Genomic DNA, 56,497 nt, shown 5'->3' on the forward strand with positions numbered 1-56,497 from the left:
GCCGTCCGGGCGATGCTATTTCCGCCCGATCGTAACGCGATGACTCGCTCGTGTGTCGCGGTGTCGGCCTGTCGGCCGACGTACTTACCACCCGACTTCGCCAGATCGATGCCCTGCCGCTGGCGTTCGCGCCGATCTTCGAAATCGTCTCGAGCCATTTGCAGCGCCAGTTTCAAGAGCATGTCCTGCACCGACTCGAGCACGATCTTGGCAACGCCGTCTGCGCCGGCGGCCAGGTCGCTGAGATCGACCACGCCCGGCACGGCGAGACGGGCGCCTTTCCCCCGGATCGTCGCGACCAGCTTTTCGGCTTCAGGCAATGGCAGACGGCTAATGCGGTCGATCTTTTCGGCAATCACGACCTCGGCCGGCTGAAGATCGGCGACCAAGCGCAGTAGCTCCGGCCGATCGGCGCGAGCGCCGGACGCTTTTTCGCGGTAGACGCCGGCGATGTAATATCCGGCTTGCTTAGCCTGGTCGATGATTGCCTCTTGCCGATCGAGATCCTGCCCTTGCGTACTCACGCGCAGATAAACCCGGGCGATCCTCATTGCCACTCCTCATGGTCAAATTGAGTATACTTTAATGCGCCTAGCTTAGACGCCTAGCTCAAAATTATCAATCGCGACTTAATTGAGCTATGTCGTCAGAATCCACCCTATTTGGCCGGTTTGCTCTGTTTTTAGGCTAAGAGGAACGCTGCATGAATTGGATGGAGCGGACCGGCTTCCAAAGAAAATGTCAAAATCGTGGAAGCCAACCTGATTCGGCTGCTCCCCAGACCGCGTAACTGAGGAGTCCCCCCGACCGGGGGTCAGGGAGTGGCTGCCGTCTTGGTCGCATGAGGCCGAGACGGCAGCACCGCCTACAGAGTCCAAAGCCACCTTACATCTCAGCCCCCATCCTTCGCCTCCGATATTCTCCCCTTGTAGTTGAATAACACAACTTCATTTCCTACATTTGCAGTGGCTAACAAATGGGGTGGGGTATAATGATTCATTATAATATGGTCGCTGGGTGGATGGGTTTCCCTTACCTCAGCGTTTCGAACGGCGTGACATATTCTTATGCGATTGCCTATAAGCTGAAAGACAAGACGTCCGAGAAGTGGACCGCTCGTTTCATTCGCTTTAAAGACAAAAATAATAAAGCCGAGTGGGGCGGTGCGACCGTTCTCTATGAGGCGGTTCCCGAGCTCATCAAGCATCTAGGCGTTGATCCGAAACGGACCGTCTTCATCCCGGCTCTGTCGTCAGGCGAAACCAAGGCGGATCCAAATCGTTCGATTCCCTGGATCACGAAGGAATGCGCGAAATTGTGCGGTGCGCAATATAACGATGTGGCGCTTTCCAAGAACGTCCATCAGAAGATTCACACGATTTATTCAGCGGAGGGTAGAACCGCCGAGTTGGATAAAGCCAAATATCAGTCCGCGAAAATAGATGCGGATCATGTCTTTGTTTTCGATGACTTCATAACGCGCGGTGATACACTGTCGCGCATCGCTCTAGCAGTGCTTGCGGCAAATCCAAAGTGCAAGGTTTACGGGATTGCGCTGGCGAAGGCTGAAAGTGTCGACTATTGCCCCAATCCAGAGAACGACCACGTCCCGGCTAAATGGGATGATCTCTGGAACCAGGGCGAGCAGGAGCACGACGCGAAATTCAAGAAAGGCTAGAACATGGCTGCATCGTCCATATCATCGACCTCCGTAGCGCTTGCCGCTTTGATGAAGCTTAAAGGCGTTGGTCGGCGTGCGGCCCTGCGTATTGTCTACGGCCCCATTCCCGAAAGTGACGCAAAAGAACTCGTCGTGGATAGGGCGGCTCGGGCGAAATTGCCGGAAGGTGCCTTGTTGGACGCATGGGATCGAGCGGAAGACGAGCTGGAAAATACGAAAGCCAGCGGGATCAAATTCTTTTCCTTCCATGACGAAGGTTATCCCGAGCGGCTACGAAATATCCCTGATCCTCCGGCCGTCCTCTATGTGAAAGGCGAAGTAACAGGCTTGCATGCTGCCAGATGCCTCGCCGTCGTGGGAACGCGTGAGCCAACCCCTTATGGGGAAGCAGTCGCCCGAAAATCGGCCGCTACGGCCGCCGAGGCGGGGTTCGTCATCGTGAGCGGCCTTGCACATGGTTGCGATACCTTCGGGCATGAAGGATGCCTAGATGCGCACGGTGTCGGTGTCGCTGTCATGGCGCATGGTCTTGATAAGGTGTACCCCGCGGCCAATCGCGGGCTGGCAAGCCGTCTCCTTGAATATGGGGGGTGTTTAGTCAGCGAATATCCGCTTGGCGTGACACCGATGCGGACTGCCTTTGCCGAAAGGGATCGGATTCAAAGCGGCCTTTCTGATGCAGTTCTTGTTGTAGAAACGGACGTTAAGGGCGGAACCATGCACACGGTCCGCTTTTCGCGGGAACAAAGGCGAACCTTAGCCTGCATAGACCATCCCGATAAATGGAAGCACGAGGACAAAACCAAAGGTAATCAGATGATGATTGCTGAAAGATGGGCCAGAGGCATAGCCGATGGTGCAGCCCTGATGCAGTTCCTGGGGCGCGTCGAAAAAGTGGCACCCTCTCCGGAGATTAAACCGGAGGCGCCCAAAAACAACGATCCTCAAACCTCGCTGGCTTTCTGAGAATGATCATTTTCGATTTCGATCAAACCCTTGTAGATACCTCCTCTGTCGAACACCTCCGAACTGCAGGAAACTGGAGAGCCGTCATGGCGCAAGCCTCCAAGCTGCCTGTCTATGAAGGCATTACGGAGCTGCTCCAAGAACTCGATGAATCCGGCCAGACCATAGCGATCGTCACGAAAAGCCCTGACATGGTGCCAAAAGCCTTCATCAAGGCACACGGTTGGCCAATAGATATCGTGGTCGGTTATCATCATGTGAAAAACCGGAAGCCTCACCCGGAGGGCCTGTTACTCGCGATGTCAAAGGCGGGAGCTGTGCCGGGAGACACATTTCATGTGGGCGATCAGCCGCAGGATACTGAGGCTTCACGCGGCGCTAACGTCACCGCCCTCGCCTCTGCATGGGGGTGCACTGACACATCAGGGCTGATAGCTTCGAAACCAGATGCTATCTTCAATTCTGTTTCTGAATTGCGAGAATATCTCAGGGCTAAAATAGGTATCGACGCCTAGTACCATTGATCGGTAGGCCGGTATCACGGCTTGTCAATGGTATTCAACGGCAATCTGCTAACCGCCTGAAAAATCACGGCAGCCGCTGAAGCCATCTTCTGAAATCGACATTTTGAGCCAGGGTGACGGTTTGGTGTCGTATGTATGCTCGGACATTCAGTGCTCTGGTTTGCAATCTCCGATCTGGTCGGAGGCGCTGCTCAAAATCGTCCCGTATACTATGCATGCCCGCTAAGGGATGCCCAGGCGATGCCAAGCCTCTTGGTATTCAGTTACCGCGTAAGCCTTTGGCTGCAACCAGTAGGATACTTTGCCGCTATCGTTTACCCCCCGATGGGCAGCGGCTTTCACTTCATCCAAAGTCAGGATGTAGCAAGTTGGCGAATCAGAATTGGCTTTAGTCGTTATGACCCACCATTGCGACCGTAACGTATCCAGTGACCCACCAAGCGGGACAGGAGCTCGCTTTGATAGCGCCTTGGATTGGATTGGCAACACGCGGGATTCATCGTCACTCGCTGCGTAGAGATCTGCGCCCTTCGCATTCCGCACAGTCGGCATGACGTGCCAACCTCGCCGCGATAGCTCACGCGCGACGTGGTAGAGGCCGGAATTGCCAGTAAGTTGATGCCGCAAAAGATAAGACGTCCTCGTTTTTTGCAAATCGGCTGCTGATTCAATAGCACTCAATTGTTTACGTCTGCTTGAGACGCATCAAGGAGGCTTGACGGGGCATTCTCATTTGCTCACAGTAGTAGTGGCCTTAGCGCACAGGCCGGTGTGCCCACCCCATGCGAAGCAATGACAGTGCGTCGTTCTTGTCAACTTTGAACCGTTCCCGATTGGGCGGATTTGACTAGCAGTGGGCACATGGTCGGATCCGTGTCTTTCAGGAATAGATCATGGACACGACAGAATCCCTCGACTTCATCAGGGCCATTTCGAAGAAGCTCGCACGCGCGCGACGTATTAAGCAATTTGTTGCTCTCGACGAGACTGCTCAGCAAATGGGCTATCCACACTGGAACGCTCTAACGGCAGCTCACAAGATGGGGTGGCGACCGAGTTTGGCGCAGATCGACGCAATAAGGGCGATCGTCGACGCCGTGAACCCTTTAAAAGCCCTAGAATCTAGCACCGCGGGTTTGGACGCATTTTGCTCCGTGCCTGGTGCTACGATAGTTGCGTCGGTCCCCAGAGATCCGGCTGACCCCTTCTCGGCCGACGAGATATTGGGCGAACTCGATGGCCACAAATTTAGTCTCAGCGTCGACTGTGACGATGTGTTCATGCGCGGCCGCGGATGGCAGATAGCTGTTCCCGAGGCCCCGTCAGCGAAGCCCGAAACCAGTGTCACCGATAGGCGGATTAAGTCGAACCCAATCCTGAACGACGACTTTGTAGAAAAGGCCCTCAGGGTAGCCCAGATCCGCGCTGAGCAGGTGCGCGCCCGGATTGCATCCGACTGGCCCCGCCGATCAACGGTGCCTGACGTCAATGGGAAAGTGCAGCACCCGTTATTCGAGTCATGTTCCGATCGGTGGTTCTGCTTCCATTGCGATCAGATAATTACCGGGACACAGATCTCCAAAAACCTTTGGCACTGCCCCGCCTGCAGCGCCTCGCCCATCGACATCCACCCAGCGGATGAACAGTTGGCCTGGCATAATGACGGGTTTGTCGAAGCTCAATGAAGCTTAACACTTTAGGCCGTGGTAGCGTCGGTTTCCGTCGCCGCTGCCGCGGCCAAAAATGCTCGCTTCACCACCGCCGATATAGTCGACAGTACATGTGGTCTGAGCACATCATTGTGCAATCGGCATAAGAAGGGGACTCAGGAGGCCGATGCGCGCGTGTTCAGGGTGCCCCGTGTGGCGATCAAGTAAGCCGCCATATAGGTCAGCTTTTGCTTTGATTCCCGATTGGTTCGCGGCAAGTAATTGACGATTGCAAGCCGGCCAGCTAGTCCGAGCAGAGAACAGCGATTTGGCGAGCTACAACAAAGCAGCCCAAAAGACCTAATTCTGAGAGGACGGAAGCCTTGCCGGTGGCTTGAAAAGCTGCGAAACAGCACCATCGGCGATCTTCCCGCTTGAGTGGTGTGGATCGTCGGATGCTGATATCGACGATTTCGGAGGGGCATTTTGGAGCAGCCGGCGCCTAAGCGTTCTAGCCAAGCTATTTTAGACCTGGACGGTCTAGAGCTGCTGGACCGAGACGACCTGATCGCGACCATCAAGAGGATGGTAAATGGGGGCGTCTCTCTCAGCTTCCACGGCAAGAGAACTGCGATGGAAATCGCTCGCAAGGTGCGTCCGCGCGTTACGCGGCGCATCTCCGATCTTCACGTCGGCACGCCCGAAGAGCAGAGCCAAAATCTCTTGATCGAGGGTGAAAACCTGCAGGCGATGGTGACTCTCTACAAATATCGAGGACAGGTAGATCTCATCGTCGCCGACCCGCCTTACAATACCGGCCAGTATTTCCGGTACAACGACCGGTGGGATCACGATCCGAATGATCCCGAGCTTGGTGCACTTGTCACCCTCGAGGACGGTTCCAGGCACACCAAATGGATGAAGGCAATGCTGCCGCGTCTTCAGCTCATGAAGGCGATGCTTAAACCCCAAGGTGTTGTTGCCGTCTGCATCGATGACAATGAGCTGTTCAACCTTGGCCTTATGATGGACGAGGTGTTCGGAGAGGAAAACCGAATCGCCATCATTAATTGGCAGAAGACATATGCTCCTAAGCGGTCGAACCACGTTTCAAGCGCGACTGAATATGTCCTTGTTTATTCTAAAGATCTGAGCCTGACAAAAACTCGCCGCCTTGAGCGCACTGAGGAGATGAATGCGCGCTTCACGAACATCGACGGTGACCCGGAAGGTGACTGGCGGGTAGGCGACTTAGCGGCTCAAGAGAAACGCGATAGAACTATTTATGCAATTCAATCGCCCTTCTCTGGAACCCTCCATTACCCGGAGAGCGAGTATGATTTTTCGGGGCATGTGAGTACCCCGACGCGGCATTGGTCGGGGCTCAGCAAGGACGAAATCAAATCTCTTCTGGAAAATTGGGGCAGCAAATACGTAGAAAAAGACCTCAAGGATGGCCGTGGCAAAGCCCTGATCCTTGCAGGTAGCAAGGTTTCACTGACGGGTTACGATCCGGAACAAGATCCGACCGTTCTGGCGGCACGTAAGCGCGCACAAGCTGTCTACCAGAAGGGGATTGCCGGGAAGGCTCCATGGCCCCGTTTGATTTTCTCGGATGACCGGCAAAAGCGCGAAGGTTTTGGCCGGCCAGCCGTGAAGCGTCACCTCAAACACATCGCCCAGGGACGCGTCCCTTGGACCTTTTGGGCTGACGAAAACTACGGCGTGCCACCTGAGATCGGTTCTACTTCTTGGCCTCACGCAGAATCTGGTCACTCTCAATCTGGTCTAAACGAGCTTGATGAGATTGTTGGGAAAGGACACAACTTTCAGACTGTTAAGCCCCTGAAGCTGATGAAGAAGATCATTCAGCTATGGTGCCCACCCAATGGTCTTGTAATGGACCCCTATGCAGGATCCGGCACCACCGGACACGCTGTGCTGGAGCTGAACAAAATATCGGGAGCGAACCGACGGTTCATCCTTATTGAGCAAGGTCGGCCCGATAACGGCGACAAATATGCCCGCACATTAACCTGGCAGCGATTGCACAACGCGATCACCGGGGAGAGACGCGATCAGAATGGGGATCTTAAGAAGACGGCGGAGCCGCTTGGAGGCGGCTTTGAGTTCAGGGCACTCACGACCCAGATTGATGCAAAAACGGTCCTGACGATGAAGAAGGACGAGCTGATTGATGTCGTCATTACGTCCCATTGGCAGTCCGGAAGCCGCAACGCGCCGAACCTGGTGCGCATTGACGACCCGCGTTTTACCTACCTTGTTGGTAAAAACGAGCGGGATGAGCCGTATTTCATCATTTGGAACAATGGTGCAGGGCCAGTCGGCCAACTCGATAAGGATAGCTACAACATCGTCTTACAGGATGCAAAAAAAGCCGAGCTGAAGCAGCCCTACCACGTTTATGCGCGCTATGAGCTCTACCAGTCGAAGAATGTGCGTTTCTATAAGATTCCGGACAAGATTCTTGCGCATCTCGGGCTCAATGAGAATAGCGACCCATTCAATGACGAGGGGGAAAACTGATGGATTTGCTCCCCTTTCAGCTAGAAGCTTCGACTCAGATCGCCGATCGCTTCCAAGAGTATATGGAAGATCCCCTCGCAATCACGCGTAGCCGGATCGTGCCATTCTACCAAAACCTGTCATCGATCACCGGAAGCGGCAAGACGCTGATCCTTGCCGACGCCGTAGAGCAAATCCGAAGCCGTCTTCCGGTCGAGCCTATCGTGCTCTGGCTTTCAAAAGGGCGCATCGTCGTTTGGCAGACGCTCAACAACTTAGCAAACGGGAAGTATACCGACCTTGTTGGCGGCTTCGATGTGAAGCCATTGCTTGATTGCAAGCCGGCTGATGTCGAGGACGGAACGCGCGGGCTCATGCTTGTCGCCACCGTGGGCAAATTCAACCAGAAGGACAAAGAACAGGGCGATCGGAAGATTTTTCAGGTCGGCCTAGATGTGGCGGATCAGTCACTTTGGGAAATGCTTCGCGCGCGCAAGGACTCGCGGGGCGCCAGGCGTCCCTTTTTGGTTGTCTACGACGAAGGGCATAACCTCTCCAACCAGCAGACGGACCTTTTGTTGGACCTGCATCCGGACGCATTGATCGCGGCGAGTGCAACGCTGCGCATCCCGCCGGCGCTTGAGAAGATTATCGACCGCCTGAGGGGCGATAAGGGGTGGAAAGAGGCGGATTTCGTCACGTCCGTTAAGAGCTCCGAAGTCGTGAAGTCAGGCCTGGTTAAAAAGCAGATCATGCTGTGCGGGTACCTTACTCCGATGGAGATCGCCATCAACGAACTCCTCGCGGATTTTGCGAAGGCGGAGGCCGCTCGTTCTCGCCTCGGACTCGATTTCTCTCCAAAGGCGATTTACGTCGCCAATACCAATGTCGCCGATGGCACCTCAACAAAGGAGGATGCAGCGCGGCCATTTACGGAGCGGCAGGCACGCCCGATTCTGATCTGGCGGCATTTAGTCGAGACCGCGGGTATCGATCCTGCCGATATCGCCGTCTATTGCGATTTGAAATTCGACTCCAAATTCCCTCCTCCGAGCGGGTTCAACCTCTTCTCCGGCGGCGATAACGACTACGATCAATTCATGGCCGGAGGCTTCCGGCATATTATTTTCAATCTTGGGCTGCAAGAAGGGTGGGACGACCCGTCTTGCTGCTTCGGTTATGTCGACAAAGATATGGGGTCGGCCGATCAAGTCACTCAGATCATCGGCCGCGTATTGCGCCAGCCTGGGGCGCAGCATTATCCCGTGCCTATACTGAATACCGCGCATTTCTACATCCGCACGGACGAGAAAGGTGTCTTTGAAAGCATCATAAGCGACGTCCGACAGAAGATCACCGGTGGTGCTCCGGACATTACGCTCACTGTTTCCAAGAGCACACGTGGAGGCGAACGGCCGACGCGGCCTGCGCTAAAGAACCGTCAAGTGCCAACAGCTTCGATTGACTCCTCAGATGCAAAGCAGCCAATTGACGACGTGGTGAAGCTGATCCCGAACTATCAGGGCAACACCGAGGACACGATCGGAACGGGCGGACGCATCCAGGTCCTGCAAACCATCGGCAAGGATGCAGCGGCCAAGGAAGAATGGATCGACTTCGACCACAGCAACAAGGTGACGGCGCGGTGGATCTTCCTACGAGAGCTGCAAAAGCGGCATCGTAAGGCAGCTCATCTTTGCGACATAGAGCACCCAAAGTTCGATGCTTTTGTTGAATACAACAGCCCGGCCGCGGCCCTCATTCGAGAGCAGGCTAATAAGGTTGCTGATGCCTATATCGAGCATTCCGTCATTGTGCAGAATGCGCTCGACGATCCCTATGTCGTCGATAGCATATTCGTCGACGAATCCAAATTGGCTAAATTCAGCAACGCTCTTCACGAGGGCTATAGCGGTCTCAATGAGCTCGAGAAGACCTTTGCCCAGGCGCTGGACAAAACCAAGAAGACTTGGTGCCGCAATCCCTCTCATGGCGGGTACGAGATACCCCTGCTAGATCGCGGGAGCACCCGAACCTTTAATCCTGATTTTCTTGTTTGGGCTGATGCGAAGCACGTTGTGGCAATCGATACGAAGGGCGACCATCTCATCGTGGAGGACGCCGGGCGAAAGCTCTTTCACATCGAGCCGGTCTCCCCCGGCGCCCAGGTTTCAGTGCGACTTGTAACCGAGGGTCATTGGAGCGTCGTGAATGGCATTCCTAGTAAGTCAAAAGGGAAGTCGGGTTTCACCGTGTGGAATCTCAAGCAGGGAAAACTTCACCCGAATCCGTGTAATGATGTAGACGCGGCCGCGAAGGCCTGTCTGCTAGCTTAGCTGTGTTAGGCCGCCGAGGGGCAATTCTTACTGTAGATTTCGTCGCTCGCTCGCCGGCGAGCGTTGCCACACAGGGACCCACACGACCTGGCATTGGGTCAGCTTGAGAGGCCGGTCTCGGTTGATTTCGTTTTAGCCATTCCGCGTTGGCCGATCGCGAGAAGATTCCAAGACGGAATTTATCTCACTGGCGTTCAGGGTGCCCCGTGTCGCGATCAGGTAAGCCGCTATATAGGTGAGCTTTTGCCTTGATTCCCGATTGGTCCGCGGCAAGTAATTGACGATCGCCAGCCGGCCAACTTCTTCGTCTCGCGCGACGTCCAACAGTTCCTTTGCATCGGCGACGCTCGCAACCCCACCAACTGTCCTGCGTTCTTCCAATACCCGAATGGCATCCGCAGCCGCCATTTGCGCCGCGATATGCCGATCCATCAACTCACCAAGCGAAACCGCAGTTTCCGCGCTACTCTCTTCTTTGTGTCCGGTCCCACGCGAGGGCCCCACGATTTCTGCATAGTAAATTCCGTCGGACGCCAACGCACTCAAAGCCGTGCGAAGGTCTGAAGAAAAGTATCCCCGACTACGGGATCGAAGCGAATCCGAAATTAACATCCCAAAACCCACCTGTTGTCCGCACCAATTTGAAGGCGCTACTACGTTGCATTTAAACGCATTGATTGAGGACGAAGACGCGATAGGGTAAGAAATCAAACGAAACCAAACGAAACCAGAGCCTTCAAGTCATTGTTAAAAAATGGAAAGTTTTTTCTCCCTCCGCCAAAGGACGGGAGTGATTTCAAAGAATTATTCAAGCAATTGGCCGCGGCGGGAGCAGGGCGGCCATTGGGCAGTGATGGTTTTCCTGCAGGGCCATGGACGCCCGAGCTTCTTGCCGAGGCGATTTCACAGATAGATTCCAACCGGATTGGGGTCGATCTGCGAACGGTGCAGCTTTGGTTTCAAGAGAACGAGAAAGGAATCAGCACTGCCAACATTCGGTGGCTGGCAAGGATTTTTGGGTGCGATGATCCGGTGGCAATCGGTGAATGGCAGATGGAGCTTGGTGCGGCGCAATCTCGGTTAACGGCCAAGAGACGAGATTTGAAGAAATCAGGAAGGGGCGCTGCGCTAGCGGTTCCTGAAATCTCAGGGGCTGCAGCTGTCGAGGATAGGACAGAGAACCGGGCAGAGCTGGTCCAAGAAAGTGATATCAAGAGGCCGAATTCGCGTTTCAGTTTGGCGATGAGATCGGAAGCGCTTTTTACTCGCGGATCTCCCTTGAATTTACCCGCGTCGGTATTTGCTGGCGCCACGGCTCTTGGCTTCTTGTCGTACATCACAGGCATTCACAGCGCCACCTACGTCCGGGCGGATGGCGTCGTGAAGCAGGTTGGGTTTCTTTGGGCACCGAATTGGACATTCCTCTTCATGGTGCTTTTGCCACTGTTTTTTGCGATGGTAATAGAGCTGTTGGTCTTCTGGAAATACGAGGCGCGCTTAAAGCTCACGGCGCAGGGCGACCGGATGGAAAGCGAAAACGCCTGGACGCGAAACGTCGAAGCTTCTTCGTATACTTATTGGGCGGTTTTCGTGATTTGTGTGTTTTTCGCCGGCCTTTTTCAGTGGATCGGCGTGTGCTTGATCCCTTTGATGAAAGATGGTGGCAACTACGCGACGAGTTGGGGCACGTTGGCTGTTGTGCGCCCTGAAGTTATATCGGTGCCAATGTCGATTGTCTTCACGGCTCTCGCATATCTATATATGTGCCTATGCTTTTATCTGTTCTTCGCAGGTCTCATTTTGCTCCACACAATGGTCCATGATCTTTGGAAAATTGGGGAGACATCGAAGACCCGACCGGAGGTGGAATATCGATACGAGCTCGATGAACTTGGCCTCAGGGTTATGCGCGGAATTTTTCGGTGCACTGTTTTGGGTGTTCTGGTCGCCATTTGCATGAAAGCCCAAAGCTCTTACCTGACATCGAACGGAGAGAACATCGTGGATTGGTTGGCCGGCGATATGTCATCGGCCTGGTACGAGCATAAGGATGTTAGCAACGGGTTCGGCTATAGAATGCCGACACACTACAGCAGCCTTCTAGTCGCTATTTCAACCTGTGTTGTCTTTCTCGTTGCGTCCATCCGTTTAAGTGCCGGACGTCGATATCGTATGCTTTTGTGGAAGATGTCGGCGGTAGTAGGCTTGCTCGTCGCTGCCTACCTCCTGCTCGGTGCATTTACTGGCTTTTCGATCCTTTTGGGCATCGGTGTGCTCCTCGGGATATATGGCCTCTGTGACCCAGAGTTTGGGCGTGGCGAACGAGTGAAGTAGGAAATCAGAGTGTATCATAGTTGGCTTGATCGTTGGGATGAGCGGCGGGCGCGGCGCGGCGAAAAGGGGAAGGAAAGAACGGCCCTCGTCCTTGACGCGGAACGCGCCTTTCCAGGCGCCAAGAAGATAACAAGGCTCGAGGAGTTTTGTGTCCTTGCGGACCAGGCCGTGGCTGATCCAGCCTTTTTCGATGGTCCGGGGGGCAGCGATCGGGGTTTCGAAAGACAAGGCGAATGGCTTAAATTTCCATCGGACATTTCCACTGACGTCGAAGATAACAATGTTGTCTGGGCAAAAATCACAGATATCGGGTCCTTCGATCGGGCATTGGTGATTTTTCACCACTGGAACGCAAGCTCCCGAAATCGCCAGATTGCCAACTTTTTCTCGAAGCGCGGCCTCACGGTCGTCGAGATTGCTATGCCCTATCACTTCGAGCGCAGCCGCCCTGGTTCCCTGCACGCCGACTATATGCTTAGCGCCAACCTTGGTCGAACGATCCAATCCGCAAGGCAGGCGGTGTTGGACGGTCGAAAGCTCATTCGTTGGTTGAAGCGCGAAGGCTATCGAGACATTTCGGTTCTCGGTATGAGCTTGGGTTCCTGGGTCGCTGGACTGATTGCAGCGCATGACCAGGCTGTTTCAAAAGCCTCGTTATTTCTGACGGCGGGAAGCCTGGCCGATATGGTTTGGACGGGTCGCGCGACACAAGCGATACGCGACAGCCTTGAGGCTGAGATTGATCTGACCGATCTCCGAAGGGCTTGGGGGCCGCTGAATTTGGAAAATTACGCCCATCGTCTGGCGCGGCCGGATCTTGCTCTACACGTGGTCTTGGCTAAGAGAGACAAGGTGGTGTTGCCAGAGCTATCGGCGAGCTTCATGCAGAAGCTGAAGGACACCGACGCTCGGCCAAATATCTTGGAATTAAACTGTGGGCACTATTCGCTCGCCATGCCGCCCTACATTTTGTTGGCCGGTTTGAGCCTGAAGCGGTTTCTATCGAGTGCTGCCAAGGCCCGACGAACATGAGCTGGGCCGTCCGCGTCCGTTTATGCCGCGACTAGCGGCGACTTTCATATGGATACTTTTATGCAAATGCTGTTGAAATAGACAGCATGGCAAAAGTCCCGCGTCCGTCTCGCTCGAAACCGCTCCTCGCCGATGAGAGCGGCCAGCTTCAAAGTCGCCGTGTCCGGAAACGGAACCCGGCGCAACCCGCCCTGCCCTTCGATCCCATGCCGGATCGAGTGGAACCCGCCCTGGCTTTGATGAGGCAACGTCCACCGGCAAAAGGCTACAGCTGGGAAGTCAAATGGGACGGGTATCGAATTCACGTCCACGTCGAGGCCGGTCGAATCCGTGTTCTAACGAGAGGCGGATACGACTGGTCGCATCGATTTCCCTCAATTGTCGACGCGGCTCGAGAGCTGGGACCTGCGTCAATGATTTTGGATGGCGAGGCCTGCGTGTTCGATGAACAAGGCCGCTCGGATTTCAACTTGTTGCAATCTAGTCTGGGCGCGGTCGGCCGACGGAGCGGCATCCTCATATCGCCCGCAACCATGATGGCCTTCGACCTGATCTATTTCGACGGCCACGATCTGCGAGGGTTGGAATACCTCGCTCGCCGCCATCTGCTCGAAGACCTGCTGCAGGGCAAGGAAGGCGCGATCCGGCTTTCTGAGGAGATCGACGCTGATCCTGTCGAGCTCCTGGACCACGCCTGCCGGTTGGGTTTGGAAGGGATCGTAGGGAAGAAACGCGACAGCGTTTACCGATCCGGCAAAACCGGGGACTGGATCAAATGCAAATGCGTCCAGAGCGATGCATTCTTCATCGTCGGGTACGAGCCCTCCGTAGGCGCTTTCGGCACCTTCGGTTCCCTGCTGCTTGCGGCCTATAGGGGGGATCATTTGACCTACGTGGGCAGCGTAGGAACTGGATTCAAAGAGCGAGCGTCGCTCGTGCTACGGGCCACCATGGACAAGCTGCTGTGGAGGAGGAAGCAGCCGCCGGTTCCATACTCGGGCAAGCGGAAGGTCGTATGGATTCAGCCGACGCTCATCGCGGAGATTGAATACCGGGCTTGGACCTCGGATAACAAGTTGCGCCATGCATCCTACAAAGGCTTGCTGGAGGTGCAGGACAATGCCGAGGTCTACCGGCTGGATGAAAACGAGGGAACATGAGGCGGTCACTGAAGGGAAATATCTACCGATCTTTCGGCTTGCATATCCGCGCCAACAAGGCGGATGCGGAAAGCGAGGAAGGGCGGCTCCTCATCGCCGAGCACCGCAAGCCAGAAAATCGTCGTCCGCGTAAGGTGACTTACGATGAGATCATGTCCGACCTTGCGTCCGGAGCACCTGGTCGCTTCCTCGACCGCAAAGTGCAGGCGCTGATGTCCTTCGACCTGTGGCCTCCGACGTCGATGACGGAGAGCTTCGACAAGGTGCAGGAACGAGGCGTCGACAATGCGTGGACGACATCAGTCAAAGGCGTTGAACACCTGATCATGGTTTCGCATCCTGAAATTTACGGGACGATCCGCCTCGAATTTGGCCCGCATCGAGCAACGTTTACGGCTGACGGCTCGACGTACCAGGTGAAAGGCAAGTCGGCCGCCATGGCGCTAACGGCCGTCCATACCGTCATGAATCGACTACGTTATGCGTCCCCGGAGGAAAAAGCCGATCTCGGGCAGTGGGTGACTTTGATTTCGGAGTGAGCCGGTGCTGACATTCGCAACTCTTCTCGATTTAGCCGGGATCGATCGAAGCTCAGTCCGCTTGCTTCGACATCAGGACAATCGCTACCCAGGGCATCCCTCACCCTACACTCTCTGGCGCGATAACCGACCACTGTTTGAAGCTTATCAAGCAACACAGGGTTTCGGAGATGCACCGGACCTAAAAGCTCCGTATTGGGCCTCTTTTGTTGGCGTTCCTGGCCGGGAAACCTTGTTCGTTGGCCTATATTCAGCGGAGCTGACCGGCCCTCTCCTCGAAGATCGCCGTCATCCCATCACAGGTGGGATTGAAGCGGCAGGAGGCTGTAATCTTTATCAGCTCACACCACGGGAGGAGCTGTCTGAATATGCTGGTCGCCTGTGGATCGACTGGGGTAAGGGGTTTCGCGCCTGGATACAGCGTGGCGACCGGAAGGAAAAGGCTATCGTAGAACTGAGGCGCACCTTTGAAGAGGACCCTTTCCCCGGTTTTTCGGCGCTGATCCTCAACCTCTCCGATATCGAGACCATTCCCGCCAGCTGGTCGGCCGCATTATCATCGACACGGGGCATCTACTTGCTGTCCTGCCCGCGATCTCGCGAACAGTATGTCGGAATGGCATCTGGCGCTGAAGGCTTCCTGGGTCGGTGGCGCGAGTATTTCGCGACCGGCCACGGGGGCAATGTTGGCCTCAAGAGCCGCGACCCATCTGACTACCGTGTGTCTATTCTGGAAACAGTTGGCACTAGCGCAAACGCGGCTGACCTTCTGTTGCTCGAAGTCAGATGGAAGGACAAGCTGTTGAGCCGAGAACTCGGCCTGAATCGGAATTAGGAAAGGGAAATATGACCGAAAGCGCCGATCTTGACCGGATGGCACAGGAAGTCCGCAACGCAGCTGAAGAGTGCGGCGCGATGATCCTGGAAACCATCCTCGCAAGCGAAAATCTTCCAGCGGTCGCCGTCGACGGCGATACCTTCCCGTCCCTCGTCAAACACCTTCGCCCCAGGCTGATTTACATGGTGCTGACGAAATTCGAGGCCACGGAGGAAGTCGAAGCGCACTTCGAACAAGAGCTGGACCGCGACCTCAAGAAGCTGGCGTCGAAATGGAAGGCGAAGGACGATCAATCTGCTCGGCTGGTCCTTGGTCTCATGGCAGACGGCGTACTGCATGGGATCGTCGAGACAGCGGACTGGTTCGATGAATTCGACATCGAGGCCGACGAGCTGGCGGAGGCTCGACAGCAGGCCGAAGCCGATGCCTTCGCTCGAATTCAGGAGGCCGAGTCCAAGAGCCGTGAAGCCGAGGAAAAGAAGCGGCTCGCTCCCATCGTGAAAGGACTGCTCGCTGATCCACGTTTTGTCGCATCAAAGATCAGCGCCGCCAAAAGATTGACATTGGCGGAAACGCTGTTTCCTGAGGAAAGCCGAACCACGCTTCGTAAGGCGGTTGATCAAGCTGCGAACGAGGTGTGGCTGGCAAGTCCTGGCAGCAACACGTAACTGGGAAAATCGACCAATGGTTTATGGAGAACGCGGAAAAGGCGTTGGCGCGAGATCAGCGCGGCAGCTGACCTAAAATCCAACGATTTCCCTGTTTGTTGCCGCAGCCCAAGCACCTCAGGCGGGGTTGCAAAGAATGGAGCATGGCATTGCCCCATTTCCGTCGCAGCTCGTGTCGGTCGATCCACCCTTCCCGCTCGCATGAGGGGCAGCTACCGCCCAGGGTATTCCACTGCGGAAGATCATCGATAGCCGTACCTAGCGGGTCCTGGACAGGCCCGATATACGTGATCGCATCCCTGCTCGGGCGACCTATTTCAATGCCGCGACGATGTTTCATCGTTCCACATTTGTTCGCATCCGGGCAGGGTGTCAAGCCGACGGAGAGGGAGCGAATGGAATTCGAGGGAAAGACCACGGCCGAGCTGTTGACGATGCACGCGGCTATCATGGAAGAGCTGCGCGGCCGGAATGTCCTCAGGAGCGCCAACAACCCGACCGGGGACCTGGCCGAATACCTCTTCTGCGCTGCTTTCGGCTGGCAGCAGGCCGCGAATTCAGTCAAGGGCTATGACGCGCTCGACGGCGATGGAATCAGATACCAGGTCAAAGGCCGCCGTATCCATAAACGCAACAAGTCCCGGCAGCTCTCCGCGATCCGCGACCTGAATGGTTTCGACGTTCTCGCCGTCGTTCTATTCGACGATGACTACCAGATCGTCAGGGCAGCGCTGATCCCGGCGGCCACAGTCAAAGAAAAGTCCGTCTACATTACACACACCAACAGCCATAAATTCCTGGCGAGGGATGGCGTCTGGGAGGTTGCCGGCGTCATCGACGTGACGAATAGGCTCCGGGCCGTGCCGTAATGGATTAGGTTCGCTCGACTGAGCGTGTCTCGTGGGTACGGACGACGTGGAAGTCATTTCGCGCGCGATCGCGTCCAGCTCGTCCCGCTTAAACCCCCTGCGTTTGCACGGGGTTTTTCTCTCACTCGAATGGGATCGTCTGGATAAAAGCCGCGAGCCGCTGCGCCTCCTTCATTGTCAGATCGGCAGGCAGCGAAAGCGTGACCGATTGGTCAGGCCGGAGCTGGAAGGGGTGCTGAATAAAGCCTTCGGCCTGCTCACTCACTTCACCAGGGACGTCGGCGTCGTCCTCTGCATCCAGATCATCCGGATTAATCGCCTCAACGCTAACTGCTTCACCCTTGGCAACCTCACCGAGAGAGATCAGGCTATGGCTCCATTCCATGCGCGTCTTATATCCCTTTCTCCCGTTCTTAAACTCGCCGCAGCCAATACCCTCCAGCTCTTTGAAGATCCGAATGACCTCTGAGTAGGAAAGCTTCACCAAGAAGGCTATGCGATCGGCATACGATACCGAAACGGCCTTTTTGCGCGCAGCAAAAGAATCTAACATGGCCCTTGCGTTGTTATCGCGCTTATAAATGCCTCTAAGGCCAGAAACCATTGTGTCTTCAATCGTTTTGTTCATTCAAATCCCCTTTTTCACAATCGGCGCCTTTGATTTTGGGGAGATTATAGCCATATTCTCTTTTAGTCAAGCCTTACGTGCATTAAAACGTTTATAAGGCAGACTATGAAGCTGTTAGATTATTTTCCTCATAGAAAAATAGTGGCGACAGAGAGCGTGCAGGTAAAATAAGAGGGGGCGTTCGCGGGACGAGGCGGAATTCTACGCTAAGGCTCTGGCTGTAGGACTACCGCGAGATAAATGCGTCACAAAAAACTCGGCAGCACTACTGAGCTGCCCCGCGCTTTTTTTTCAGGTCAGGAAATGGGTCCCGCCCCATTGCTTTTGCAATCTTCCGCCAGGCCAGTCCGCCCATGCCAGGTATCCGCAGAATCTCGACTGCAGACAGGTGTTGCATGTCTCCAACCACCTCATATCCGAGCTGGTTTAGCTCAGCGAGGAGCCATGGCTTGAGCTTCAAATCCACAAGTCGTGTCCATGTCGAGATAAGATCAGCCCCTGGAGCGCCCCGCAATTGTAGAATCTTACAAACCAGGAGACGGCACGGGGCACGGTATCGCGAAGGCAAGGGGCCGATCTGTTCATCCCGTTCCTTCGCCCAGGGCCTTCAGGACCCCAAGAGCCCGTTTCCGAACCGTGGCATCCTCAATGCCAGTGAACGTCCGAATGAGCTCAATCCCTTCATCGCTGGTGGCGAACTTCATGATTTCCGCGTGGAGGCGGACTTTCGGATCAGCGCTGATCTCGCCGGCGTCGTCGGGCATCTCATCGAAAAAGTGGGAAACCGGGGCTTGCAGGGCAATTGCGATCAGCTGAAGGCGGCTTGCTCCCACCCGATTGATGCCCTTTTCGTATTTCTGCACCTGCTGATACGTCACACCGATCGCGCCGGCTAACTTCTCCTGTGAGATTTTCATTTCGAGTCGCCGCGCGCGAAGGCGACGGCCGACGTGAACATCGACAGGATTGATCTTCTCAGGCGTTGCGTTCGGATAGCGGCTTAGCATCAGCTCTCCTCGTGCCGTTTCGAATTGCGTGGTCAATTGACTGGCGGCGAGCCGGGATTGTGATGCCGGCCTAGCGAGCATAGGTAGATGGCGATTTCCCGCAGGAGATGGTCACGATCGCCATATCTTTCCTTGATACGGGCCAGCTTCGGCCCTGCGATCTCATATTCTTCATCTGATAGTTCGGCATCCCCGACGACGTATCCATCGTGACCGATCGCGCAGATGTCGCAACCCGTCGCAATGACGTCATCCACAAATGCCGGAATCTCCGCTTCCAGCATGAGCCGCTTATCCTGGTGCGTTCCCATGTTATGCCCCTCCTTGTAAAGGATCAGCAACGGTAGGAAGAGATGGCGCGGCTGGCGCCGCGCCATCATTATCGCCGCCGTTGCTGTTGCTCTTGATGTTCGTTTGGGACTCTATGCGACTGAGCAGGCTGAGAACGTCACGCAACGTTTCCTCGTCGAAGGTCCGTAGCTTTTCGATAGAAGCCAACAGAAGGGCCGCCGCAGTATCGGTCTTGCCCCACAGATGGGGAGCGGCCGGCGACAGCATCTCTTCGGGACTTGCGCCAAGGACCTCACAGAGATGGACGAGTCTGCTAACGGTGAGCCGGGAAACGTTATTTTCGTAACGCTCATAAACCCGCTCGCTAAGACCAAGCATGGTCGCCAGTTTCTTCCGGGCCAATCGTCGCCTGTCGCGAGCTTGCCGGAGGCCGATGCTGATTTGTCCTTCAAGTTCGGCGCTGAGAATAATCTGACCGTCGAATGGCTTGCGATAGATCGATTTGCCAATCAGAGGATCGTCTACTTGCTGCAAACCGAGATCTAAAATCCATTGCTCGAGAGACGGCCCTGCCATTCGTCCTGCCGATTATTACTAGACTAAATGTTCGCCTGGGGCTGGGTGACCCGTCTCACAATATGCAGGTATCGAGGGTTGCGTAAGTTATCCTCGCACAGAGCCTCATGCATAGGAGACGGGCCATGGAAGAGACTATCACATATGTCGGGTTGGACGTTCATAAAGAGACGATTTCGGTGGCGCTTGCTGATGGCGGCAAGCGTGGTGACGTGCGTACGTTTGGCGAGATCGTAAACACGCCAACGGCCTTGGTGCGCATGCTGGCAAAGCTTTCGCAGCCAGGGCGGACGCTGAGATTTTGCTATGAAGCAGGACCCTGCGGCTATGGCATTCAGCGGCAGCTCTCTGCCGCAGGCCATGTCTGCGTCGTCGTCGCTCCCTCTTTGATCCCTAAAAAGCCGGGCGATCGCATCAAGACAGACCGTCGGGATGCCAGCAATCTGGCAAGACTTCACCGCGCTGGCGAGCTGAGTGCGGTTTGGATACCAGATACCGCGCATGAGGCGATGCGTGATCTGGTTCGGGCGCGCTTGGCTGCCGTTCGAAGCCTGCGGCAAGCGCGCCAGCAGCTCAGTGGATTTTTACTGCGCCACGGTTTTCACTACAGCCGCCCAGCCTGGACGCAGATGCATCGACGTTGGTTGGCCGGTCTTTGCTTTGAGCAGCCAATTCACCATATCGTGCTGGAGGATCATATCGCCACTATCGAAGCAGCTACGGACCGGCGCGATCGGCTGACGAAGCAAATCGAGATCATGCTGCCTGACTGGTCGTTGGCTCCGGTTGTCCATGCGCTGCAATCGCTACGCGGCATGGCTCTGGTGACGGCCGCTACGATGATTGCCGAATTGGGCGATCTGAGCCGCTTCACAAACCCGAGCCAATTGATGGCCTATCTCGGGCTGGTACCATCGGAGCATTCAAGCGGAGGAACCCGGCGGCAGGGCGGAATCACGAAAGCAGGCAACACAACGGCACGTCGCATGCTGATCGAAGCCGCTTGGAGCTATCGGTTTCCTGCAAAGATCAGCCGCGAGCAATTGATCCGCCAGGAGCAGCTTCCAAAAGCAATCCGCGACACGGCATGGAAGGCGCAGTTGCGATTGTGCAGCCGATACCGAAAGCTTGCGAAGGCCGGAAAGCCGGCGACAACCGTCACGACGGCGATTGCGCGCGAACTATCGGGCTTCGTCTGGTCGATTGCATGCCAGGTCTCACCACGTTGAACGTCGCTCGATTCTAACTCGTCGAGGAGGACATAACCCGATCACAATCCATGTGCGCCTGGGCAAGGCTGGGGGCACGGTCACGGCAGGAGAACCCTCGCTACCACTATCAGCCGGATTTACTCCGACGCTGGCTTCTAGACCGAGGACGCTCCGCGACGCATCAGGTCCGGCGGTAACCAACCCGCGTATCAGAGCATGATCAACCGTCGCTTATTTGACCGTGCCTCCTGCTTTCCCCAGGATGCATTCACACGAAACGCGACGCCCGAACGATCGGGCGAAGGATTTTCTATTCCTGCGACTTGAAATGGCGAACATCAGAGTGGTATGGACCTCTCTAACCCAAACGGTTGTATTTGGGGAGCCCCTAAAACGCCGTAAATGGAATCAATTTGGCGCATCGCTGACGCGAGCCCGCTCTATGCCTACGGCACGAAGCCCGCTGAAAAGCGGTCTTCGCCCGTCCGGGTAACGATCGGTTGCGCAAGAGTCGCTGCGTCGCCGCTCACATATCTGCACCAATATGCCTCTAAATCCCGTTTACAGGACGCTTCAAAATCAGCATATTGCTTGCCGGAAAATACCAATCACGAGTTGGTGATGACAAGTTGCTAGCCCTTCTTGTCCTGCACCGCGGGGGCCGTCCTGATCTATGAGGCAGGGCGGCCCTTTCCGTATCTGAAATGGCGGCCTGGCGGCCGGCTCTGTCTTCCTGAAGGAGGGAAAGAGGGCGCCGCCCTCTCTCCCTCACAAGGGAAAAAACGGTCTCCCCGTCCTTCCTCCCCTCGCCTTCGGCTCGTTCCGTGCAGGATCGACGCGGATCCGCATGTGCGGATTTTGCGTCGCCCCTTCGGCTCACGCCTCGGGCGGGCGAACCCCCTCCGTTTTCTTCCCTTGCCTCCCTCTCTCCCGCTGCTCCGCGCGAGCTCGGGGAGCAGGAGCGGGGCTCCTGCCCATCGGGCAGACGCTAGACCGCTTCGCGGAAAGGAAAGGGCTAGAACCATGTCGAATATCTGCTACCTGCTGGACCCGGAAACAACGATTTTCAGGGCGGTTACGCTTCCGAACGGAATCAGCTTCAAGCCGCTTTATGAACTTCTCGGTTGCCACCTTATCGAGCTTGTACGCTTCGATGAGAGGCATTCGCTGTTCGTCGACGAGGAAGGGCTGAAGGAAGGGCTGACCGCCTTCACCATCTTTGATGGCTACCCGCAGCCGATTGCCGGAAAAATCGCGCTTGTCGGCGGCGACGGCCGCGAGCCGTACACGTCCCCTCTGATCAGCCTTGAGGATGCGGCAGAGCATTTCAAATGCTGCCGCCCGGTTCTGGACCCGGTGTTTGCCAAGGCCGATGAAATTTCGGCTGGTGGCATCATCATCGCCGGAGCGCTCGCAGGCTTGCAATGCCGCATCGAGCGTCGCGCCCCTGTCCTTGTCGAAGGAGAGGCATGATGAAAATCGCAGCATTCGAAAACAACATCCTCGCCATCGTCGCTGGAACCTTCGCCGCAACCATTGCGGCGGAGGACATCGAGGCACAGTTTCACGCCCTCACCCACTTTCCCGACCGGCGCACGAAGGCCGAGCTTTCAGAGCTTTCGGAGCGATTGAACGAGTTCGCCGCTTACGTTGCCGAGCTTTGGGACAAAGCCTGCGCTCCAATTCCGGAACCGGAAATTGAGGCCTTTGCCCGCCGTCACGTTGAATTGACGCGGCGCTATTGGGCGGCGGAAGGCCGTTGCATGAACTGGTTTATCACCGGCCCCGCCCGTTTCCCGGTCGCCCGCAATGAAAAGCGTATGAAGATTGCCGATGCGCGCCGCGCCGACCTGAAGGCGCACGAGGCGATGGCCCGCAAAGCAGTGAAGCGGAAGGCGTTCCCGCATGGTGCGGATGATGAGCCGATCCGTTCCGGGGATCCGGTGGCCCTGCAGAGGAACGTGACACGTATCGAGGAGACGGCGCTTGCCATCGACCGAATGAAAGCCGCAAACGCGATCATCCGGCGGATGGAAAAGGACCTCGCCAGCGACGAGGACATGATTGCCGCCGTCGTCGCGAACGCCGGTCTTTCCCCAGAAGCCGCAGCCAGCGGCATCAAACTAGCACCATGGCAGTCCCGGCGCGGTTTCACCACGACAAACAGCCGTGCCGAGCTTCGCCGCCTGCAGCAGCGCCTTGCTGTCCTCGCAAGGATGAAGGAGCGCGGCACCCAAAGCCAGGAAGTCGAGACGAGCGCTGGAGCAGTCGAGATCAAGGAGAACGCCGATATCGCGCGTATCCAGTTGATCTTTCCCGGCAAGCCGGACGACCCGACGCGGCACGTGTTGAAGACGAACGGCTTTCGCTGGTCGCCGTCGCAAGGCGCTTGGCAACGGCACTTGAACGAGTCCGGACGCTACGCCGCCCAGCGCGTGTTGAAGACGATCAGCGGCGCCAACGCCGCTTGATCAACCGCCCCCATTCGAAGGAAGGACATTCCGATGACCCAGGCAATCTATTTCGTTATGGAGTTTCACGGCACTGGCGACCCCTATTTCGGCGGAACTGCCGCCGATTGGGCGCTCTACAAGACTGAGGAGGGCGGGCAGGCTTTCATCAGCGCTGCCGACGCGCAGCGACGGAAACTGGTCATGGCCTATTATCCGACCACGACGGAGGCAGAACAGGCCGGAACCGCAGCGAGCACACGGAAAGGGCGGGTTTCCACGCTTCCGGCCAAGCTGCGGCCCGACCTGCCAACCGGGCAGATTTCATGGATTGTCGGCAACAAGCATGTCGGCGAGGACGATAGCGAACTTGCCGAGGATATGGCCGATAGGGCGAAACGGGCGGGTGCAACCGATCCTGACATGGTGGCGCAGATCGTCGCCTATGCCCTTGCCTGCCACCGCGCCAATCAGGCGCTTGTCTCTCACTTCCGGCTGTAGGCGCGGACATGCGACACGAGCGCCGCAGCGTCGATGTTTTCGACATACCGTCAGGCATGGGCGGAAGCTTCACGGTCTCCATTGTCGAGGAGGTTGCTGCCGATAGAGTGCGGGTGCGCGTCTGGTACGGACGCGCCACCGCGCAGGGTTGGGAGGCTTGGAAGGATTGGGACGGCTACACTTTCGAGGCAGAGCGAGCCGCCCTCACCAACCAGCGGACTATGCCGCTTTTCAAATAGAATGAGGCCGCGCCGACGGCGCGGCCTTCACCGAACAGGCACGAGAGGAGCCAGCATTGAGCCGCTATACCGTTGCAGTGAAATCCGCGACCAAGGCCGACCCGGAAGCCACGATCGGCTATGACCGGCCTTTGAGGACCTTCTTTTTGCAGGCGTTTCCGGACCCTGAAACCGACGAATGCGCCCTGTGGCTGGGCGCGTTTCTTGAGGAATATCCAAACTTGGAAGCCATTATAGAAGCCGCGCGGGCGCAGGGCTATGAGGTTCACGGCCTCACGCGCGAAATGATGCTGGCAATGATCAAGGAGGCCGGGCCGCCTTCTCCGCCGAGCCTTGGTGAACGCCTTGGAATTGTCCGTTAGCGCGCCGCAATCAGCCTTATCCGCATCGAACGGACCAAGGCTGATACGAGGGGCGCCCCTGACGCCCCTCACGTCCCTGCCAGCTGAAGCTATATCACCGGAGGCCCCCCCCTTGGATGACCAGGAAGAACTGGACCGACTGTTAGATCAAAGCGAGCGTCCTACCCTGACCCCCGATGGTCAATGGCGCGCTAACTATCGCAAGGCGCAGCGCCAGCGTCGGCTTGCAGGCATTCAACTCGATATGTTCGGCGCTCCTGCGACCGAACATTTCCACCGAAACCCGAAGCCGACGAAGCCGGAAGATTGGCCGCTCGACTATGAAATCACGCGGTTCCACGATCTTTCGCCGGGTGAGCAGGCGCAGCAGATCGCCGCCGATCCGCACACGCCTTGGGCGCGAACGACGCGCAAGGCGCTGACGCCGGAAGAGAAGGTCGCGATGATCGCCAGCGCAACAAACTGGCTCCGGCTCGGCCAGCGTGTGCGGATCACCGGCACGACGCCATCCATCGATGGCAGCAACGAGCGTCGCGTCGGGCGTGTCGGCGTCGTCTGGCGATTCTGCAGTCCGATCTTTGCCGATTACGTTTACATCAATCTCGACCTGGTCGGGCAGGAGCGCAGCGAAAAGGTGATATTCATCGAACTGCGCGACGTAACGCCGATAGACGACTGAGGCCGCGTCACCCATCCGCACGATGTACCTGTCCCTTACCGCGTTGAACGGCGCAGAACAGGACGAGGGGCGCCCCGAAGCCCCTCCCCATCCACGGTGGCCGCCCTGCTGACGCAGGCCGGCTCACTTCGCCTTGTTGTCGTTGTCGGCCGTCGAACACAGCTGCCAACCTGGACCCCCTCTGCAGCAAAACCACGACCGAGATCCGGGTCTGAAGACCGGATGGCGACTTGCCGATTGACGGCGAAGGCGGCGGTCGGGGCTACGAAGGCCGCGTTTTCCGGCCTCTCCTTAGTGGCTGTCCGCAATCTATTGCTGCGCACGATACGTCAGGGCCGGCTTTGGCGCGCAACCCTAAAGGGTTCTCCTCTCCTCTTCGCTCCGTTGCGACCGCTTCGCGGTGCACTCGGCCGTCCCAGCCGTATTCGAGCTTCGCGATTACGCACAACCACCAAGGAGGATCACCCTCATGAAAACGCTCGTAACCTTCTGCCAGAAAACCGGCCGCCGCCTTCGCCTCTACATCAATCGGCAAGTCGCCAAACTGCCCCATACGGGCCAGTTGAAAATCTCGGTCGTGGTCTCGCTTCCGCTCATCGCGAAGGTCGAGGTCAGCTACCAGTGCGAGTTCAACGCTAAGGCCGACAACGACAACAAGGCGAAGTGAACAGCGCCGCGCCCTGCACTGCAGGGCGCGGCTTTCCATCGTGAACCCGAAAGGACGGGCGGCAGAGCCGCCCGCTTGCTACCACCAGAGGCGGTCCCACCAGCTCTGGATGGCGTAGACGGTCTTCGCGCCAACCCAGTAATATCCGAAGCACAGTCCGGCCGCGATTGCAGCCCAAAACGGATGAACTTCGAAATACAGCGTCCCGAGCAGGAAGGTGATGACAGTTCCGGCGATGCCTGCTTTGATGTCTATTGGTTCCATGTTTTCTATCCTCATGAAAAGGCTACAGATTGTTGATGAGCCTGTAGCCTCCTGATTCTAGCTTGGACCCTTGCAAGGCACGAATCGAAGAAAAATTCCGCCGACGAAAAATTGGCGGCTCTGTCGTTGCCGACCCGGTATCGACCGCCTATCTGCCAATGGCTACAATGGGGGAAAGGACTGTGAACCATAAGAATCTAGACCACGCGGCTTTCATATTCGCCGTCTCGAGCACGATGATGTGGATCAGCAGATTGGCCCTGCCCGAATATCGGAAGGCAGTTGCCGAGGGCCGGGCCTTCGACAATGTCGCTCTGGATGTCCTGTTTCTCATGTTGCCGGCGCTTGGCTTTGGTGTCGGCGTCTATGGGATGGCGCTTTCGGCAATCCTGTTGGGGAAGGCTCTCCCCCGGATTTTCTGAAGCCGCCGACGGCATTGTTGAGACCGCTGACCTCGACACTCTGTTAGGCTAGGCCACCCACAAACCCGCTCAGCTCGTCAAGCCGGACCATCGACAGCCGGACAGCACCGCGGCAGCCGCGCGCCCGACAGACGGTCTCGCGTTCGAGCTCGTCGATATAGAGAAATTCGCGTTCCGGCGAGACGCACACGATCGCCCGCGTCAGGTAGTGAACGTGACCACATTTCTTGCATCGCGCTTCAAGCTTTTGGTGATCAGCCAGATCACCGACACGGATATTTTGCTTCCAGCTCCTCGTCACCAGAAATCCTCCGCGGATGGAATGCGTGTGTAGCTTATCTTGCCGCCGACGTGTCCGCCCGCCGGCGGCCTCCACGGACCGAGGCTGACGACGGTACCGGCATAGCGCGCGTTCAGATTGTCGATCGCATTGCTGGCGCTCTCCCAGCGCCGGCGCGTGCGATCGTCATTGAGGAGTAAGTCGAGCTGCCGCTCGTGCGACGGAGACAGATCGTAAAGAGTGACCCCGATCCGGAATATCGTTATTCCGCGTGGGTGATCGCGGCCAACCTGGTCCCACAGCTCTGCCAGTCCGGATAGGATGGCCTGGTCATCGTTGACAACCGGCAGATGACGCTTGCCCATCCATGAGCCGTCGCGGATCGACAGCCATAACCACAAGCCGCCAGCATAGAAGTTTTCCCGGCGCAGCCGTCGCGCCGCCTTGATCAGAAGCAGGCGTGAAATCTCGCGTGCGCCGGCGAGCGTCCGGGCCTCCGGCGGAAGGACGCGGCCATGTCCGAACATGCCCCGGCTCGATGCCGGGGCCTGAATGTCGTAACCGTGCAGCGCGTACCAGAGCCGTTCTCCGGTGACATTGCCCCACAGCTTGCGCATGTGTTTTGGCTGAAGGTTATAGAGCTGTTCGGTCGTGTAGATCGCCGACCGGTAAAGCCGCTTCGCCATATTGCCGCCGACGCCTGGAATATCTTCCATCGCCACGTCAAGCAGCGGCGCCGGCATGTCTTCTGGCCGCCAGATGGCGAGCCCGTCGCCGTAGCGGCCGCCATTCCGCTTGCCTTCCTTGCAGGCGATTTTCGCGAGCTGGCGATTGGCAGCAAAGCCGATCGAGCAGGTGATCCATGGGCCGACGTTCTCCGCGATCGTCGCCTTGATCGCGGCGGCCAGGCCGTGCGGGTCCGCCCGGCCGGCCTCATCGAGGCGGCACGTCAGCTCGTCGATCGACTTGGCCGTATCGATCGGAATAACGGTTTCGATTTCCGACAAAAGCGCATTGTGCGCGCGGCGATAGAGGTCCGGCTTTTGAGGCACTAGCACCAAATCCGGACAGAGCCGCTTCGCCTCCTCGATCGGCATCACGTTCTTGACGCCGAAGGCTTTCGCTTCGCGCGAGCAGGCGATGACGGCCGTCCTGGTCGTTCCCGCAAAGGGAACGACGCCGACCGGCCGACCTCTCAAACGCCGGTCGCATTGCTGTTCGACCGACGCGAAGAAGCCATCGAAATCCAGATAGAGGCGTTCGATCGTCTCCGGTTTGCGCATGTTTGCTCCTGCCGATTAGAACAAAAACAGAACACCCGCATGCAGCTCCTCGTCAAGAGGAATATTTTCTTATGCGCAATATGAATCTTCAGTCAGGTCGCGCCCATGAACCGCAAGCCCTTGTCCGTCAGGCCCAGAGACGTCAAGCTCCCTTGCGTCAACACGGGATGCTGAATCATCGCAAGCTCATGATCGAGCAGGATGCGGATGCGCCGCCACGGTAGCTCGAGTTCTTCGCCGCGCACGATCGCCGTCATGTCGGCCATGGCATCGCGGCGTTGAGGCTCTGTCATTGGCGGCGCTTCATACTGATCGACTATGCTCATACGGTTCCTCCAGGTTCCTGCGGTAGGCCATGATGCCTGCGTAGTTCGCCGGCGACGCGGAGCGCTCCATACTCGGAGCGGCGACGGCGAACGGGCTCTCTCCTGTCGATACTACACGGAACCGCTCGCCGGGGGCAGTCGGTCCCGGTTTCCGCCCTGCGGTCGGCGCTATGCTAAACCTCCTGCGGCTGCCCTTTTAACCGGTCAAGCGGTGCGCGAACTGGCTTCGGCCGCTGCGCCGCCTTCGCCTGGTATGCTCATTGTTTCCTTCAGTGGGGAAAGGGCGCTCGGCCCCCTCTCCCCTGCAAGGGGAAAATCGGCCTCCCCGTCCTTCCTTCGCTCGCTTAGCTCGCTTCGTGCAGGATCGACGCGGATCCGCATCAGCGGATTTTGCGTCGCCCCTTCGGGCGGGTGATCCCCCTCCGATTTGTCCCCTTGCCCCCCTCTCCCCCGCTGTTCCGCACGAGCTCGGGGAGCAGGAGCGGGGCTCCTGCCCCTTCGGGCACGAGACCGCTTCGCGGGAAAAAGGGAAAAGGGAAATATCATGACCGAGATCATCACCATCGCATTGAACAAGTTGGACGCCGATCCGAAGAACGTCCGCAAGACCTACAGCGCCGAGGGCGTCGAGGCGCTGGCCGCCAACATTCGTGAAGACGGCTACCGTCTGTTGCAGAACCTTGTTGTTCGCAAGGGCGACAAGAAGGGCCGCTATTTCGTGACGGCGGGCGGCCGACGCCTTGCCGCACTCAATCTGCTGGCCAAGGCGGGGGAGATCGCCAAGGATTTCCCCGTCGAGTGCAAGGAGCGCGAAGGCGAGATCGCCACGGAAATCAGCCTTGCCGAGAACATCTTGCGCGAGGACATGCACCCGCTCGACCAGTACGAGGCATTCGATGCGCTTGCCAAGCAAGGGAAGGACGTTGCCGACATCGCGGCACGTTTCGGCACGACCGAAATCGTCGTTCGCAAGCGGCTGGCGCTGGCCCGCGTGTCCCCGGTCCTGTTGCAGTTTTACCGCGATGAGGACATGAGCTTTGCGCAGCTATCGGCCTTTACCGTCAGCGATGATCACGAAAGGCAGGTGACGGTCTGGAACGCGCTTCCCGCTTGGAACCGCGATGCGCTTTCGATCCGGCGAGCGCTCACCGAGGAAATGATTGCCGCGACGGATAAGCGCGTGCAATTCATCGGCGGACTGGCGGCTTACGAGGAGGCCGGGGGAGCAGTCAAACGTGACCTGTTCGATGACCGTAACGCCGGATATGCGACGGATGCCGCCTTGGTCGAAAAGTTGGTGGCAGAAAAGCTCGAGGCGACCGCCGCCAGCGTTCGCGCCGAAGGCTGGAAATGGGTGGAGTGCTCCGCAACAGCCCCCGCTGGCTATCATGCCATGAAGCGCCACTATCCGGAGGCGACTGCTCTTTCCGAGGAAGATCAGGCCGCGCTTGATGCCGCACAGACCGAATATGACGAGCTTGCCGAGTTGATCGAAAACGGCGTGGCCGACGACGAGGCAGAGACAAAGCTGGCGGAGGTCGAAAAACGGATAGACGCGCTCAATGCCCGGACGGAAGGGTACAGCCCCGAGGCGTTGGAACAGGCGGGAACCCTCGTTTTCCTCGATTATTACGGTCGGCTTACCATCGAGCGCGGTTTCGTAAAGCCGGACGAAAACGCCGAGACGGTGGACGGGGATGATGATGGCGAGGGCCAGCCGAGCGGAAAGGGCACAGTAGAACCGAAGGTCCCGACCATCAGCCATTCGGCTGCGCTGATAGAGGACCTGACGGCTCACAAGACTGCCGCGCTGCGCATCGAACTGGCGAATAACCCTGATGTGGCGCTTGTCGCGGTGGTTCACGCGATGCTGCTGCGTGTGGCTTACCCGTATCATTCGGAGCAGAGCGCCCTTCAATTGTCGCTGACACACGAGCGTTTGGAGCCGTCGATCAAGGACGCCGAAAGCTGCAAGGGGCTGGCCGCCTTCAATGACCTTGCGGACAATTACGGCCATCACCTGCCCGGCAATCCTGCCGATCTGTTCGATTGGCTCTTGGAGCAGCCGCAGGACAGCGTGCTTGCGCTGCTGGCATTCGGCGCGGCGCACGCGGTCAATGCGGTGGAGAAGAAGTTCACCGATCGGAAAAAAGGAATCGAGCAGGCGAACCAGCTTGGCCACGCGCTCAAGGTGCATATGCCGGATTGGTTCGAGACGACCGGCGACAGCTATTTCAAGCACGTCAACCGGACGACTATTGAACTTGCGGTGGCCGAGGCGAAAGGCGGTGAAGCGGAATTGTCGGTGAGAGCGGCGACCAAAAAGTCCGAGGCGGTGACGATCGCGGACCGGCTTGTTACCGGAAGCGGCTGGCTACCGGCCCCTGTTCGGATATCCTCACCCGAACAGACCGACGACGACAAAAGCTCCGCCGAAGACGAGCAGTTCCCCCAAGCGGCTGAGTAACATCAGTCGCGGGCCGGTCACGTTTCCCGCGTGATCGGCCCTCCCGCTGTTTGGAGCGCACCGATGATTGCGGGCAGGATTGACCTGCCAGCAATCATGTTGAGGGGAGGCCCGAATCCCCCTCCCCTCAAACTCCCCTTCCCGCCCGGATTCGGACGGCGCGATTTCGTTATTTGTGTTGATGAGGATATGAAAAAGAGGATATGATAATATCCTCGAAAGGATATGCCGTCATGCCGCTCTACATCAAGGACCCCGAGGTGGACAGGCTCACCGAGGAGCTTGTCGGTCTCACGAAGTCCAGCAAGGTTGAGGCGGTCAAAGCCGCGCTCAAGCACGAGATCGCCAGTCGCAGAGGTAGTCTGCCAATTCGCGAGCGGCTTGCCAAGTCCCTCGCTATGGCGCGCGAAGCTGGCCCGTTCGCTCCCGGCGACCATAAGCGCGAAACAGATGAAATGTGGGGCGAAGACTGAATGCTGTTCGTTGATGCGTCTGTCGTCGTTGCCATCCTCGCCCAGGAGCAAGACGCCACCGAACTCATGGGCCGGTTAGAGCGGGACGGCGGTCCTTATTATGTGTCAGCCGTCGTCCGTATGGAGGCCACCCTGTCGCTCACGCGCAGGCTGGCCGAGGCGACCGGTAAGGACAAGCCCGCCACTACCGAAATGATGGAGATCGCCCGCCGCCTGGTAGATCAATTCGTTGCCGATCTGGAAGCGCGCGAGGCAATGATTTCCGGTGATGTAGGTAGCAAAGCTCTCGATGCCGCTCAGCAGTTTGGAAAAATTGTGAATCATCCGGCCAAGCTGAATATGGGCGATTGCTTCACCTATGCCTGCGCCAAGGCTTACCGCATGCGGATTGCCTACAAGGGCGATGATTTCGGTCAGACGGATCTAGGCTGGTAGAATCACTCAAGGCCCTCGATTCCTCCAGTCGGTCGTATCCTGCATCATTTTGCTGCAACAAGTCATGTCAGAAGCAGCCTATCCGGCATCGGTACTAAGCGCGAAAACCTGAAAAACCAATACATTGACGCGATAGACACGCACCTTAGACGGTTATGCGTGTAGCACGTTATTGCGCCAATATGCTTTGTGGCGCTATTGTTCCAAATCAACGGAATCAGAAGGTGATTCCGTCTGAGTGCATTTTAACGACTTTTACGGAGTAGACGCACTGGCCAGATAAGAAAAACCGCTCCCGAAGAACTCCGGAAGCGGTCTGTGAGTCGATAAATTAGCCAAATCACTTCTCGCAGACCCATCCTTCCCTGTCAATAATGAAAGCACCTTTTCGGTGAACGGCGAAGCTTTTCCTGGTCCCAAGATGGAGACGAGGTATGGGAAAGACCCAAACGGATCAGCGGTCGATCGGCCGCAGGATAACGCCGCAGCGTGCCCATTTCCGCCGACTCGCAGAGTCAGCGGAAATGGGGGCGGTTACACGTACCCAACTGGCCGTGCTGGCGCAAAACCTTCCATGCACAGGCTTGATCAATGGAACTGAAAGCCACCTTCTGGTGACGCTGATAAACACGGCTCCGTCCGAAGCATTCGATAAATTGGGCCGGCCGCTCGTATTTCCGTCCAACCAGCACTTGGGCTTCCAGATCGCCCGGTCAGTTGGCCGCGTCAGCCGTCTGCTGTCGCGGCTCTTCGACGCCGGCATGATCAGCATGCAGGACAGCGGCAACTACAAGCGCTATCCCGTGCGCAACGGCGATGGCGAAATCACCGATGGTTGCGGGATCGACCTCCGAATCCTGATCGCTCGATACACCGAGCTCAACGAGCTCGTTAGACGCGCCCGCGCCGAAAAAAAATCTGCCGACGCGGCCTTGCGGCGCTATCGCGGGGCACTTCGCAATGCGCGCCAGGCCCTCACGGTCGCCGCAGAGCATTCCGAACGCGCCTTGGCCCGCCTCGCTGCCCGCATTGATCGCGTGAGCGATATTGTCGGGATTGCAGGCAAGGCCCCAAGCCGGATGTTGCGCCGAGCAACAGCCCTTCTGGAGTGGTTGGTGGAGCGCTTGATGCAGCTTCCGCGCCGATCGGAAGAAGTGGTTCATTCGCAAAATATGACATGCCCGCATGTCGAAAACGACATGCACAAACAGATTACAACCCCTGATCCAATTGCAGAAAGTAATGGTGAACGGCGTTCGGCTAACGCCGAACAACTCGACTTTCTTAAGGCTGGCTCCGCCAGCAAGAGGGCTTTTGAAGTAAGCCTGAGGCGACGCCGGAGCGAAAGCAACCAGCCGCAGCAGTTGCCGCAAGCATTGGTGGCATTGCAAGACGTGCTGAGGGCGGTGCCAGCGCTGAAGACCTACGGCCTTGCCCCCACCAGTTGGGCCGACCTGGCGCGCGCCGTGCCTTTGATATGTCGGTTTGCCGGGATCTCCGATGATGCCCGCCGCCGCGCTGTCGAAGAGATGGGCGAACAACAAGCGGCTGTCGCGGTTGCGGTAACGCTCGAGAAATACGAGCGGCAGGAGGTCAGCTCGCCGGGAGGCTATTTGCGGGCCATGACGGAGCGCGCAAGAGCGGGCGAATTGCATCTCGCACGCTCGATCTTTGGGCTTGCCGCCCGAAATTCCATGGAGGTCACCCATTGAGACGTAATGCCCTATCGACGTTTTTAGCTGCCCTTTTGATCAGCCACGGCACCGTGGAGGCCGCCGATATGTCCGGCCGAGCCCGTGTGATTGATGGCGACACCATCAGCATCAGACAGCAGCGGATCAGGATCGCGGCCATCGATGCCTGCGAGCGCGACCAGACCGGCTTGAAGGATGGCAAGGTCTGGCGATGTGGCGCCGCGGCCCGCAGCTATCTTGGAAAAATGATCGACGGTCAGCATGTCCGCTGCGACATCATCGACCAGGATCAGTATCGCCGCCTGGTGGGACAGTGCTTCATCGGAGACACCGATATCGGCCTTGCGATGGTGAAGGCCGGACTGGCGGAAGCAATGCTACGGTATCTGCCGGCTGCCCACTCAATCAGCGAGGTCGAGTACGGCCGGGCCGAAAACAGCGCCCGCGATCACGGTTTTGGCATGTGGTCTGCCGAGATCGAAAGTCCGTACGACTACCGCCGGTCCAAATCTTCCAGGATTCCGTGACCGAAATAGCCGACATGGTGCGATGGCATCGGACGGATTGCGAGCCATATTGCTTCACAATTTTGGCGAAAAACCGGGATTTCCGTTGATCAGGCCGGATTTGTGAATAATATTGGCGCAGCCTTTGCGGCTTTAGGCTGATGACGAACAGGAGGCGCGTTGCCAGAAGCGGTCAGGTCTCACCCCTCCAAGGCGGTTGCATATGACGCTCGTTCGCACGTCGACGCGGTTTGCGCAAAGCGGACGACACAAAAATTTCCCCGCCTTCGGCTTCCTCGCGATACAAACTTTTGTGTCCTCCCGCCTCCTCCGCTCACGCTCCGGCCTACGGTGCGCACCGCTTTCCGCCGTGCCCTTGGAACGATCATCGCAACCACCAAAGAGGAGTGACTGACATGACCACCACCAACTATATCCAGTTCGACGCCGACAACCTCGACACCGCAAAGGGCGCAGGCCTCATCTCCACGATCGACCGCGACCTGGACATCAAGGCTGTCCCGTTCTCGTCCGACAATGAAAAGGCCCCGACGCACCGCGTTTACGCCAAGTCACCGCGCGGCCATGACATCGAGGTCGGCGGCATCTGGAAGAAGAAGAACCAGGACGGCAAGCCCTACTACACCCTTTCGATCCGGCGCCTTGGCTTTAACGCCAATCTGGGCCGGTTCCCCGGCCAGGACGATCCCACGCTGCAGGCGATCATCGAATGGGAACCCCGCGATTGACCCGCGCAAAGCGCCCGGCGACCAGCCGGGCGCTTACCATCGAAAGGCCAGTAAATCCCGCAAAGTGCTGGATTTCCAGCATTTTTCCTGCTAGGTTGGCCAGTAACTGGAGATTTGACGATGAACGTTCATTCCCGCCGTCCGGATCGTTCCCCGGAAGCCGTAGCAAAGCGGAAGAAAGCCACCGATCAGGCGCGTGCTGCCAACATCCGGCAGGGCTACACCCACGATCCTGTCCTCGAGGACGCTACCGCCGCCTACGTCGCTGGCGAGATCACCCGCGAGGAGTACCGTCTACGCGTCGTGCGCGCTCCCGCACAATAAACTCTTTCAACCCTCTAAAGGCGAAAAGCCGCCTGCTTGCTGCAGGCGGCTTTTTGTTGACGTTAGCCATGGCAGACGAGCAGACCAAAGGTACCTACACCTATCCCAACACCTCCGACGATCCGGATCGGAGGGATGTGCTGCGTAACAAGTTCGGCATCCAGTCGCACTCGGAGCTGCGCACCGAAGAGTACCGTGCGGCGGCTTTCCGGATGGCGGAAATTGCCGAAGGTGATGGCCCGTCCGGAAATTTCGACAAGCAGCACCTGAAGGCAATTCACGGCTACATTTTTCAGGACGTCTACGAGTGGGCCGGCCACACACGCAACGAAACTCCGATCGTTGACGGCCAGCGGGTGGAGCCAATTGGAGGCCTGTCCAAAGGCGGCACCTCGTTCCTGCCCGGTTCGCGCATAGAAATGGGCCTGGATGAGGCCCTGAAACCGATTCGAGATCCGCAAGTCCTTCGCAATGCAGGGCCAGAGGAATTCGCCGACAGAGCCGCGAAAGTCCTCTCCGAACTTAACTATGTGCATCCATTCCGAGAGGGAAACGGGCGCACGCAAGAGGCCTTCATTTCGGAGCTCGGCCGCCAACACGGGCACGAGATCGATTTCACCGTCATCAGCAAGCCACGCATGATCGAGGCGTCGATTGAGACCACCAACGATCCGTCGAGTCCGGCAATGAAACATGTGCTCGAGGACGCTATCAATCCGAACCGCCGCGAAGCCTTGCGCGCGGCCTTTGCCGACCTTGAAGACCTTGGTGAGAAACCTTTCGAGCACAATTTACGCACCGCCCGCGCCGGCGAGGAAATCAGCGGCCAGGTTCTCGGGCACGACAATCGCATAGCCACCTTCGTAACCGATCAGGGTATTGTTGCTGCCGATCGCGCAGACCTGCCCGAGCGCCTGCCGAATGAGGGCGAAGAGATCACCATCACTGCTCGTTCGGACTTTTCCCGGCTGGAGCGTGCGCAACCGACCCAGGAGCCGCAATCGCAGCAGCAGCCCGCCAGGCAGCCGCAGCAGGACAATAACCCGGAGATCAAGGCGATCGAGGCGCAAATGGCGGCACAGCGAAGCCGTGAGCGCGATGACGACGACCGCGGCCGGTGACCAACTCCGGCGGTAACAAGCCGCGTGATGCTATCTATTTCGGGAGGCGCCAAGTTCTGCGCCCTCCCTTTCCGTCGGATGATTGACGGACAAGCTACGATAGCCCCTTCCCCACGCAACCGCTGACGCAGTCCTCCACTTCGTTGCGGCCCTTCGGGTGCATGGGCTCGCTTCGGCTATCTCCGTTTTTTGCCGTCAACCAACGGAAGGAGACGGCAGTGCAGAACATCAAGGACACCTACCAGCGCATTACGGACGCCATCATTGAGCAGCTTGAAGCCGGCACCAAACCGTGGATCCGGCCCTGGCGCGGAAACAGCCGCGGCTCCCTCGTCCCGCGCCGCGCAACCGGCGAAGCCTATCGCGGAATCAACGTCCTGATGCTGTGGCTCGCAAGCGAGCTTGCCGGCTACGAGGAAAGCACCTGGATCACCTATCGCCAAGCTCAGGATCTCGGCGGCCAGGTTCGAAAGGGCGAGAAAGGAGCCCTCGTCGTCAAATACGGCACTTTCACCCCAAAGGAGCGCGAGGATGATGACGAGCGCGCAATCCCCTACCTCAAAGGCTACACGGTTTTTAACGTCGAGCAGATCGAGAACCTTCCGGAGCGGTTCTACCATCCGGCTGAGGAGATGCCGGCGACGACGATACCGCTTCTGGAAACCGCCGAAACGTTCGTCCGCAATACCGGCGCCGCGGTCACATACGGCGGAACAACGGCTTGCTACCGTCCCGCGGTCGACGACATCCTCATGCCGGACCGGGCACGGTTCGCGGGCGAAGTTCACCTTTACTCGACCCTGCTGCATGAAGTTTCACACTGGTCGGGCGCGAAGACCCGCCTAGACCGTGATCTGAGCGGCCGATTCGGCAGTGAGAGCTACGCGATCGAGGAGCTAGTTGCCGAGCTCTCCGCTTCGTTCTTGTGCGCTGATCTTGGTGTCGCGCACGATCCTCGCGACAACACCGCAACCTACCTTGAGAGTTGGCTCAAGGTGCTGAAGAACGACAAGCGGGCGATCGTCACCGCGGCCGCAAAGGCCCAGGCTGCCGCCGATTTCCTCAACGGCCTCCAATCGCTGGAGCAGAGCAAGGTCGCCTAGCGGCCTTCGCTCATGCTGGTCGACTCTACCCCTTGTTCCCCAGGCGTCATGCGCTTCAAGAGCCGGATCAGGTCGCGCGTCGTGTCCGGTGGTAGCCGTTCAATTAGCCTCGTCAGCGTTCGGCGTTCTTCTGCCTCTTCCGGTGTCTTACCCCAAAGGTGCGGTGCTGCTTCAAAGATCATGTCTATGGGCATAAAGCCCATGAGCTCACAGAGATGGATCAGGCGGGGAACGGTCATGCGCGATTCCGCGCGCTCATACCGTCCGTAAACGGACACGGAAAGCCCGAGCAAATGAGCCAATTCCGCTCGGGAGAGATTTTTGGATTCACGAATGTCCTTGAGAAAATTCGAGATCCGTTCATCCATTTCCTTTGCAGTTTGGATGCCTTCGAAGCCGGACTTCCGATAGACCGGCCTCTCTAATTCCGGATCGTTTGTTTCAGTTAAACCGCGTGCGCTTTTGTAGCTGCTTAGATCAATCACGATCCTTACCTTTATTGTATGAAATACCGCCCTCGGCGGCCACTATGCACCAAATTGAAGCAATTTGGCACACCCCCCTCCTCCTGAATCACAGCGGTTTTTTCCTACCAATTTGGGGGGATTTTTGAGATGCGACTTCCCAGAGGCAGTGAACCGAAATGCTTCAAGTTATGCCGTCGACGTTGACTACTAGCATTGTCCGAAAAACGCAAAAAGACAATTAGCGATTCTTCGCAGCCACCATCTTCCAGCCGCCCGGCTTCGCTTGAAAAACCGCTTCAATTTGCGTCTCACCGTCGATCCAGGTGAGGCGAGCCAGCAATTCGCAAGCCATCTCACTTTGCGAAATTTGGATACAGCGGTTAACGCTCACCTTTGAACCAATGCCATGCTTTTTTAGGTCCCATTTGGATAAGTTGAACAGCTGGGCTTTCGTTTCATCGTCGGTCGGCCATGTAGCCTTTTCGGCTTCTGCCTGCACGATATTCAGTTGAGGCAAAATGGTTTCAGAAATGTCTCTTTTCCCGGTCGTCGGTCGGCCGAGGTGAGGCGCAATGTAGACACCGAGCACGCAGCCGAAAGCTACGCCGAGCAAAAAACCGCGACCGATCATCGATGACTATTCCATTTTCGTGTGGCAAGGCCCGCAGTTGTCGGTGCTGATAGTAGGGCAGCGGCGCGTTGTAAGATGTGTCTGGGAAGGTACATGCTGTTCAATCGGTTTCGCCAAGGCACTGGCGCTACGGAACAATTGGAGTTTTTTAGCAGGTGAACATCACCAGTGCAATTTCAGTGGGGCTAATTTCCTCCGGCTGCAGAATCATCGTGCATTGCCGCAACTAAACTCGTTAACCTTTTGTTAACCCTATTTTCCTTGCCACAAGTAGAGAATCGGGGCACTGTCACGATAATTGATGCCATTTTGCAAAATTATCGTGACTAAGAGCGGATTCCGAAATGAACGTGAAAATGGCCACTTCCGAGAAAGTGCCGGGTTTTGCCGATACAATCCTTGAACAAGGTGGCGACATCTCGTCGAAGCTTGACATGCTACGGCAAGAGAAGTTCCCACCGAACGCACAGAAATCTTTGCGCCAGTTTTCCTTGGCCGAGGTTGCCGATTTCGTCGGCGTCTCCCAAAGCTATCTTAAGAAGCTTCACCTAAAGGGCAAGGGTGTTGAGCCGACCACGACCTCGACGGGGCGGCGATACTATACCGCCGCCCAGATGAATGACCTCCGGACCCTGCTCGATCGAGTGCCTCACCGGAAGGAACATGAACGGCTCCAGGTAATAGCGGTCGTGAATTTTAAAGGGGGCAGCGGGAAGACCACCACGTCTGCGCACCTGGCTCAGTATCTGGCATTGCGTGGTTACCGCGTCCTTGCCGTCGATCTCGATCCGCAGGCTTCATTGACGGCGCTCTATGGTATCCAGCCGGAGCTCGATGAGAAGGCATCGCTGTACGAGGCGCTGCGCTACGACGACGAGCGCAAGTCGATCACGGAGGTAATCCAGCCAACGAACTTTCCCAATCTGGATGTCGTCCCTGCAAATCTGGAACTTCAGGAATACGAATACGAAACGCCTATAGCTATGCAGAGGAAGGATTCGAGCGCAGGCAAGCTCTTCTATACCCGGATCGGAGACGCCCTCGCGGAGGTTGATGATCGCTACGATGTCGTCGTAGTCGATTGCCCTCCCCAGCTCGGCTATCTCACGCTGACGGCATTGACGGCGGCGACTTCCGTCCTGATCACCGTGCATCCGCAGATGCTTGACATCATGTCGATGAGCCAGTTTCTCCTAATGCTCGGTAACATCCTCAAGTCAGTAGAGGAAGTCGGCGTTAGCGTGAGCCTCGATTGGTTCCGCTATCTGGTGACGCGCTATGAGCCGACAGACATCCCACAGCAGCAGATGGTCGGCTTTATGCAGAGTATGTTCGCGCAGCAGATGATGCGAAATCACATGGTGAAATCGACCGCTATCTCTGACGCCGGCTTGACCAAGCAAAGTCTCTACGAGGTGGAACGCTCACAATTCACGCCCTCGACCTATGACCGCGCCCGGGAATCCATGGATACGGTCAACGCCGAGGTGATTGAACTGCTGCACAAGGCATGGGGGCGTCGAAATGGGTAGGAAGAAATTGTCAGCCGTACAAACGGCGATTTTCTTCAATGAAATCAACAAACGTAGGAATCCGTGATGGCTCGAAGGGATGTATTTGCAAATATCACCTCGCCTCAGGGCGACGTTCAAGTGCGTAAAGCTAAACCGGGCTACGTGGCACGCGGTGCTTCCCGCTCGATGATTTCTTCGTTGAACGAGCTTGCGGAGAAAGCCGCGCTCGCCGACCAGAACCTTTCAGGCGAAGTCGTTGTCGAATTGGATGTGTCCGATGTCGACAGCTCGTTTGTGTCGGATCGTATGGGTGAAGATGATGCTGCCTATGTCGAACTCGTGGAAGCCATCCGAGATCGCGGACAGGACTCTCCGATATTGGTGCGCCCTCACCCGTCGGCTGACGGCCGATACCAGATTGTGTTCGGTCATCGTCGCGCCAGGGCGGCCAAAGACCTCGGCCGGAAAGTTCGGGCCGTCGTCAAAGACATCTCTGACGCGGACCATGTAATCGCGCAGGGACAGGAAAATTCGGCTCGGCAGAACCTATCGTTCATCGAGCGGTCGATGTTCGCGCAGCGGCTGCTCGATCTCGGTTACGAGAAGCCGACGATCCAGTCCGCGCTGGCAATCGATGCGCCGATGCTGACCCGGATGCTCTCGGTTTCCAGCCGATTGCCCGATGCAGTCGCCACCAAGATAGGTCCAGCGAAATCCATCGGCCGAGATAGGTGGATCGATTTTGCGCAGAGGATTGAGAAGCCTTCGACGAAAGCCCTTGTCGGTAGACTGGTGGAAGAGGAAAGGTTCGGCACTTTGGAATCCGACGCCCGATTCGACTTCCTTATGTCTGAGATCAAGAAGGCGGACCAATCGGCGAAGGAACCAAGCCCCAAAGGCGAGTGGCGGGCAGGTGACGCCTCGGTTAGAGCCGAGTTCAAGGACAGCGGGAAGAATTATTCGATCGCGTTCAAGTCTGATGATGCAGGCAAGTTCGGCCGCTTCATCACGGACAATCTGGAGCGATTGCATCGAGAGTTTCTGTCATCAATCAAAACTGAGGAAAGGTAAACAGCAAAAGAAAAAGGCCCCCAAACGACCAAGTCGTGGAAGCCCTTCTCGCATTCTCTAAGCAAGATCGAGAATCGCATTTCCCCGAATCCCAGTCAAGAGTCTTTGGCACCGTTTTGGTGAGCAGATTTCTTTTGCCTTTAACAGGTGAAGGAAAATGGAGAACGCATATGTGACGACGCCCTTTGGGCGGCGGGCGATGTCGCTCGACATGTTGGCAAGCCAGCAGTTGGCCGAACAGATCGAACCCGGAATTACCCGGAACAAATGGAAGCTGTTCCGAGCTGTATGCGAGGCGCGGCCTGCGCTTGGCGTGTCGGATCGCGCGCTGACAGTCCTCGACGCGCTGCTGACGTTCTATCCGGGCGACGAGATTTCCGAAGATCGCGGGCTGATCGTGTTTCCGTCGAACGCCCAGCTGTCGATCCGCGCTCGAGGGATGACCGCAGCGACGCTCCGGCGACATCTGGCTGTCCTCGTAGACGCCGGATTGATCCTACGTAGGGACAGTGCCAACGGGAAACGCTACGCGCGCCGTGATAGGGCAGGGGAGATCGAAGAGGCATTTGGCTTCAGCCTCGCCCCACTGCTGGCACGGGCAACCGAAATCGAGGCTCTGGCCGCCCAAACGGTTGCCGATCGAGAGCTTCTACGGATCACGAGGGAGCGCCTGACCATTTGCCGTCGAGACGTCGCCAAGCTAGTCGCTGCCGCCATCGACGAGGGTGCTAGGGGCGAATGGCAGAAGATTACCCTCATGTTTCGGTCGATCATCGAGCGCCTTCCTCGGGCGGCTGGGATCGAACACCTGGTTTCCGCGCTGGACGAGATGTCGTTGCTTCGCGAAGAGGTCGTCAACCAATTGGAAACGCGTACAAAAACACAAAAAATGCGCACCAATGAATCTCAAATTGAGCGCCACATACAGAATTCAAAACCCGAATCCACTTATGAACTTGAACCGGGCTTCGAAACGAAGCAGGGGGCAAAGTCGGCGGATCGCTTCGGACAGCCGAGCGGGCCGATAGCTTCGGAAAACGAAATCTCGAATTCCGCCGGCGACGCCGGGGGAGGGAAGAAACCGACCAGAAGGCCGATAGGCGAGGGCGGCGCAATGAAGTCGTTCCCCCTTGGAATGGTCCTGCAGGCTTGCCCGGATATTTCCGATTACGGCCCTGGTGGGCAAATCGCCAACTGGCGGGACTTGATGACCGCCGCCGTTGTCGTTCGATCCATGCTCGGAGTTTCGCCGTCGGCGTATGAGGCGGCTTGCGCGGCGATGGGTCCCGAAAACGCGGCGACCGTGATTGCCTGCATCCTCGAGCGTGGCGGCCACATCAACTCGGCGGGCGGCTATCTGCGTGATCTGACCAGGCGCACCGAGGCCGGGGAATTCGCGATTGGCCCGATGCTCATGTCGCTCGTCCGCGCTAACAGTTCCATCAGACGGAAGGTGGGTTAAACCGGATGTCGCATGGCACCATTTACTTGAGGCAAAATGGTTTCCGAGATCACTCTCATCGCGGCGGTCGGGCGGCTGAGGCGAGGCGCAATGTAGATGCCGATCACGCAACCGAGGTCTATGCCACGTAGGAAGCGACGGCCAATCATCGATCAATATCCGTTGTCTTTAAGGAACTGATCAATTGCAGCCTTCATGATGACAGTCATCTTCACGTCGTTCTCGATAGCGGCTTTCTCCAACCGTTTCTTCGTCTCGTAATCCAACGGGCAGTTGACGTAGTGCTTGGATTCACGATCGCGTGCCCTTTTCAGGTCACGCAAACGAACTCTAGAATCCTCGCGCTGCAGTGCTTTGCTCACTGCCCGCTCGCGCCGGGCCTCTTCAGTCGGCGCAATGAGACGGCTCGCAGGTAGGTCAACACTATGCGAGAGAGGCTGATTTTCAATCCTCGCACCTTCTGTCGGGACGCTGGGAGCCAATGTAGCAGTGTCCTCCGCAGTCGACTGATTCACCGGGCGGCTACGTCGCGGTGCGACTGCAAAATCAGATACAGTTGTTTGCCCCTTAGCCATTGGCCGCTACCCCTTTCGGTCCCAAGAGCAGTCCTTCGATGTTCTGAACCAGGCTCATTACTTCCGCTCGCGCTTTTTTCACCGGATTCGTGAGTTCCAGCATCTGCAGAGTGCCGTAACCGTTTCGAATCTCGCGGTAGCAATTTCGCTCCATGAGTTCAGTGTCGAGCAGGTAGGAGTCATAACCACCCTCCTTTAAATTCTGCACAAAGGGCCTGATCAGCCGATACGCTTCCAGCATTCTGGCTGGCAACGTGATCCTGGTGACAAAGTTGGCGTGCGGGATCACCCGCCCAACTTTGTCGGAAATATTGGCCGTGTCGGTCGCGGCTTGGCCCGCCGCCTTGATCTCATCTTGGTTCGGCTGAATTGGCGTCAGCACAACATGGGACCCGGCGATAATGGTGTCCCTCAGGACGGTGTCTTGCCCGGGCGTGTCCATCAAAACGACATCGAACTTGTTCGCCTCGTTTTCCAGCACCTGCTGAACAGTAGTTTGACGTGCAGCGGTTATTAGGTCGATGTTATCAGCCAAGTTGTCCTTTGCCTCACAGCGCTTCCACCATTCCTGCAAATTTTGGCGGCCGTCTGCGTCAATGAGAAGGACACGCTTTCCCTGAAGCGCATATTCTCCGGCGATCAAGATTACCGCCGTAGTCTTCCCTGCTCCACCTTTGCCGCTCACGGCCGAAATGCACAGTGGCATATGTGACAACTCCCTGCGGGCCGAGCAAGTTTCGATGCGCTTAGTTGGGTGCGGCAGTTCCTCACCGCACGTACACATGATGAGCCCAATTGCTCAGACGATACTGCAACATGCTTCTACCATATGATGGTAGCCGATTAGACTTATTAAACCAAGTACACATCACGCGAATAATCATACGCATGCTGCGTCAATGTCGTCTCATGAACATATCGTGTGAAAACATGAATTGACTAACTCGTGTGGAATATTCACACGACATGGTTCGTGCGGGAAGCATCTGAAGCGCCGGCAGATCGGTGAACCCCGGAGCCGCGTAAGGCCGTCTTCGACGCTCGCACGGAAGCCGCAAGGGCGGAGAGCGGAGCGTCCCTTGAGGCTGAGTACGAGGGGCGGACAAAGGCCTTCAGAAGCGGATTCAGGCGGTGAACCCTGGTGAGCGTTCCCTAGTTTTAATCATCAGGGCGCAGCTCTGGCTTTGAAATTTTAAACGGCCGAGCAGAGCGATGTCTTCTCGAGGGTTTTGGTTGAATTTCCCTGTAGTGATGGTGGCAGGATACGGAAAAATGTGCTACGCCATTTTCCTGCAATCGAGGGACGAGCCCTCGATCACCTGACGCAAGCGCCAGTAGGGGGCCAACGGCCAAATGGATGACGGGAAATTCAACGCTCCTCTCGAGTCAGCGAAGAAAGATCGCACTGTGCATGTACGTGTCACGATTGACGAACATGCGGGGATCGAGAAGGCGGCCGAGGATGCCGGCATGACGGTGTCCAGCTTTTTTCGTTCGCTGCTTTTGGAGGGGGCAGGCGTGCGACCTATCCTGACGGGGGATGACCGTCTGGTGATGGCGGCTTTGCTCGAAGACATGCGGATGATCGGAATCAACCTCAATCAGGTTGCGAGGGCGCTCAACAGTGGCCGGGGCGTCCATCCAAGCGAGCTGAATATCAACCTCGAGAACGTGCAACGCATTCAGGCGGCGGTGATGAGCGAGCTTCGCTCTCTGTCGCGACGGGCTGGTTATCAGCGTCGAGGGGAGAAGTAGCGTTGGAAATCTTCTTCGGCACATTCACCAGCGAATGGGAGCAGCGGCGCGCAGCGCTGTTGCATGAGATGACGTCTGGTGGACGTGGTGCCGCGGCTGAGGAAGAAATGCGGAAGCGCCTGAAGCAGTTGGCTCAACTCGGTGCTGCAGGTGGCGGCGGAGGCGCAGGCGGCGCTTCCGGTGGTCGTGAATCTTCATCGAAGGGTAGGGGGGCTCCTCTAACGCAGGTGACCCAGGCGACAGTGGCTGCCCGACCGATGGAGGCACGGCTAGCGGCCGTCGCAAAGGGAAGCCAGCCAGCCGTTGTCAAAATGGCGTCCTATGGGGGCGGTGCGCGCGTAGGGGCAATGTTGAACTACGTGTCCCGATCCGGAGAGCTGAAGGTCGAGGACGAAAACGGCAGGATCCTTGAGGGCCGCGAAGAATTGGCCCGGGTGCGCGGTGATTGGGATCACCTTTTCCAGAACCGCGCCGAAAGCCGCGACATCGGGAGCTTCAGCGTCGAGATAACGGGCTCTAGCCTTATGTCCGACGACGCTTTGCATGAGTTGGTGCGGAGCACCTTATCGAGCGGCTTTGGCGATCGCCGCTATGCCTATGCGGTCGACAAGCATGAGGGGGGGTCAATTTCGGTTCAAGGTCTGGTGGTACTCAGAAGCGGTCAGGGGGAGCGGCTGACAGGAGACGCCAAAGCGGCGGGCATCGTCCAGGGACGCTATGATGCCAGTGCGCTCGCCAGCGAGGCGGGTGCGACGTTCAGGTTTCATGGGTACGGGAATGGCGTCGAGTTCGGCGCCATCCGTTTGCGCGGCCTGGTCGATCAGTATCAGGAAGTTCGCAACGATCGGGGCCGGTCAGTATCTGACGAGCAGGTGGCGGGGGATCTGGTACAAAAGGAATGGCGCGGCGAGCTGCACAGCCGAAAGAGCCGCGACGTGATGCACGTCATCATGTCGGCGCGGGCGGGAACGGACGCGGCGGCTTTCGAGGGTGCCGTGCGCGATTTTGTAGCGCATCAGTTCGCGGGCCATCGTTATGTCTTCGCCATGCACGATCCTACCAGTGACCCTAAAGAGGCTGGCGAGGGGGGCAAGCGACCGCACGTTCATGCGCATGCGATCATCGCCATGAGATCGGATGCCGGCGATCGCATAGAGACCACTCCGGCCGTGTTTCGCGAATGGCGATTGGTCATGGCCGAGAAGGCGCGGGAACACGGCATTGAGATGGAAATGACCGATCGGCGCGAGTTTGCCAATCCGCCCGCCTTCACGCGGACGCAGGTTCGGCCGGTGAGCCGCAACGGTCGCACCGAGCATGTCGGGACGAGCGAGCCGGCGCAAGCACGGTATGACGCCAAGCGCAGCGGCCGGCGCACGACCGCAAAAAGCGACCGGAGCCGACAGTACATCATAAAGGCGCAGGAATCGTGGCAGAAGGTCGCCATGGCGAGCGGAGATCATCAGACTGTTGTCTATGCTACACAGCACCGAGAATACTTAGAAGCTGGGCTTCCGGAGGCAACGATGGACGCCGGCGCCAATATCATTCACGCAGATTTCGGATCGAATTTCCGCGCCAATTTGGTTACATTGCAGGAAATGGTTTTGGAGGGTCAAGAGTTGCGCGAAACGTCACGAGCAGAGTTCGAGGCTTATGAGAAAAAGGTGGAAACGGCGTTGTTCAAGCTGGAGCGCACAGTGGCTGCAGATGACCGAGCAGACTTTGATGAGGTAGCGGGCTTGGCCCGAGATTTCGTGAACCAGAAGCGTGAGCTGGTCGAACTATACGAGCAACATAGAGAGGCGTTAGCGGAGCAGGGCGACCAAGGCGCGGCCAATGAACCCCGCGATCCGGTGAACGACGCCTGGGATGCAGCGATCGTGAAACACGGTGAGGCTGTCGTCGAGGCCGGCAATGAAGCCATGCTGGACATCAACCACTACCGCGATGGGCTTGACCGGATCGAGGCAGGCGAGTTTTCGGCCGGTGGCAAGGAAGCAATGCAGGCCGGGCTTGATCATGCGATGGAGCGCGCCGCGCAACTGGCTTTAGAAGGAAACAGCTACATCCGAGAAGTAGCTGAGCAGGACCCAGAGGTTCGGCGCGCAATTGACCAGGCTGAAAATAAAGCCGAAGCGGAACCTTCTCGTTGGGACGACGACGAACAGGCGCCGGAATACGATCACCTGCGGGATCCGGTTCTTATGGGTAACTATTATCTCAGGGAGATCGAGTCTAAGGATCGGACTTTGGCCGCGATCGACAACGAGGACGCTCGCAGCGGTGCCAAAGCGGCGTTGGAAGAAGCTGTGACTCGCGCCGCGTTCGCGGCCCAGCAGGGCAATCAGCGGATATTGGAAGCTGCGCATACGGATGAGCGGCTTGCTGCTCGCATCGCGGAGTTGGACCAGCAAACCGCGCAGTCCCGGAACGATGACCGTGAAGAGGTCATCAAGGGAGTGCAGTCCGTGATAGTCGAGCGGATCGATCGACTTGATGAGCGTTTGAACAGCCAGGATTCGCCGAATTTCATCTCAGAAGATAGCTACGCGACGCGAAGCGAGGCCAGTGCCGAACGTCAATTCCTGTCGGACATGAGTGCTCAGCTCGATAGGCTCGGCCCGGATGAGGTTCTTGATCTCTCGCGGACCGAGGTTGACTATGGTTACGATGATGAGGACGCGGATTCGGCTCGCATGAGCGGGCTCGAATATGAGCCCGAGATCGAAAGGGATAGGCGAGAGCATGAGGGCCATGTCGAAAGTGTTGCTCCTCAATTGGAGCAACTGAAAGCACATGGCGTTGTCGTCGATACCAGCTTCAAGGCCACCGAGCCGGCGCCGATTGATGAAGCCGCCTACCTAGCTGAGATGCAGAGGGAGTTTGACCCCGAAGCTGAGCCCGACCGTGAGGACGATGCTCGGAAAGCCCACGAACTAGCTTCGACGGTGGACGCTACTAATCGTCTGCAAGATCGTCTAAATAAAGAGAGTGAAGCTGATCACCGCAGCGGAGATACCACACGTACTGACCCCGCCCAACAGCACGTTCCTCGCCTTGAGGAGCTTGAGCGGGAACAAATGGAACAGAGGGAACGCGACCGCGACGATCGGGACCGTTAAGGGATATGTTCAAGGATAACCGGGAACAATACGTCATCCAGAGCAATGACCCCAAAGGCGACGAGGGGTTTGGCAAGTTCTTCGCCGTTGTTATCGTATTTGTATTTTTTCTCGGGTGCGTCCAGGTGGCATCGGAAACGGTTATGGCTTGGTATCGTGAGTCGATGGATTGGGTAAACGAGACAGCGACCTACCTGGGAAGCTTCTGGCCCTTCTAATGTCGGGGCTCATTTTAAGAGGTCAGCATAAAACATGCTGACTTCGTATCAGCGGGGTCTTACTCCGAAGCCTCTTTTGCCAGCGCTTTCACCAGGTTGACGAGCTTCCGCCGGATCTTTTCGTCTTCAATCTTCACAAAGGCGCGATTGAGAGCCAGCCCCTCGACGGAATTCAGGAACTGCGTGATTTCCCTGCCGGCTCCCGGCTCCGGCTCTAGCGGACTGGAAGAGCCCCCAGGCCCCTCCTCGAAAAACCAGGCAACCGGGACGCCGAGAATGTTTGCGATGGCCTGCAGCCGGCTAGAGCCGACACGATTTGTGCCTTTCTCGTATTTCTGCACCTGCTGGAAGGTGATGCCGAGCCCTTCCGCCAGCGTCGTCTGGCTCAATCCTATAAGCGTGCGCTGCAAGCGGATGCGGCTGCCGACATGAATATCGATAGCATTCGGTGTCTTGGTCTGCGGTTTATGGAGCATCATGACCTCAAATTGGTTGCGCAGCCAATGGAATGCACCGCGCCGTGAGAAGGTAAACTATGGTCGCCTTTGCGTTACGACTTCGTCTGTGAATGCGCAATGTAGTACGTCAGTCGTCAAGCGGAGATGTGAACCCAAACTCCCGCAACACACGTCGCGCCTGTTCATAGGCCGATGCCAGGTCCGCGTTTGCCGTCTGCCAAGACTCGAAAAGCTCAGCGCGTCGCTGACCGAGCGACAGATATGCGGATTGGAATCCTTCGTGATCGCCTGGCTTGAGTGAAGCCTTCGACAGCTTCTCCGTCCATATATGCAGAATGACCCGCTCCTCCGCGTCCAGCGCATCCTTCCGTTCCTGAACCTCATGAAAGCGCGCCTCGGCCTGCCGGTACGCATGCAACGCCCTCGCTGTGCTCGCCCGCAAATGCAAAGAGTTCCAGAGTCTTCTTTGCAACCCCCATTTCCCCATTTGTTCACCCTACAGAAGAAGCCCGCTGTCATTCGGTTTTAGTTCCTGATCGCTATACGGCTGCCACCCCAACCTCGACGGGATCAGGAACCGTCGTGTTGAAGATGTCCATGAAATTGCGGCGCGCGGCTGGTTTGTCGCCGAGCTTTTCGACTTTTTCTTCGACAGTTGCTTTGAGCTGCGCAGCCTTTGGAGCCAGGCCCTCCTCAATCGCCTTTATCCGAGCTTCCATGGCGGCAAGGCTTGCGGACGCTACCGCATCGGCCTTCGCAGTCGCCGGCTTCGGCTTCGGCTGCAGCGCCTTTTTGTTGACGGTTCGTTTAGCGGTAGTAGTCGTTTCCTCCTCAGCTACGGTCGCGTCCTGGTTTGCCGGAGCAGACGTAATCGTCGCGGCCGCGGCCGGCTTCTCTTCTTTTGTGGGCGCCGGCGAGGTTGTTTCGATGGAAGGAACTCCGCCCTTGGCATAACCCGGAGTGGTTGCCGGAATGGCTTTCGGGGGCAAATATTCGACCTCCGGCACCTGCGGGATATTGGCCTGCGAAAATTCTTCAGCCGATTTGAAGGGGTTCGTCTTAAAGAACCGAAGCTTTTCCCCGAAGATCGGTCTTTGCCCTTCGATGAGCAGGACCATCTTGTTCTCCGGCATTTGCCGGACCTCCTGCGGCATCATCAAATCACGTTCGCGAATCTGCTCTACCTTGGTGCGGCGTGGCAGACCCATCAGCTCGATCGTGCGGGATTCCGACTGGTAGCGGATCGTGCGCTTTCCGAGGGCCCGCGACGCATACTCGGCAGTGGCCTGGTCGTTGGCACCAAGGACGAGTTGATAGCCGCAATTGCCGAGCAGCGAATGCCGGGAGGTTTCGCCGTAGATCTCATCGAGATTTTTCAGGTCCTGGATGATGAAGGCGAGCTTGATGTTGTAACCGGCCACATAGGGCAGCTTCGTCATGATTTCGTCCATCCGCTTCAACTGCCGGAACTCGTCGAGGAGGAAATAGACTGGAAGAGAATTGGGATCGTGCTCCAGAGTGAGAATGTCCATCACTTGCTGTACGAACAGGGTGAGGAGAGGGCGAAGCAGTGTTATATCAGTGATGTTCGGCGCCAGATAGATCGACATCGGCCGACGCTTCATCGCGCGCAAATCCATGTCGGTTACATTGGTTGCCGCGACGATCCGCTCATTTTTAAAAGGCCGCATGGCCTTCTGGATATCCATAAGCGCGGAAGCGGCCGCGCGTTCGGATAGAGCGATATAGGAATTGAAGCTCTCAAGTGTGAACTTGGACAGGTAGGGTTCTTTTTCCTTGATGTACTTCATCAGCGCCTGCAGATCGACGCCGCTGTTGAAGAAGGAATTGACCTCGCCGAGGTTGCGGCGATCCCGATAGAAGGGGCTTTCGGTGATGTAGCTGATCACGCCGGCAAGGACTTGTTGCGCCGTCGCTTGCCAAACAGAGTTTTCCGATTCCGTGTTTTCGGGCACCAAAATGCCGGCGATGTTTTGGATGTCAGTGGTGCGATTTCCCCGTTCCGTCCGGACGAAATCGAGCGGATTATAGCGATTGGTCTTTTCCGAGCCGGGCGCAAATAGGAAGACCTGGCTGCCGTTCTGTCGGCGATAGCCCGCGGATGCCTTGAAAACCTCGCCTTTAAGGTCAGTGACGATCATCGAGCCTTCATGCATGAGAGCATTGGGGATGACATAGCCCGCGCCTTTACCGGAGCGCGTCGGACCGATGATCAAATGATGCCGATCGTCCTTCGTGCGGAGAATGTTGCGCCCTATGCGGCCGAAGATATGGCCTTGTTTACGGAACCATTTGCCTCGCCGAAGCGAGGCGATGTCCTGAAACGCCGCGTCGCCTAACGGGCTGCTCGTCGGCTTCAGGCCAATGTATGCGACCAGGCCGGCGACGATCAGTGCTGGCACCATCGAACCAAGCGCGACCTTCTGCAGGGCAGGGCTCGAGCGATAAATCCAGAACTGCTGAATTGGAACAAATGGGTTGCTGGTGATCGTCGTTTCGAGAACCCGTCCATCCTTGTAGAAGAGCTGAAGACCCAGGCCGTAGCCAAGCATCCAGACAACGAAAGCTATCCCGACGCAAAAGAGCAGATAGAAGGCCTGGAGCTCCTTGGTCATGTTTCATCCCGGGCAAAGAAAATTTCGGAGACGCCGCGCTTGCCGCCGTCACGGCGGAGCTGGATGACGATCGGGATCACCATCTGGATATACGACATGAGATCCTGCTTGGAAAAACCCGCTGACATGCCGGCTTGCTGCATCATCATGGCGAGCTGTTCATAGGCGCCCATCGGCGTATCGGCATGAACTGTGGACATGCTGCCCGGATGACCGGTGTTGATCGCGCGCAGGAAGGAGAACGCCTCCGCGCCACGAATTTCGCCAACGAACAATCGGTCTGGACGCATGCGCAACGACGACTCGAGCAAGTTTTGAATGGTCACGTCGGCAGTGCCCTGATCACCCTTCGAAGCGATCAGGTGAACCGTATTCGCCTGCGGCGGGAATAGCTCACGTGTGTCCTCGAGCGTGATGATCCGCTCATGCGGATCCACACTTTTCAGGCAGGCGTTAAGGAAGGTCGTCTTGCCGGATGACGTGCCGCCACTGATGAGGATAGAGACTCGCTTGGTGATAGCGGTGTGGATGAAATCGTAAATCCGGCTTGTGCGGAGGTGTCCGATCAACTCCCGGTCAATGTCGCTGAGGCCGCCGACGGCCACAGATACTTTATCGAGCGAGCCGTTGTCGCGATACTCTTCGAGCGTGAAGTTTTTCACGACCTGCTTGCGGATCGAGATCGAGCCACCGTCAGGGGCCGCCGGCGGTAGGACGATCTGAATACGCTCGCCAGTCGGAAGCGCCGCACTCAGTATCGGCTTGGAACGGCTGATAAACTGGTTGGTCGCCGCCGCAACACGCTCACCGATGTTCTGGATTTCATCGGCCGTCAGGGCGTCGATGAGATGGTGTTCCATATGATCGGCGCCGAACCGCTCCACATAGACGTGGCCCGGCTTATTGGTGGCGATTTCGACCACCTTTTGGTCATCAAGGAACTGCTTGATCGGTTCGAGAGCGCGATTGAGGAAGTAGTGCGGATCGCGTTTGATCGTGTTACCTGCCGCGAGGTTCACGTTGAATCTCCTTCATCGCTTCGGTAACCGGATCGTCGTACATGGCACTGAAATCGAGGTCCTGGCGCACATAGACAAAGATTCGCTCGCCTTGGCTGACGCTGATGGTGGGAGGAATACGGAGATTTTCACCGAGTACCGTATTCGCCATGTCGCTAAAGGTCTGCGCGATCGTCTCCCGTGCAATCTCTTCGCCTCGTGCGGCATCATCGCTGTTATTGGAGGCTTCCTGACTGCCATATCCGGTCAGATAGCTGGCAGCTCCGCCGACGATAGAAAGCATGATCGACGATCCAAATCGTTCGCGGAACTTATTGTCGACATGTCCGGTCAAGCCAGATCGGCCCAGGCTGTCCGTGCCGATCGAGTTGAGGCGCACGGAAACGCCATCATCGCGAATGAGCCTGGTCCAGATGACGAAGATGCGCTTTTGTCCGCGCGTCACCTCCGACTGATATTCGCCAATGAGGCGCGTTCCGGTCGGGATCAGAATACGCCGGCCGTCGAAGGAATAGACATCTTGGGAGGTAATGGCGCGAATCTGGCCGGGCAGGTCGCTGTTAATTGCCGTCTCGAGGATTCCGGGGACCAAGGTCCCCTCCGGTATCATCGCGTCGATACGCTCGATCTGCCGGGCCTTGGCGCTCCGATCGGCAAGGCCCGAGGCCGCAGCCAGGTACTTGCTGTTGCGGTCCTCACCGGCAACACTCAGCCCGGAATCGCTCTCGCCTGTCAGGCTGGCGTTACCGCTTCCGTTTCCTTTTTGATCTAGCTTGATCAGGCCCGACTTGTAGCGCTCGGGAAACGCTTCCACCGGCGCAGCTTCGGGCGTCTCTTCAACGGCCTCTGGCGGCGCTGGAACCTTGAACTCAGTCGTATCGACGGCTTCCTCAACGGCTTCAGGTGGCGTCGGCAGTTTGATGACTTCTTGTTCGGGCTCAGGTTCCGGCTTTTGTCCGTCGCGGACAAAGGACGGCGGCCGGAACGTCGTAGTCTGAAATTCTTCGTCGCTGTCAGCAACATCGCGTGGCTTTTCGTTCGCGGTCGCAAGGACGAAATAGGCGGCCACGGCGCCGCCCAGGAGAAGGGCGGCCATACCGAAAGTTTGGTTTCGTCCAGCATTGCGATTGCTGACCGCTGTTTCGTCAGCCGTCGTCATGGCTTCAAGTTCGGGGCTGCGCTTCATTAGTTGCCGCTCCTCCTACGTTCCGTCGCCTTGGTGTCATGAGACGGACCGAGAATGTCCGGATCCGGAGCGCCGAAGTCAGGCTTGCGAAGGTTGAAGATGCATGTCCACTGGTTGCCATCGCGGAGCGTATATTGCGTGGCCACACCGTCGACGACGATGTATTCGCCCTCCTTGCGGAAATTGCGCAGCGTCTCGGAGAAGTCCGACTGCACGGCAAAAATCGCGGGAACGCGGCTGCCGAACTTGAAGAAGGTTTTTTTCCCGTCATCGAAAATCATCGTAGGCTTCAGCGCTGGGTCGCCTGAAAACGAATAGTCGATATTGACGTTGGCCTTGTCGAGATTTGACATATTCGGGTTTGCAGCCCGGTACTCCGCTTCCTTGCGTAGCGAAGCATTCAGGTCCTTCTCAGGATAGACGAATCGGATTCCGAAGATCTCCTTGCCATCGGTCGGAGCATGGTCGTTGAGCTCGAGGAAATAGATCCTCTTAGTGGTCACGACGTTCATGTTAGTGGCGACGTTCTTCGCAATCGGCTTGACGAACAGGATATTGCCCTTCTCAGACGGGGCAACCTGCCAACTATCTGTGTCGCCGAGCGATATCGTTTCGAATTTTTCGTCCTCGTCAAAGATGATCATTGTGGAGATGCCGTAGGTGGCAGAAACTTTCACCACATTGTTCGGCTGGTAGACGACGCTGGTGACACGCGAATCGAGCGAGCCGGGTCGTGGCGCCTGCGCAGCGTGGACGTGAGTCATCGTCGCGGCCATGACGGTCGCAGAAAGCAGGAGGCGTTTGATCATTTATCGACTCCAGGCGTCACCGTCTCTTGATCGCGACGGTAGTTGTAGACCTGGAAGCCCAGCGGATTTTCGAAGCGCCATTCATTGGTCGACGGCGTGTCCGTATAGCGATAGCGGACGACCGAAATGTAATGCTGGGTGATAGAATCCGTGTCCGTTTTCTCCGTGGTCGAAAACCGCACTAGGGCCGTGCTGGCATTGGAAAAGGTGACGGATTTGATATCGACCGTCACACTCTTGTTCTTCCCCAAAGCCCGTGCAGGATTGTTGGGATTTGCCGCGCTATAGAGTTCCTGCAGCTCACGGGCCGCGTCGCCTGTGGAGAGCAGGGCGGCAATGCCGAAATTCTGCTCAATCGCAAAGGGGTCGTATCCCTCACGCGAGCGAATATAGCGCACGACGTTGGCCTGGGTAACCGCCTGTTGATCTGTGAGATTCGCCGAACGTGTGAGACCGGTTTTGATCTCCATGTATCCGGTATTCTTGTCGACCTCGACGATGTAGGGCTCAAAGCTCTTCAGCGGTACGAGCATCACCAGCGCGGTTAAGGAAAGCAAGGTTATCGCGCCGAAAATCGTGGTGACGAACCATGCGAGCGTGCGAGACCGCTTGGCCTTCTTTACGATTTCGTGCTCCCACCGATCGCCGTCTTGAAAATAGCTGCGAAGAACTGCTTCATTTGTTTCTGCCATTCGTCTAGCCCTTAAACCTAGCCCTTACTTTCGCGCCTCAACGAGGCGTGCTGTTGTTGCTGATGCGGTTCTGCATCGCCTCAGCGCTGGCGTTTCGTATGTTGGCTCGCATGCCTTCTTGCGTGCGCGCCCTGGCTTGCATTCCTGCGTTGCCCGCTGCTCCCGCGAGGCGCTGCCCTCCCGACAGAGCCGAAACGGGCGCCGATATGCCAGCAAATCGGCCGACTGCGCGCGCGACATTGCCGAGACCGGCAGCCACACCACCGGTAATCCCTTGCGCGAGAACCTGAATATTAAAGAGAACAAACGCGCCGGCGGCGCAGAGCAGCAAGAAAGCGGAAATGTCACTGAGCTGAAGGCGCCTTTGGCTTGCTGCGCTGCTGACCTTGGTCAGTTCCGGGTCCATTGCTGCAATAAGGAATGCCGCCACGACATAAACGAACAGCGGAATCAATGCATACATCAGCACCTGTTGGAACCAGGCGACGCCCAAACCCCTCGTCTGGTCGAAAAGCATGCAACCGATGAAGATGGGAGCCGTCCCGATCAAGACCCACATCATCACCTTTGCAAGCAGAAGGATTGCCAATGCTACCGCAATAAAAACAGCGACGGCGAACATGATTAGAAAGCCGACCATCGACGGCAACACCGAAAAATATCCTGACTGTTCCGCGAAGGCTGAAGCTGCCTCGTTGGCCGTTCTCCAGATCATCGACAGGCCGTTTGTCGGTTCCGTGATACCGGTCCCTGTGGCGGTGAGGATAGCTCGGCCAACGTCCTCCGGGGTGTCGTTCAGCCAAGAATAGAAGAGGGTGTTAAAATAGCCCCAATTCCTCACCAGCGCGAGGATGATCAACATACGCGCCACCCGGCCGAGAATTTCGCTGACGCTGACGCGAGCGGTTCCCATGAACAGTTGGAGGCCGTAAAAGGCCACGTACGCGATGAACATGATCGTCAGCAGCGGCACGACCTCATTGCCGACGATCCCGTAGGCTCGCGATGAGAAATTCGCTCCGGTCTGTTCAATTCTTTCCAGCAACGCCCCAAGGAAGTCGTTCATCGCCAACCGTCCTTAATTCGCCGCCATGGCGTCAATAGCCGCGAGGGCGTCGGCTGCGTTGCCGTTGACGCTAGTCATCGGCCCACATTCGAGGCGAGGATCTGACGCATAGGAGGTCAGGTTGGCAGGCCTCTTGCAGGGAGCGGTCTTTTCCTTGGCCGCCGTGCCGCAGCCGGCGAGGCCGGCCACGATCAAGAAAGGAAAAAGCACCTTCGCTGGCATGGTGATTTTACTGGCCACTGTAGCTGAGAGCCTTCTTTGAATTAGAGATGTCGGTCAGGCGTCTTTGGTTGTCGGCCTGGAGTGACGACACGGCTCCGTTCATCACGCCGATCAGCTCGTTGATCGTCAGCCCGGCTTGCACCTGAAGCTGAGTGTTCTGATCGATCGAGCCCTTAATGTCCTTGGCTTGGCCGATATTTGCGCCAGCCTGCTCGAAAGACGAGCGGCGTGTCTGGACGGCCTGCTGCGAACCGGTGACGAGGGCAGCGACGCCAAGAACGGTGTTCACCATCTCCTCATAAGACTTGTCGCCGGAAAAGGAGCTGCCCGACTGGCCAGACAGATTTTTCACCAGCTGCAGGCCGTTGATGAAGGTCGTTGCGACCTTGGCGACATCGCCGCCCATACCGC

61 protein-coding genes (1 of these 61 cut by a window edge) are annotated in these 56,497 nt (G+C 57.3%); 36 read left to right on the forward strand and 25 right to left on the reverse strand.

What is annotated here, in order from left to right:
- Positions 1-551 (reverse strand): recombinase family protein (locus tag OLZ32_RS34550; protein ID WP_264424780.1); only part of this gene is annotated, 551 nt, incomplete at its 3' end.
- A gap of 440 nt (positions 552-991) precedes the next feature.
- On the opposite strand from OLZ32_RS34550, the gene OLZ32_RS34555 reads away from it, so the two are divergent.
- From OLZ32_RS34555 to OLZ32_RS34580, 6 genes are all read left to right on the forward strand, one after another.
- Positions 992-1,678 (forward strand): phosphoribosyltransferase, encoded by a 687-nt coding sequence (locus OLZ32_RS34555; protein WP_264424781.1) that lies wholly within the window; start codon positions 992-994, stop codon positions 1,676-1,678.
- Positions 1,679-1,681: 3 nt separating this feature from the next.
- The gene (locus tag OLZ32_RS34560; RefSeq protein WP_264424782.1) at positions 1,682-2,647 is read left to right on the forward strand and encodes a DNA-processing protein DprA; all 966 of its coding nucleotides are present in this window, start codon (positions 1,682-1,684) and stop codon (positions 2,645-2,647) included.
- Positions 2,648-2,649: 2 nt separating this feature from the next.
- Complete coding sequence (locus OLZ32_RS34565) at positions 2,650-3,162, forward strand: HAD family hydrolase (protein ID WP_264424783.1); 513 nt, start codon at positions 2,650-2,652, stop codon at positions 3,160-3,162.
- Positions 3,163-4,064: 902 nt separating this feature from the next.
- Positions 4,065-4,856 (forward strand): hypothetical protein, encoded by a 792-nt coding sequence (locus OLZ32_RS34570; RefSeq protein WP_264424784.1) that lies wholly within the window; start codon positions 4,065-4,067, stop codon positions 4,854-4,856.
- 450 nt (positions 4,857-5,306) lie between these two features.
- Complete coding sequence (locus tag OLZ32_RS34575) at positions 5,307-7,367, forward strand: site-specific DNA-methyltransferase (RefSeq protein ID WP_264424785.1); 2,061 nt, start codon at positions 5,307-5,309, stop codon at positions 7,365-7,367.
- Positions 7,367-9,682, forward strand: a complete 2,316-nt coding sequence (locus tag OLZ32_RS34580; protein WP_264424786.1) for a DEAD/DEAH box helicase — start codon at positions 7,367-7,369, stop codon at positions 9,680-9,682. Before OLZ32_RS34575 ends, OLZ32_RS34580 begins: the two co-directional genes overlap by 1 nt.
- A gap of 132 nt (positions 9,683-9,814) precedes the next feature.
- Here OLZ32_RS34580 and OLZ32_RS34585 read toward each other — a convergent pair whose 3' ends face one another.
- A complete protein-coding gene (locus OLZ32_RS34585) occupies positions 9,815-10,114 on the reverse strand; it encodes a hypothetical protein (RefSeq protein WP_264424788.1) in 300 nt (99 codons plus the stop codon).
- 312 nt (positions 10,115-10,426) lie between these two features.
- On the opposite strand from OLZ32_RS34585, the gene OLZ32_RS34590 reads away from it, so the two are divergent.
- From OLZ32_RS34590 to OLZ32_RS34620, 7 genes are all read left to right on the forward strand, one after another.
- A complete protein-coding gene (locus OLZ32_RS34590; RefSeq protein WP_406649259.1) occupies positions 10,427-12,016 on the forward strand; it encodes an RcgA family putative transporter in 1,590 nt (529 codons plus the stop codon).
- A gap of 9 nt (positions 12,017-12,025) precedes the next feature.
- The gene (locus tag OLZ32_RS34595; protein ID WP_264424789.1) at positions 12,026-13,048 is read left to right on the forward strand and encodes an alpha/beta fold hydrolase; all 1,023 of its coding nucleotides are present in this window, start codon (positions 12,026-12,028) and stop codon (positions 13,046-13,048) included.
- A gap of 86 nt (positions 13,049-13,134) precedes the next feature.
- Entirely contained in the window at positions 13,135-14,208 is a 1,074-nt protein-coding gene (gene ligD / locus OLZ32_RS34600) for a non-homologous end-joining DNA ligase (RefSeq protein WP_264424790.1), read from the forward strand.
- Positions 14,209-14,246: 38 nt separating this feature from the next.
- Positions 14,247-14,747: a hypothetical protein gene (locus OLZ32_RS34605; RefSeq protein ID WP_264424791.1), complete on the forward strand. Its 501-nt coding sequence runs from the start codon at positions 14,247-14,249 to the stop codon at positions 14,745-14,747.
- 4 nt (positions 14,748-14,751) lie between these two features.
- A complete protein-coding gene (locus OLZ32_RS34610) occupies positions 14,752-15,582 on the forward strand; it encodes a GIY-YIG nuclease family protein (protein WP_264424792.1) in 831 nt (276 codons plus the stop codon).
- Positions 15,583-15,593: 11 nt separating this feature from the next.
- Complete coding sequence (locus tag OLZ32_RS34615; protein WP_264424793.1) at positions 15,594-16,253, forward strand: hypothetical protein; 660 nt, start codon at positions 15,594-15,596, stop codon at positions 16,251-16,253.
- A 395-nt stretch (positions 16,254-16,648) separates the two neighbouring features.
- Positions 16,649-17,122, forward strand: a complete 474-nt coding sequence (locus OLZ32_RS34620) for a hypothetical protein (RefSeq protein WP_264424795.1) — start codon at positions 16,649-16,651, stop codon at positions 17,120-17,122.
- Positions 17,123-17,243: 121 nt separating this feature from the next.
- Here OLZ32_RS34620 and OLZ32_RS34625 read toward each other — a convergent pair whose 3' ends face one another.
- The 5 genes from OLZ32_RS34625 to OLZ32_RS34645 all read right to left on the reverse strand — a co-directional run bounded on the left by OLZ32_RS34625 (position 17,244) and on the right by OLZ32_RS34645 (position 19,624).
- On the reverse strand, positions 17,244-17,750 hold the full coding sequence (locus OLZ32_RS34625; protein ID WP_264424797.1) for a hypothetical protein: 507 nt from the start codon (positions 17,748-17,750) through the stop codon (positions 17,244-17,246).
- Between the two features lie 265 nt (positions 17,751-18,015).
- Positions 18,016-18,237 carry a hypothetical protein gene (locus OLZ32_RS34630; protein WP_264424912.1) on the reverse strand — a complete coding sequence of 74 codons (222 nt, stop codon included), beginning with the start codon at positions 18,235-18,237 and terminating at the stop codon, positions 18,016-18,018.
- 94 nt (positions 18,238-18,331) lie between these two features.
- Positions 18,332-18,757 (reverse strand): helix-turn-helix domain-containing protein, encoded by a 426-nt coding sequence (locus OLZ32_RS34635; RefSeq protein WP_264424799.1) that lies wholly within the window; start codon positions 18,755-18,757, stop codon positions 18,332-18,334.
- Positions 18,758-18,789: 32 nt separating this feature from the next.
- A complete protein-coding gene (locus OLZ32_RS34640) occupies positions 18,790-19,068 on the reverse strand; it encodes a hypothetical protein (protein WP_264424800.1) in 279 nt (92 codons plus the stop codon).
- Between the two features lies 1 nt (position 19,069).
- Positions 19,070-19,624: a helix-turn-helix domain-containing protein gene (locus OLZ32_RS34645; protein WP_264424801.1), complete on the reverse strand. Its 555-nt coding sequence runs from the start codon at positions 19,622-19,624 to the stop codon at positions 19,070-19,072.
- 125 nt (positions 19,625-19,749) lie between these two features.
- On the opposite strand from OLZ32_RS34645, the gene OLZ32_RS34650 reads away from it, so the two are divergent.
- The 8 genes from OLZ32_RS34650 (at position 19,750) to OLZ32_RS34685 (ending at position 25,733) form a co-directional block, all read left to right on the forward strand.
- Positions 19,750-20,853, forward strand: a complete 1,104-nt coding sequence (locus tag OLZ32_RS34650; RefSeq protein WP_112857233.1) for an IS110 family RNA-guided transposase — start codon at positions 19,750-19,752, stop codon at positions 20,851-20,853.
- Between the two features lie 1,005 nt (positions 20,854-21,858).
- Positions 21,859-22,308 carry a DUF3846 domain-containing protein gene (locus tag OLZ32_RS34655; RefSeq protein WP_264424805.1) on the forward strand — a complete coding sequence of 150 codons (450 nt, stop codon included), beginning with the start codon at positions 21,859-21,861 and terminating at the stop codon, positions 22,306-22,308.
- A complete protein-coding gene (locus OLZ32_RS34660) occupies positions 22,308-23,306 on the forward strand; it encodes a hypothetical protein (protein ID WP_264424807.1) in 999 nt (332 codons plus the stop codon). Before OLZ32_RS34655 ends, OLZ32_RS34660 begins: the two co-directional genes overlap by 1 nt.
- A 33-nt stretch (positions 23,307-23,339) precedes the next feature.
- Positions 23,340-23,786 carry a hypothetical protein gene (locus OLZ32_RS34665; protein ID WP_264424809.1) on the forward strand — a complete coding sequence of 149 codons (447 nt, stop codon included), beginning with the start codon at positions 23,340-23,342 and terminating at the stop codon, positions 23,784-23,786.
- A gap of 8 nt (positions 23,787-23,794) precedes the next feature.
- Positions 23,795-24,025: a hypothetical protein gene (locus OLZ32_RS34670; RefSeq protein WP_264424811.1), complete on the forward strand. Its 231-nt coding sequence runs from the start codon at positions 23,795-23,797 to the stop codon at positions 24,023-24,025.
- Between the two features lie 56 nt (positions 24,026-24,081).
- Positions 24,082-24,387 carry a hypothetical protein gene (locus OLZ32_RS34675; protein ID WP_264424812.1) on the forward strand — a complete coding sequence of 102 codons (306 nt, stop codon included), beginning with the start codon at positions 24,082-24,084 and terminating at the stop codon, positions 24,385-24,387.
- Between the two features lie 112 nt (positions 24,388-24,499).
- Positions 24,500-25,066: a hypothetical protein gene (locus tag OLZ32_RS34680; RefSeq protein WP_264424814.1), complete on the forward strand. Its 567-nt coding sequence runs from the start codon at positions 24,500-24,502 to the stop codon at positions 25,064-25,066.
- A gap of 469 nt (positions 25,067-25,535) precedes the next feature.
- Complete coding sequence (locus OLZ32_RS34685; RefSeq protein ID WP_264424816.1) at positions 25,536-25,733, forward strand: hypothetical protein; 198 nt, start codon at positions 25,536-25,538, stop codon at positions 25,731-25,733.
- A 78-nt stretch (positions 25,734-25,811) separates the two neighbouring features.
- On the opposite strand, the gene OLZ32_RS34690 is transcribed toward OLZ32_RS34685, so the two are convergent.
- Positions 25,812-25,997: a hypothetical protein gene (locus tag OLZ32_RS34690; protein WP_264424818.1), complete on the reverse strand. Its 186-nt coding sequence runs from the start codon at positions 25,995-25,997 to the stop codon at positions 25,812-25,814.
- A gap of 182 nt (positions 25,998-26,179) precedes the next feature.
- On the opposite strand from OLZ32_RS34690, the gene OLZ32_RS34695 reads away from it, so the two are divergent.
- Positions 26,180-26,419, forward strand: coding sequence for a hypothetical protein (locus tag OLZ32_RS34695; RefSeq protein WP_264424820.1), 240 nt, complete (start codon positions 26,180-26,182; stop codon positions 26,417-26,419).
- A 43-nt stretch (positions 26,420-26,462) separates the two neighbouring features.
- On the opposite strand, the gene OLZ32_RS34700 is transcribed toward OLZ32_RS34695, so the two are convergent.
- From OLZ32_RS34700 to OLZ32_RS34710, 3 genes are all read right to left on the reverse strand, one after another.
- Positions 26,463-26,720: a hypothetical protein gene (locus tag OLZ32_RS34700; RefSeq protein ID WP_264424822.1), complete on the reverse strand. Its 258-nt coding sequence runs from the start codon at positions 26,718-26,720 to the stop codon at positions 26,463-26,465.
- A complete protein-coding gene (locus OLZ32_RS34705) occupies positions 26,717-27,982 on the reverse strand; it encodes a Y-family DNA polymerase (RefSeq protein ID WP_264424824.1) in 1,266 nt (421 codons plus the stop codon). The genes OLZ32_RS34700 and OLZ32_RS34705 overlap by 4 nt, the downstream gene beginning before the upstream one ends.
- 92 nt (positions 27,983-28,074) lie before the next feature.
- Positions 28,075-28,308, reverse strand: coding sequence for a hypothetical protein (locus OLZ32_RS34710; protein ID WP_264424826.1), 234 nt, complete (start codon positions 28,306-28,308; stop codon positions 28,075-28,077).
- 544 nt (positions 28,309-28,852) lie between these two features.
- Between OLZ32_RS34710 and OLZ32_RS34715 the strand changes: the two genes are divergently transcribed.
- From OLZ32_RS34715 to OLZ32_RS34755, 9 genes are all read left to right on the forward strand, one after another.
- Complete coding sequence (locus OLZ32_RS34715) at positions 28,853-30,775, forward strand: ParB/RepB/Spo0J family partition protein (protein ID WP_264424828.1); 1,923 nt, start codon at positions 28,853-28,855, stop codon at positions 30,773-30,775.
- 233 nt (positions 30,776-31,008) lie between these two features.
- Complete coding sequence (locus OLZ32_RS34720) at positions 31,009-31,248, forward strand: type II toxin-antitoxin system VapB family antitoxin (protein ID WP_264424830.1); 240 nt, start codon at positions 31,009-31,011, stop codon at positions 31,246-31,248.
- Positions 31,249-31,683, forward strand: a complete 435-nt coding sequence (locus OLZ32_RS34725) for a type II toxin-antitoxin system VapC family toxin (protein ID WP_264424833.1) — start codon at positions 31,249-31,251, stop codon at positions 31,681-31,683. It abuts the gene before it with no gap.
- A gap of 434 nt (positions 31,684-32,117) precedes the next feature.
- Positions 32,118-33,395 (forward strand): plasmid replication protein RepC, encoded by a 1,278-nt coding sequence (gene repC, locus OLZ32_RS34730; protein ID WP_264424835.1) that lies wholly within the window; start codon positions 32,118-32,120, stop codon positions 33,393-33,395.
- Positions 33,392-33,904: a thermonuclease family protein gene (locus OLZ32_RS34735; protein WP_264424837.1), complete on the forward strand. Its 513-nt coding sequence runs from the start codon at positions 33,392-33,394 to the stop codon at positions 33,902-33,904. Before repC (OLZ32_RS34730) ends, OLZ32_RS34735 begins: the two co-directional genes overlap by 4 nt.
- Before the next feature lie 395 nt (positions 33,905-34,299).
- Positions 34,300-34,632: a DUF736 domain-containing protein gene (locus OLZ32_RS34740; protein WP_264424838.1), complete on the forward strand. Its 333-nt coding sequence runs from the start codon at positions 34,300-34,302 to the stop codon at positions 34,630-34,632.
- A 120-nt stretch (positions 34,633-34,752) separates the two neighbouring features.
- Positions 34,753-34,956, forward strand: a complete 204-nt coding sequence (locus OLZ32_RS34745) for an antitoxin VbhA family protein (RefSeq protein ID WP_096771599.1) — start codon at positions 34,753-34,755, stop codon at positions 34,954-34,956.
- 68 nt (positions 34,957-35,024) lie between these two features.
- Complete coding sequence (locus tag OLZ32_RS34750) at positions 35,025-36,077, forward strand: Fic/DOC family protein (RefSeq protein ID WP_264424841.1); 1,053 nt, start codon at positions 35,025-35,027, stop codon at positions 36,075-36,077.
- 218 nt (positions 36,078-36,295) lie between these two features.
- Complete coding sequence (locus OLZ32_RS34755) at positions 36,296-37,180, forward strand: ArdC family protein (RefSeq protein WP_264424842.1); 885 nt, start codon at positions 36,296-36,298, stop codon at positions 37,178-37,180.
- On the opposite strand, the gene OLZ32_RS34760 is transcribed toward OLZ32_RS34755, so the two are convergent.
- Both OLZ32_RS34760 and OLZ32_RS34765 read right to left on the reverse strand, forming a co-directional pair.
- Positions 37,177-37,665 carry a helix-turn-helix transcriptional regulator gene (locus OLZ32_RS34760; protein ID WP_096771602.1) on the reverse strand — a complete coding sequence of 163 codons (489 nt, stop codon included), beginning with the start codon at positions 37,663-37,665 and terminating at the stop codon, positions 37,177-37,179. The genes OLZ32_RS34755 and OLZ32_RS34760 overlap by 4 nt on opposite strands.
- A 220-nt stretch (positions 37,666-37,885) precedes the next feature.
- Positions 37,886-38,278, reverse strand: coding sequence for a hypothetical protein (locus OLZ32_RS34765; RefSeq protein ID WP_264424845.1), 393 nt, complete (start codon positions 38,276-38,278; stop codon positions 37,886-37,888).
- A 344-nt stretch (positions 38,279-38,622) separates the two neighbouring features.
- On the opposite strand from OLZ32_RS34765, the gene repA reads away from it, so the two are divergent.
- The 3 genes from repA (at position 38,623) to repC (OLZ32_RS34780) (ending at position 42,325) form a co-directional block, all read left to right on the forward strand.
- Positions 38,623-39,810 carry a plasmid partitioning protein RepA gene (gene repA / locus OLZ32_RS34770; protein WP_264424847.1) on the forward strand — a complete coding sequence of 396 codons (1,188 nt, stop codon included), beginning with the start codon at positions 38,623-38,625 and terminating at the stop codon, positions 39,808-39,810.
- A gap of 66 nt (positions 39,811-39,876) precedes the next feature.
- Positions 39,877-40,863 carry a plasmid partitioning protein RepB gene (repB, locus tag OLZ32_RS34775; RefSeq protein ID WP_264424848.1) on the forward strand — a complete coding sequence of 329 codons (987 nt, stop codon included), beginning with the start codon at positions 39,877-39,879 and terminating at the stop codon, positions 40,861-40,863.
- A gap of 157 nt (positions 40,864-41,020) precedes the next feature.
- A complete protein-coding gene (gene repC / locus OLZ32_RS34780) occupies positions 41,021-42,325 on the forward strand; it encodes a plasmid replication protein RepC (RefSeq protein ID WP_264424849.1) in 1,305 nt (434 codons plus the stop codon).
- Between the two features lie 152 nt (positions 42,326-42,477).
- Here repC (OLZ32_RS34780) and OLZ32_RS34785 read toward each other — a convergent pair whose 3' ends face one another.
- Entirely contained in the window at positions 42,478-42,900 is a 423-nt protein-coding gene (locus tag OLZ32_RS34785; protein ID WP_264424851.1) for a hypothetical protein, read from the reverse strand.
- Complete coding sequence (locus OLZ32_RS34790; RefSeq protein WP_264424853.1) at positions 42,893-43,606, reverse strand: ParA family protein; 714 nt, start codon at positions 43,604-43,606, stop codon at positions 42,893-42,895. The genes OLZ32_RS34785 and OLZ32_RS34790 overlap by 8 nt, the downstream gene beginning before the upstream one ends.
- A gap of 647 nt (positions 43,607-44,253) precedes the next feature.
- Between OLZ32_RS34790 and OLZ32_RS34795 the strand changes: the two genes are divergently transcribed.
- Both OLZ32_RS34795 and OLZ32_RS34800 read left to right on the forward strand, forming a co-directional pair.
- On the forward strand, positions 44,254-44,655 hold the full coding sequence (locus tag OLZ32_RS34795) for a MobC family plasmid mobilization relaxosome protein (protein ID WP_264424855.1): 402 nt from the start codon (positions 44,254-44,256) through the stop codon (positions 44,653-44,655).
- Positions 44,656-44,657: 2 nt separating this feature from the next.
- The gene (locus OLZ32_RS34800) at positions 44,658-47,780 is read left to right on the forward strand and encodes a coiled-coil domain-containing protein (RefSeq protein WP_264424857.1); all 3,123 of its coding nucleotides are present in this window, start codon (positions 44,658-44,660) and stop codon (positions 47,778-47,780) included.
- A 277-nt stretch (positions 47,781-48,057) separates the two neighbouring features.
- Here OLZ32_RS34800 and OLZ32_RS34805 read toward each other — a convergent pair whose 3' ends face one another.
- The 10 genes from OLZ32_RS34805 to OLZ32_RS34850 form a co-directional block, all read right to left on the reverse strand.
- Positions 48,058-48,474, reverse strand: coding sequence for a helix-turn-helix domain-containing protein (locus OLZ32_RS34805; RefSeq protein ID WP_406649271.1), 417 nt, complete (start codon positions 48,472-48,474; stop codon positions 48,058-48,060).
- 109 nt (positions 48,475-48,583) lie between these two features.
- Complete coding sequence (locus OLZ32_RS34810; protein WP_264424860.1) at positions 48,584-48,928, reverse strand: hypothetical protein; 345 nt, start codon at positions 48,926-48,928, stop codon at positions 48,584-48,586.
- A gap of 67 nt (positions 48,929-48,995) precedes the next feature.
- Entirely contained in the window at positions 48,996-51,092 is a 2,097-nt protein-coding gene (locus OLZ32_RS34815; protein ID WP_264424862.1) for a type IV secretory system conjugative DNA transfer family protein, read from the reverse strand.
- Complete coding sequence (gene virB11, locus OLZ32_RS34820; protein ID WP_264424864.1) at positions 51,089-52,111, reverse strand: P-type DNA transfer ATPase VirB11; 1,023 nt, start codon at positions 52,109-52,111, stop codon at positions 51,089-51,091. Before virB11 ends, OLZ32_RS34815 begins: the two co-directional genes overlap by 4 nt.
- Complete coding sequence (virB10, locus tag OLZ32_RS34825) at positions 52,092-53,297, reverse strand: type IV secretion system protein VirB10 (RefSeq protein ID WP_264424867.1); 1,206 nt, start codon at positions 53,295-53,297, stop codon at positions 52,092-52,094. The genes virB11 and virB10 overlap by 20 nt, the downstream gene beginning before the upstream one ends.
- Positions 53,297-54,106, reverse strand: coding sequence for a P-type conjugative transfer protein VirB9 (virB9, locus tag OLZ32_RS34830; protein ID WP_264424870.1), 810 nt, complete (start codon positions 54,104-54,106; stop codon positions 53,297-53,299). The genes virB10 and virB9 overlap by 1 nt, the downstream gene beginning before the upstream one ends.
- Positions 54,103-54,798 (reverse strand): virB8 family protein, encoded by a 696-nt coding sequence (locus OLZ32_RS34835; protein ID WP_264424872.1) that lies wholly within the window; start codon positions 54,796-54,798, stop codon positions 54,103-54,105. The genes virB9 and OLZ32_RS34835 overlap by 4 nt, the downstream gene beginning before the upstream one ends.
- Positions 54,799-54,835: 37 nt before the next feature.
- Complete coding sequence (locus OLZ32_RS34840) at positions 54,836-55,864, reverse strand: type IV secretion system protein (protein WP_264424874.1); 1,029 nt, start codon at positions 55,862-55,864, stop codon at positions 54,836-54,838.
- 12 nt (positions 55,865-55,876) lie between these two features.
- Positions 55,877-56,086 (reverse strand): hypothetical protein, encoded by a 210-nt coding sequence (locus OLZ32_RS34845; RefSeq protein WP_406649275.1) that lies wholly within the window; start codon positions 56,084-56,086, stop codon positions 55,877-55,879.
- Positions 56,087-56,093: 7 nt separating this feature from the next.
- Positions 56,094-56,497 carry the 3' portion of a type IV secretion system protein gene (locus OLZ32_RS34850; protein WP_264424878.1) on the reverse strand. 301 nt of this gene lie beyond the right edge of the window, so the window shows 404 of its 705 coding nt (coding positions 302-705); its start codon lies beyond the right edge, outside the window; the stop codon is at positions 56,094-56,096.

Origin of the sequence: Rhizobium acaciae (assembly GCF_025941625.1) — a bacterium.
Lineage (GTDB): Bacteria > Pseudomonadota > Alphaproteobacteria > Rhizobiales > Rhizobiaceae > Rhizobium > Rhizobium acaciae.

What these genes read in the sequence shown, in the direction of transcription:
- OLZ32_RS34845 (WP_406649275.1), bottom strand. Translation starts at nt 56,086, where the DNA reads ATGCCAGCGAAGGTGCTTTTTCCTTTCTTGATCGTGGCCGGCCTCGCC.
- OLZ32_RS34670 (WP_264424811.1), top strand. Translation starts at nt 23,795, where the DNA reads ATGCGACACGAGCGCCGCAGCGTCGATGTTTTCGACATACCGTCAGGC.
- OLZ32_RS34815 (WP_264424862.1), bottom strand. Translation starts at nt 51,092, where the DNA reads ATGACCAAGGAGCTCCAGGCCTTCTATCTGCTCTTTTGCGTCGGGATA.
- OLZ32_RS34665 (WP_264424809.1), top strand. Translation starts at nt 23,340, where the DNA reads ATGACCCAGGCAATCTATTTCGTTATGGAGTTTCACGGCACTGGCGAC.
- virB10 (WP_264424867.1), bottom strand. Translation starts at nt 53,297, where the DNA reads ATGAAGCGCAGCCCCGAACTTGAAGCCATGACGACGGCTGACGAAACA.
- OLZ32_RS34660 (WP_264424807.1), top strand. Translation starts at nt 22,308, where the DNA reads ATGAAAATCGCAGCATTCGAAAACAACATCCTCGCCATCGTCGCTGGA.
- repB (WP_264424848.1), top strand. Translation starts at nt 39,877, where the DNA reads ATGGCTCGAAGGGATGTATTTGCAAATATCACCTCGCCTCAGGGCGAC.
- OLZ32_RS34585 (WP_264424788.1), bottom strand. Translation starts at nt 10,114, where the DNA reads ATGGATCGGCATATCGCGGCGCAAATGGCGGCTGCGGATGCCATTCGG.
- OLZ32_RS34625 (WP_264424797.1), bottom strand. Translation starts at nt 17,750, where the DNA reads ATGAACAAAACGATTGAAGACACAATGGTTTCTGGCCTTAGAGGCATT.
- OLZ32_RS34710 (WP_264424826.1), bottom strand. Translation starts at nt 28,308, where the DNA reads ATGAGCATAGTCGATCAGTATGAAGCGCCGCCAATGACAGAGCCTCAA.
- OLZ32_RS34655 (WP_264424805.1), top strand. Translation starts at nt 21,859, where the DNA reads ATGTCGAATATCTGCTACCTGCTGGACCCGGAAACAACGATTTTCAGG.
- ligD (WP_264424790.1), top strand. Translation starts at nt 13,135, where the DNA reads ATGGCAAAAGTCCCGCGTCCGTCTCGCTCGAAACCGCTCCTCGCCGAT.
- OLZ32_RS34640 (WP_264424800.1), bottom strand. Translation starts at nt 19,068, where the DNA reads ATGGGAACGCACCAGGATAAGCGGCTCATGCTGGAAGCGGAGATTCCG.
- OLZ32_RS34620 (WP_264424795.1), top strand. Translation starts at nt 16,649, where the DNA reads ATGGAATTCGAGGGAAAGACCACGGCCGAGCTGTTGACGATGCACGCG.
- repC (WP_264424835.1), top strand. Translation starts at nt 32,118, where the DNA reads ATGGGAAAGACCCAAACGGATCAGCGGTCGATCGGCCGCAGGATAACG.
- OLZ32_RS34725 (WP_264424833.1), top strand. Translation starts at nt 31,249, where the DNA reads ATGCTGTTCGTTGATGCGTCTGTCGTCGTTGCCATCCTCGCCCAGGAG.
- OLZ32_RS34615 (WP_264424793.1), top strand. Translation starts at nt 15,594, where the DNA reads ATGACCGAAAGCGCCGATCTTGACCGGATGGCACAGGAAGTCCGCAAC.
- OLZ32_RS34765 (WP_264424845.1), bottom strand. Translation starts at nt 38,278, where the DNA reads ATGATCGGTCGCGGTTTTTTGCTCGGCGTAGCTTTCGGCTGCGTGCTC.
- OLZ32_RS34580 (WP_264424786.1), top strand. Translation starts at nt 7,367, where the DNA reads ATGGATTTGCTCCCCTTTCAGCTAGAAGCTTCGACTCAGATCGCCGAT.
- OLZ32_RS34720 (WP_264424830.1), top strand. Translation starts at nt 31,009, where the DNA reads ATGCCGCTCTACATCAAGGACCCCGAGGTGGACAGGCTCACCGAGGAG.
- repC (WP_264424849.1), top strand. Translation starts at nt 41,021, where the DNA reads ATGGAGAACGCATATGTGACGACGCCCTTTGGGCGGCGGGCGATGTCG.
- OLZ32_RS34785 (WP_264424851.1), bottom strand. Translation starts at nt 42,900, where the DNA reads ATGGCTAAGGGGCAAACAACTGTATCTGATTTTGCAGTCGCACCGCGA.
- OLZ32_RS34745 (WP_096771599.1), top strand. Translation starts at nt 34,753, where the DNA reads ATGAACGTTCATTCCCGCCGTCCGGATCGTTCCCCGGAAGCCGTAGCA.
- OLZ32_RS34715 (WP_264424828.1), top strand. Translation starts at nt 28,853, where the DNA reads ATGACCGAGATCATCACCATCGCATTGAACAAGTTGGACGCCGATCCG.
- virB9 (WP_264424870.1), bottom strand. Translation starts at nt 54,106, where the DNA reads ATGATCAAACGCCTCCTGCTTTCTGCGACCGTCATGGCCGCGACGATG.
- OLZ32_RS34685 (WP_264424816.1), top strand. Translation starts at nt 25,536, where the DNA reads ATGAAAACGCTCGTAACCTTCTGCCAGAAAACCGGCCGCCGCCTTCGC.
- OLZ32_RS34690 (WP_264424818.1), bottom strand. Translation starts at nt 25,997, where the DNA reads ATGGAACCAATAGACATCAAAGCAGGCATCGCCGGAACTGTCATCACC.
- OLZ32_RS34650 (WP_112857233.1), top strand. Translation starts at nt 19,750, where the DNA reads ATGGAAGAGACTATCACATATGTCGGGTTGGACGTTCATAAAGAGACG.
- OLZ32_RS34835 (WP_264424872.1), bottom strand. Translation starts at nt 54,798, where the DNA reads ATGGCAGAAACAAATGAAGCAGTTCTTCGCAGCTATTTTCAAGACGGC.
- OLZ32_RS34805 (WP_406649271.1), bottom strand. Translation starts at nt 48,474, where the DNA reads ATGCTCCATAAACCGCAGACCAAGACACCGAATGCTATCGATATTCAT.
- OLZ32_RS34570 (WP_264424784.1), top strand. Translation starts at nt 4,065, where the DNA reads ATGGACACGACAGAATCCCTCGACTTCATCAGGGCCATTTCGAAGAAG.
- OLZ32_RS34555 (WP_264424781.1), top strand. Translation starts at nt 992, where the DNA reads ATGATTCATTATAATATGGTCGCTGGGTGGATGGGTTTCCCTTACCTC.
- OLZ32_RS34840 (WP_264424874.1), bottom strand. Translation starts at nt 55,864, where the DNA reads ATGAACGACTTCCTTGGGGCGTTGCTGGAAAGAATTGAACAGACCGGA.
- OLZ32_RS34645 (WP_264424801.1), bottom strand. Translation starts at nt 19,624, where the DNA reads ATGGCAGGGCCGTCTCTCGAGCAATGGATTTTAGATCTCGGTTTGCAG.
- OLZ32_RS34560 (WP_264424782.1), top strand. Translation starts at nt 1,682, where the DNA reads ATGGCTGCATCGTCCATATCATCGACCTCCGTAGCGCTTGCCGCTTTG.
- OLZ32_RS34635 (WP_264424799.1), bottom strand. Translation starts at nt 18,757, where the DNA reads ATGCTAAGCCGCTATCCGAACGCAACGCCTGAGAAGATCAATCCTGTC.
- OLZ32_RS34565 (WP_264424783.1), top strand. Translation starts at nt 2,650, where the DNA reads ATGATCATTTTCGATTTCGATCAAACCCTTGTAGATACCTCCTCTGTC.
- OLZ32_RS34705 (WP_264424824.1), bottom strand. Translation starts at nt 27,982, where the DNA reads ATGCGCAAACCGGAGACGATCGAACGCCTCTATCTGGATTTCGATGGC.
- OLZ32_RS34750 (WP_264424841.1), top strand. Translation starts at nt 35,025, where the DNA reads ATGGCAGACGAGCAGACCAAAGGTACCTACACCTATCCCAACACCTCC.
- OLZ32_RS34790 (WP_264424853.1), bottom strand. Translation starts at nt 43,606, where the DNA reads ATGCCACTGTGCATTTCGGCCGTGAGCGGCAAAGGTGGAGCAGGGAAG.
- OLZ32_RS34740 (WP_264424838.1), top strand. Translation starts at nt 34,300, where the DNA reads ATGACCACCACCAACTATATCCAGTTCGACGCCGACAACCTCGACACC.
- OLZ32_RS34795 (WP_264424855.1), top strand. Translation starts at nt 44,254, where the DNA reads ATGGATGACGGGAAATTCAACGCTCCTCTCGAGTCAGCGAAGAAAGAT.
- repA (WP_264424847.1), top strand. Translation starts at nt 38,623, where the DNA reads ATGAACGTGAAAATGGCCACTTCCGAGAAAGTGCCGGGTTTTGCCGAT.